Origin of the sequence: Gordonia shandongensis DSM 45094, assembly GCF_000423025.1 — a bacterium.
GTDB classification, from domain to species: domain Bacteria; phylum Actinomycetota; class Actinomycetes; order Mycobacteriales; family Mycobacteriaceae; genus Gordonia; species Gordonia shandongensis.
The window spans coordinates 57672-114335 of record NZ_AUHE01000002.1; the positions used below are offsets into that span (position 1 = coordinate 57672).

The 56664-nt window shown below is 69.1% G+C and carries 61 protein-coding genes (2 of these 61 running past the window's edge); 48 read left to right on the forward strand and 13 right to left on the reverse strand.

All coding sequences use genetic code 11. The features are described 5' to 3' along the window. Positions 1-349 carry the 3' portion of a GAF domain-containing sensor histidine kinase gene (locus G528_RS0103040; RefSeq protein WP_156890335.1) on the forward strand. It extends 1280 nt beyond the left edge of the window, so the window shows 349 of its 1629 coding nt (coding positions 1281-1629); its start codon lies beyond the left edge, outside the window; its stop codon occupies positions 347-349. A gap of 49 nt (positions 350-398) precedes the next feature. Here the strand turns inward: G528_RS0103040 and G528_RS0103045 are convergent, their stop codons facing one another. Beyond that, positions 399-1052 (reverse strand): response regulator, encoded by a 654-nt coding sequence (locus tag G528_RS0103045; RefSeq protein WP_026917685.1) that lies wholly within the window; start codon positions 1050-1052, stop codon positions 399-401. A gap of 120 nt (positions 1053-1172) precedes the next feature. On the opposite strand from G528_RS0103045, the gene G528_RS0103050 reads away from it, so the two are divergent. The 3 genes from G528_RS0103050 to G528_RS0103060 are packed head-to-tail and all read left to right on the forward strand — an operon-like array spanning position 1173 to position 3860. Further along, positions 1173-2156: an acyl-ACP desaturase gene (locus G528_RS0103050; RefSeq protein WP_026917686.1), complete on the forward strand. Its 984-nt coding sequence runs from the start codon at positions 1173-1175 to the stop codon at positions 2154-2156. A gap of 31 nt (positions 2157-2187) precedes the next feature. After that, positions 2188-3411 carry a uroporphyrinogen-III C-methyltransferase gene (gene cobA, locus G528_RS0103055; protein WP_026917687.1) on the forward strand — a complete coding sequence of 408 codons (1224 nt, stop codon included), beginning with the start codon at positions 2188-2190 and terminating at the stop codon, positions 3409-3411. Further along, on the forward strand, positions 3408-3860 hold the full coding sequence (locus tag G528_RS0103060) for a hypothetical protein (protein WP_026917688.1): 453 nt from the start codon (positions 3408-3410) through the stop codon (positions 3858-3860). Before cobA ends, G528_RS0103060 begins: the two co-directional genes overlap by 4 nt. Before the next feature lie 11 nt (positions 3861-3871). Here the strand turns inward: G528_RS0103060 and yaaA are convergent, their stop codons facing one another. Beyond that, the gene (gene yaaA / locus G528_RS0103065) at positions 3872-4615 is read right to left on the reverse strand and encodes a peroxide stress protein YaaA (protein WP_026917689.1); all 744 of its coding nucleotides are present in this window, start codon (positions 4613-4615) and stop codon (positions 3872-3874) included. A 60-nt stretch (positions 4616-4675) separates the two neighbouring features. On the opposite strand from yaaA, the gene G528_RS0103070 reads away from it, so the two are divergent. After that, a complete protein-coding gene (locus G528_RS0103070; protein WP_211220596.1) occupies positions 4676-6406 on the forward strand; it encodes a proline--tRNA ligase in 1731 nt (576 codons plus the stop codon). A 25-nt stretch (positions 6407-6431) separates the two neighbouring features. Here G528_RS0103070 and G528_RS0103075 read toward each other — a convergent pair whose 3' ends face one another. Both G528_RS0103075 and G528_RS0103080 read right to left on the reverse strand, forming a co-directional pair. After that, positions 6432-6857 carry a ferritin-like domain-containing protein gene (locus G528_RS0103075; RefSeq protein WP_026917691.1) on the reverse strand — a complete coding sequence of 142 codons (426 nt, stop codon included), beginning with the start codon at positions 6855-6857 and terminating at the stop codon, positions 6432-6434. Beyond that, complete coding sequence (locus tag G528_RS0103080) at positions 6854-7429, reverse strand: hypothetical protein (RefSeq protein WP_026917692.1); 576 nt, start codon at positions 7427-7429, stop codon at positions 6854-6856. The genes G528_RS0103075 and G528_RS0103080 overlap by 4 nt, the downstream gene beginning before the upstream one ends. 119 nt (positions 7430-7548) lie before the next feature. Between G528_RS0103080 and G528_RS0103085 the strand changes: the two genes are divergently transcribed. The 7 genes from G528_RS0103085 to G528_RS0103110 all read left to right on the forward strand — a co-directional run bounded on the left by G528_RS0103085 (position 7549) and on the right by G528_RS0103110 (position 15133). Then, positions 7549-8160: a ribosome assembly cofactor RimP gene (locus G528_RS0103085; protein WP_035718913.1), complete on the forward strand. Its 612-nt coding sequence runs from the start codon at positions 7549-7551 to the stop codon at positions 8158-8160. A 63-nt stretch (positions 8161-8223) separates the two neighbouring features. Then, the gene (nusA, locus tag G528_RS0103090; protein WP_026917694.1) at positions 8224-9276 is read left to right on the forward strand and encodes a transcription termination factor NusA; all 1053 of its coding nucleotides are present in this window, start codon (positions 8224-8226) and stop codon (positions 9274-9276) included. Positions 9277-9369: 93 nt separating this feature from the next. Beyond that, positions 9370-9597: a YlxR family protein gene (locus G528_RS18140; RefSeq protein WP_245569654.1), complete on the forward strand. Its 228-nt coding sequence runs from the start codon at positions 9370-9372 to the stop codon at positions 9595-9597. Positions 9598-9698: 101 nt separating this feature from the next. Then, on the forward strand, positions 9699-12425 hold the full coding sequence (gene infB / locus G528_RS0103095; RefSeq protein ID WP_026917695.1) for a translation initiation factor IF-2: 2727 nt from the start codon (positions 9699-9701) through the stop codon (positions 12423-12425). Positions 12426-12427: 2 nt separating this feature from the next. After that, entirely contained in the window at positions 12428-12901 is a 474-nt protein-coding gene (rbfA, locus tag G528_RS0103100; protein WP_026917696.1) for a 30S ribosome-binding factor RbfA, read from the forward strand. Beyond that, complete coding sequence (locus tag G528_RS0103105) at positions 12882-13838, forward strand: DHH family phosphoesterase (protein ID WP_026917697.1); 957 nt, start codon at positions 12882-12884, stop codon at positions 13836-13838. The genes rbfA and G528_RS0103105 overlap by 20 nt, the downstream gene beginning before the upstream one ends. A 20-nt stretch (positions 13839-13858) precedes the next feature. Further along, complete coding sequence (locus G528_RS0103110; RefSeq protein ID WP_026917698.1) at positions 13859-15133, forward strand: MATE family efflux transporter; 1275 nt, start codon at positions 13859-13861, stop codon at positions 15131-15133. A 57-nt stretch (positions 15134-15190) separates the two neighbouring features. Here the strand turns inward: G528_RS0103110 and G528_RS0103115 are convergent, their stop codons facing one another. After that, entirely contained in the window at positions 15191-15523 is a 333-nt protein-coding gene (locus tag G528_RS0103115; protein WP_026917699.1) for a GNAT family N-acetyltransferase, read from the reverse strand. A gap of 126 nt (positions 15524-15649) precedes the next feature. Between G528_RS0103115 and G528_RS0103120 the strand changes: the two genes are divergently transcribed. The 3 genes from G528_RS0103120 to truB are packed head-to-tail and all read left to right on the forward strand — an operon-like array spanning position 15650 to position 18214. After that, entirely contained in the window at positions 15650-16633 is a 984-nt protein-coding gene (locus G528_RS0103120; RefSeq protein ID WP_026917700.1) for a metallophosphoesterase family protein, read from the forward strand. Further along, entirely contained in the window at positions 16630-17313 is a 684-nt protein-coding gene (locus tag G528_RS0103125; RefSeq protein ID WP_026917701.1) for a 4'-phosphopantetheinyl transferase family protein, read from the forward strand. Before G528_RS0103120 ends, G528_RS0103125 begins: the two co-directional genes overlap by 4 nt. 1 nt (position 17314) lies before the next feature. After that, on the forward strand, positions 17315-18214 hold the full coding sequence (gene truB / locus G528_RS0103130; protein ID WP_026917702.1) for a tRNA pseudouridine(55) synthase TruB: 900 nt from the start codon (positions 17315-17317) through the stop codon (positions 18212-18214). Positions 18215-18224: 10 nt separating this feature from the next. On the opposite strand, the gene G528_RS0103135 is transcribed toward truB, so the two are convergent. Then, positions 18225-18923, reverse strand: coding sequence for a metal-dependent transcriptional regulator (locus tag G528_RS0103135; protein ID WP_026917703.1), 699 nt, complete (start codon positions 18921-18923; stop codon positions 18225-18227). Between the two features lie 72 nt (positions 18924-18995). Between G528_RS0103135 and G528_RS0103140 the strand changes: the two genes are divergently transcribed. The 7 genes from G528_RS0103140 (at position 18996) to G528_RS0103170 (ending at position 26252) form a co-directional block, all read left to right on the forward strand. Continuing rightward, complete coding sequence (locus G528_RS0103140) at positions 18996-19985, forward strand: bifunctional riboflavin kinase/FAD synthetase (protein WP_084638008.1); 990 nt, start codon at positions 18996-18998, stop codon at positions 19983-19985. Between the two features lie 34 nt (positions 19986-20019). After that, entirely contained in the window at positions 20020-20586 is a 567-nt protein-coding gene (locus G528_RS0103145) for a hypothetical protein (protein WP_026917705.1), read from the forward strand. A gap of 130 nt (positions 20587-20716) precedes the next feature. Beyond that, on the forward strand, positions 20717-20986 hold the full coding sequence (gene rpsO, locus G528_RS0103150) for a 30S ribosomal protein S15 (protein WP_026917706.1): 270 nt from the start codon (positions 20717-20719) through the stop codon (positions 20984-20986). Between the two features lie 103 nt (positions 20987-21089). Next, the gene (locus G528_RS0103155) at positions 21090-21551 is read left to right on the forward strand and encodes a VOC family protein (protein WP_026917707.1); all 462 of its coding nucleotides are present in this window, start codon (positions 21090-21092) and stop codon (positions 21549-21551) included. A 338-nt stretch (positions 21552-21889) separates the two neighbouring features. Beyond that, positions 21890-24169, forward strand: coding sequence for a polyribonucleotide nucleotidyltransferase (locus G528_RS0103160; protein WP_026917708.1), 2280 nt, complete (start codon positions 21890-21892; stop codon positions 24167-24169). Positions 24170-24343: 174 nt separating this feature from the next. Then, complete coding sequence (locus tag G528_RS0103165; protein ID WP_026917709.1) at positions 24344-25591, forward strand: sensor histidine kinase; 1248 nt, start codon at positions 24344-24346, stop codon at positions 25589-25591. Between the two features lie 22 nt (positions 25592-25613). Continuing rightward, the gene (locus G528_RS0103170; protein ID WP_026917710.1) at positions 25614-26252 is read left to right on the forward strand and encodes a response regulator transcription factor; all 639 of its coding nucleotides are present in this window, start codon (positions 25614-25616) and stop codon (positions 26250-26252) included. A 19-nt stretch (positions 26253-26271) separates the two neighbouring features. Here G528_RS0103170 and G528_RS0103175 read toward each other — a convergent pair whose 3' ends face one another. Then, the gene (locus tag G528_RS0103175; protein WP_026917711.1) at positions 26272-28323 is read right to left on the reverse strand and encodes a neutral/alkaline non-lysosomal ceramidase N-terminal domain-containing protein; all 2052 of its coding nucleotides are present in this window, start codon (positions 28321-28323) and stop codon (positions 26272-26274) included. A gap of 179 nt (positions 28324-28502) precedes the next feature. Here G528_RS0103175 and dapB point away from each other — a divergent pair, with 179 nt between their 5' ends. The 12 genes from dapB to G528_RS0103235 all read left to right on the forward strand — a co-directional run bounded on the left by dapB (position 28503) and on the right by G528_RS0103235 (position 37043). Next, entirely contained in the window at positions 28503-29255 is a 753-nt protein-coding gene (dapB, locus tag G528_RS0103180) for a 4-hydroxy-tetrahydrodipicolinate reductase (RefSeq protein ID WP_026917712.1), read from the forward strand. A 4-nt stretch (positions 29256-29259) separates the two neighbouring features. Next, positions 29260-29739 (forward strand): tetratricopeptide repeat protein, encoded by a 480-nt coding sequence (locus tag G528_RS0103185; RefSeq protein ID WP_026917713.1) that lies wholly within the window; start codon positions 29260-29262, stop codon positions 29737-29739. A 27-nt stretch (positions 29740-29766) separates the two neighbouring features. Beyond that, positions 29767-30219 carry a flavodoxin family protein gene (locus tag G528_RS0103190; protein WP_026917714.1) on the forward strand — a complete coding sequence of 151 codons (453 nt, stop codon included), beginning with the start codon at positions 29767-29769 and terminating at the stop codon, positions 30217-30219. 99 nt (positions 30220-30318) lie between these two features. Further along, complete coding sequence (locus G528_RS0103195; protein ID WP_026917715.1) at positions 30319-31125, forward strand: thymidylate synthase; 807 nt, start codon at positions 30319-30321, stop codon at positions 31123-31125. 23 nt (positions 31126-31148) lie between these two features. After that, on the forward strand, positions 31149-31637 hold the full coding sequence (locus tag G528_RS0103200) for a dihydrofolate reductase (RefSeq protein ID WP_026917716.1): 489 nt from the start codon (positions 31149-31151) through the stop codon (positions 31635-31637). A gap of 66 nt (positions 31638-31703) precedes the next feature. After that, on the forward strand, positions 31704-32123 hold the full coding sequence (locus G528_RS0103205; RefSeq protein WP_026917717.1) for a hypothetical protein: 420 nt from the start codon (positions 31704-31706) through the stop codon (positions 32121-32123). A 27-nt stretch (positions 32124-32150) separates the two neighbouring features. After that, positions 32151-32888: a class I SAM-dependent methyltransferase gene (locus tag G528_RS0103210; protein ID WP_026917718.1), complete on the forward strand. Its 738-nt coding sequence runs from the start codon at positions 32151-32153 to the stop codon at positions 32886-32888. A gap of 16 nt (positions 32889-32904) precedes the next feature. Beyond that, the gene (locus G528_RS0103215; protein ID WP_026917719.1) at positions 32905-33303 is read left to right on the forward strand and encodes a helix-turn-helix domain-containing protein; all 399 of its coding nucleotides are present in this window, start codon (positions 32905-32907) and stop codon (positions 33301-33303) included. A 122-nt stretch (positions 33304-33425) separates the two neighbouring features. Further along, on the forward strand, positions 33426-33833 hold the full coding sequence (locus G528_RS0103220; RefSeq protein ID WP_026917720.1) for a VOC family protein: 408 nt from the start codon (positions 33426-33428) through the stop codon (positions 33831-33833). A gap of 33 nt (positions 33834-33866) precedes the next feature. Next, positions 33867-35138: a winged helix-turn-helix domain-containing protein gene (locus G528_RS0103225; RefSeq protein ID WP_245569655.1), complete on the forward strand. Its 1272-nt coding sequence runs from the start codon at positions 33867-33869 to the stop codon at positions 35136-35138. A gap of 79 nt (positions 35139-35217) precedes the next feature. Then, positions 35218-36141, forward strand: coding sequence for a beta/alpha barrel domain-containing protein (locus G528_RS0103230; protein WP_026917722.1), 924 nt, complete (start codon positions 35218-35220; stop codon positions 36139-36141). 137 nt (positions 36142-36278) lie between these two features. Beyond that, positions 36279-37043 (forward strand): HAD-IIB family hydrolase, encoded by a 765-nt coding sequence (locus G528_RS0103235; protein WP_026917723.1) that lies wholly within the window; start codon positions 36279-36281, stop codon positions 37041-37043. Here G528_RS0103235 and G528_RS16235 read toward each other — a convergent pair. Beyond that, complete coding sequence (locus G528_RS16235) at positions 37030-37845, reverse strand: tyrosine-protein phosphatase (RefSeq protein ID WP_051198228.1); 816 nt, start codon at positions 37843-37845, stop codon at positions 37030-37032. The genes G528_RS0103235 and G528_RS16235 overlap by 14 nt on opposite strands. Positions 37846-38024: 179 nt before the next feature. Here G528_RS16235 and thyX point away from each other — a divergent pair, with 179 nt between their 5' ends. The 5 genes from thyX (at position 38025) to G528_RS0103265 (ending at position 45560) form a co-directional block, all read left to right on the forward strand. Next, positions 38025-38774: an FAD-dependent thymidylate synthase gene (thyX, locus tag G528_RS0103245; RefSeq protein ID WP_026917724.1), complete on the forward strand. Its 750-nt coding sequence runs from the start codon at positions 38025-38027 to the stop codon at positions 38772-38774. 38 nt (positions 38775-38812) lie between these two features. Beyond that, positions 38813-39718 (forward strand): 4-hydroxy-tetrahydrodipicolinate synthase, encoded by a 906-nt coding sequence (dapA, locus tag G528_RS0103250; RefSeq protein ID WP_026917725.1) that lies wholly within the window; start codon positions 38813-38815, stop codon positions 39716-39718. After that, positions 39718-41544, forward strand: coding sequence for a ribonuclease J (locus G528_RS0103255; protein ID WP_026917726.1), 1827 nt, complete (start codon positions 39718-39720; stop codon positions 41542-41544). Before dapA ends, G528_RS0103255 begins: the two co-directional genes overlap by 1 nt. Before the next feature lie 262 nt (positions 41545-41806). After that, positions 41807-44392, forward strand: a complete 2586-nt coding sequence (locus tag G528_RS0103260; RefSeq protein ID WP_035718922.1) for a DNA translocase FtsK — start codon at positions 41807-41809, stop codon at positions 44390-44392. Between the two features lie 151 nt (positions 44393-44543). Continuing rightward, on the forward strand, positions 44544-45560 hold the full coding sequence (locus G528_RS0103265) for a TerC family protein (protein WP_026917728.1): 1017 nt from the start codon (positions 44544-44546) through the stop codon (positions 45558-45560). Here the strand turns inward: G528_RS0103265 and G528_RS0103270 are convergent, their stop codons facing one another. Then, positions 45561-46094, reverse strand: coding sequence for an amino-acid N-acetyltransferase (locus G528_RS0103270; RefSeq protein ID WP_026917729.1), 534 nt, complete (start codon positions 46092-46094; stop codon positions 45561-45563). 99 nt (positions 46095-46193) lie between these two features. On the opposite strand from G528_RS0103270, the gene pgsA reads away from it, so the two are divergent. The 7 genes from pgsA (at position 46194) to G528_RS16250 (ending at position 51188) form a co-directional block, all read left to right on the forward strand. After that, positions 46194-46808 (forward strand): CDP-diacylglycerol--glycerol-3-phosphate 3-phosphatidyltransferase, encoded by a 615-nt coding sequence (gene pgsA / locus G528_RS16240; RefSeq protein WP_084638033.1) that lies wholly within the window; start codon positions 46194-46196, stop codon positions 46806-46808. A 58-nt stretch (positions 46809-46866) separates the two neighbouring features. Then, a complete protein-coding gene (locus G528_RS0103280) occupies positions 46867-47181 on the forward strand; it encodes a helix-turn-helix domain-containing protein (RefSeq protein ID WP_026917730.1) in 315 nt (104 codons plus the stop codon). Between the two features lie 55 nt (positions 47182-47236). Further along, complete coding sequence (locus tag G528_RS16245; protein WP_035718797.1) at positions 47237-48064, forward strand: PspA/IM30 family protein; 828 nt, start codon at positions 47237-47239, stop codon at positions 48062-48064. An 8-nt stretch (positions 48065-48072) separates the two neighbouring features. Further along, on the forward strand, positions 48073-49245 hold the full coding sequence (locus G528_RS0103290; protein ID WP_035718800.1) for a glycosyltransferase: 1173 nt from the start codon (positions 48073-48075) through the stop codon (positions 49243-49245). A 34-nt stretch (positions 49246-49279) separates the two neighbouring features. Then, positions 49280-49474 carry a DUF3046 domain-containing protein gene (locus G528_RS0103295; RefSeq protein WP_026917732.1) on the forward strand — a complete coding sequence of 65 codons (195 nt, stop codon included), beginning with the start codon at positions 49280-49282 and terminating at the stop codon, positions 49472-49474. Between the two features lie 197 nt (positions 49475-49671). Further along, positions 49672-50715, forward strand: a complete 1044-nt coding sequence (gene recA / locus G528_RS0103300; RefSeq protein WP_026917733.1) for a recombinase RecA — start codon at positions 49672-49674, stop codon at positions 50713-50715. A 17-nt stretch (positions 50716-50732) separates the two neighbouring features. Continuing rightward, the gene (locus G528_RS16250) at positions 50733-51188 is read left to right on the forward strand and encodes a regulatory protein RecX (RefSeq protein WP_425402209.1); all 456 of its coding nucleotides are present in this window, start codon (positions 50733-50735) and stop codon (positions 51186-51188) included. A 57-nt stretch (positions 51189-51245) separates the two neighbouring features. Here G528_RS16250 and G528_RS0103315 read toward each other — a convergent pair whose 3' ends face one another. Genes G528_RS0103315 through G528_RS0103330 form a run of 4 tightly spaced genes read right to left on the reverse strand, consistent with a single transcriptional unit; the run spans position 51246 to position 54586 of the window. Further along, positions 51246-52145 carry an amino acid ABC transporter permease gene (locus G528_RS0103315; protein WP_026917734.1) on the reverse strand — a complete coding sequence of 300 codons (900 nt, stop codon included), beginning with the start codon at positions 52143-52145 and terminating at the stop codon, positions 51246-51248. Continuing rightward, positions 52142-52825, reverse strand: coding sequence for an amino acid ABC transporter permease (locus tag G528_RS0103320; protein WP_026917735.1), 684 nt, complete (start codon positions 52823-52825; stop codon positions 52142-52144). The genes G528_RS0103315 and G528_RS0103320 overlap by 4 nt, the downstream gene beginning before the upstream one ends. Beyond that, complete coding sequence (locus G528_RS0103325) at positions 52826-53854, reverse strand: glutamate ABC transporter substrate-binding protein (RefSeq protein WP_051198232.1); 1029 nt, start codon at positions 53852-53854, stop codon at positions 52826-52828. It lies immediately after the preceding gene. Positions 53855-53857: 3 nt separating this feature from the next. Further along, positions 53858-54586: an amino acid ABC transporter ATP-binding protein gene (locus G528_RS0103330; RefSeq protein WP_026917737.1), complete on the reverse strand. Its 729-nt coding sequence runs from the start codon at positions 54584-54586 to the stop codon at positions 53858-53860. A gap of 99 nt (positions 54587-54685) precedes the next feature. On the opposite strand from G528_RS0103330, the gene miaB reads away from it, so the two are divergent. Both miaB and G528_RS16255 read left to right on the forward strand, forming a co-directional pair. Beyond that, positions 54686-56236, forward strand: a complete 1551-nt coding sequence (miaB, locus tag G528_RS0103335) for a tRNA (N6-isopentenyl adenosine(37)-C2)-methylthiotransferase MiaB (RefSeq protein WP_026917738.1) — start codon at positions 54686-54688, stop codon at positions 56234-56236. Beyond that, positions 56233-56664 carry the 5' portion of an Rv2732c family membrane protein gene (locus tag G528_RS16255; RefSeq protein ID WP_051198234.1) on the forward strand. 249 nt of this gene lie beyond the right edge of the window, so the window shows 432 of its 681 coding nt (coding positions 1-432); it begins with the start codon at positions 56233-56235; its stop codon lies off the right edge, out of view. Before miaB ends, G528_RS16255 begins: the two co-directional genes overlap by 4 nt.

Sequence of the window (56664 nt, forward strand, 5' to 3'; positions counted from 1 at the left end):
GGTGACGCAGCTGGCGGCGCACGCGCCGATCGTGCCGAGCGTCGCCTTCCACGGTCCCGTCGACACGCTCGTCCCGGATGTGCTGGCTCCGCACATCGAAGCCGTGTTGCGCGAGGGGATCTCGAACGCGCTGCGGCATTCGGGGGCTGAGCAGATCGCCATCCGGATCGTCGCCGACGATGTGGTGACCGTCGAGATCAGCGACGACGGTCGCGGCATTCCGCCGGACGCGGTGCAGTCGGGCCTCGCGAATCTGACCTGCCGGGCCGAGGAGTGCGACGGCAGCTTCACCGTGTCGAGCACACCGGGGGACGGGACCACCCTCACCTGGGCCGCGCCGCTGAAATAGCGTCCGCCGGGGCGACATGGGCACTCGGCGGCCCCGACCGCCGGGGCACTCAGTGGCCCCGACCGCGGAGCTCGGTCGCCAGGACGGCCACCTGGGTCCGACGCTGCATGTCGAGTTTCGCCAGGATGCGCGAGACGTAGTTCTTGACGGTCTTCTCCGCCAGGAACATGCGGTCGGCGATCTGCCGGTTGGTGAGACCCTGGCCGATGAGCCCGAAGACCTCCCGCTCCTGGCCGGTGAGTCGGGCCAGCGGGTCGTCGGGCTCGCCGTCGCGGAGTCGGGCCAGCAGAGCGGCCGTGCTGCGATCGTCGAGCAGGGAGCCGCCGGCGCCGACCGTGCGGACCGCGGCGATGAGATTGTGTCCGAGGATCTGTTTGAGGACGAACCCGGAGGCGCCGGCGAGGACGGCGGCGAGCAGGGCGTCGTCGTCCGCGTAGCTGGTGAGCATGAGACAGTGCGTCTCGGGTCGGGCGCTGCGCACCGACCGGCACAGCTCCACACCGTTGCCGTCGGGGAGACGCACATCGAGGACGGCCACATCGGGTTCGGTGGCCGCGATGCCGACGGTCGCCTCGGCGACCGTGGCGGCCTCACCCACCACCTCCAGGTCGTCGGCGGTTCCGAGGAGGTCGCGCAGGCCTCGACGAACCAGTTCGTGATCGTCGACGAGGAACACGCGACAGGGCGGGGACGTGTCGGTCATACCTCGACGCTACCGCAGTGGAGGGGACGTAACAGCAGGTGAAGCGGTGACTCGGGGCCTCATTTGCTCGGGACCTTCGCCCCGTGATTCGGTCCCCCGGATCCGGAACGGTGGACAGGTATGACCCCCGTGATCTCCTCTGCCATGACCGGTTCGGACCTGCTGCGCGAACTCCTGCCCGTCTGCGAACGGGAGGTGAACCGCCACATGACGATGACGCGGGACTGGAATCCCCACGACTACGTGCCCTGGGATGACGGTCGCAACTTCGCGGCGCTCGGGGGCGTCGACTGGGACCCGGAGCAGTCGACGCTCTCGGAGACGGCGAAGGCCGCGATGATCACGAACCTGCTCACCGAGGACAACCTCCCGTCTTATCACCGGGTGATCGCCGAGAACTTCAGCCTCGACGACGCCTGGGGATTCTGGGTCGGACGGTGGACGGCCGAGGAGATGCGGCACTCGATCGTGATGCGCGACTACCTGGTCGTCACCCGCGGGGTGGATCCGGTGGCGTTGGAGGCCGCTCGGATGCAGCACATGACGGGCGGCTTCGATCCGCTGCCGGATGACGACGGGCAGCGGGACCACAGCTTCGACATGCTGTACGCCGTCGCCTACGTCTCGTTCCAGGAACTGGCGACCCGGGTGAGTCACCGGAACACCGGCAAGGCGTGCGGTGATCCGATCGCCGACCGGATGCTTCAGCGCGTCGCCGCCGACGAGAACCTCCACATGCTGTTCTATCGCAACGTGGTCGCCGGTGCGCTCGATCTGGTGCCCGACGAGACGATGGCGGCGATCTACACGATCGTCTCGAACTTCCAGATGCCGGGGGCCTCGATGCCGAACTTCCGTCGCAACGCGGTGCTGATCGCCAAGGGCGGCATCTACGATCTTCCGCAGCACCTGTCCGACGTCGTCCTGCCGGTGCTGCGGAAATGGCGGATCTTCTCACGCGACGATTTCGGTCCGCTGGGCCAGATGTACCGGGAGCGGCTGGCCGAGTTCCTCGAACAGATGGACGTCAAGGTCACCCGTTTCGAGGAGTCCCGCCAGCGTGCGCTCGAGCGTGCGCGGCGACGCGGCGAACTGCCGGTCTGAGCGCATCGAGCCCCCGGTAAGCTCGGAGGCCATGCACGCCCATTACCTGGCCGGTCTCGACCTCAACGGTCGCCGCGTGGTGGTCGTCGGTGGCGGCGGTGTCGCCCAGCGGCGGCTCCCGAACCTCATCGCCTCCGGCGCCGACGTCCACGTGATCGCCGTCGACCCCACGCCCGCCGTCGAATCGGAGGTCGCCGTGACCGTCCATCGTCGGGCATACGCCGACGGCGACCTCGACGGAGCGTGGTACGCGATGGCCTGCACCGACGATCCCGCAGTCAACGCCGCGGTGGTCGACGAGGCGCAGCGGAGCCGCGTCTTCTGCGTCCGCGCCGACGACGCGAAGCGGGGGACGGCGGTGACGCCGGCGTCGGGGGTCCACCGCGATCTGCAGTTCGGCGTCCTGGCCGGCGGCGACCATCGACGCTCGGCGGCCGTCCGCGCCGCCATCTCCGAGGCGCTCGCCGACGGGACGTCCCTGGCCGTCGACGACGGTCGGCGGCATGAGGCGGGCGTGGCGTTGGTCGGCGGCGGTCCGGGGGACGCCGACCTCATCACGGTGCGCGGCCGAAGGCTTCTCGCCGAGGCCGACGTCGTGGTCGCCGACCGGCTGGCGCCCATCGCGCTGCTCGACGAGCTGGGCCCCCAGGTGGAGGTCATCGACGCCGCCAAGGTGCCGTACGGCCGCGCGATGCGTCAGGAGCGGATCAACGAGATCCTCGTCGATCGTGCGCGGGCCGGTAAGTTCGTCGTCCGTCTCAAGGGCGGCGACCCCTACGTCTACGGGCGCGGCTTCGAAGAACTGCAGGCCTGCGTGGCCGCCGGGGTGCCCGTGATCGCCGTTCCCGGCGTGGCGAGCCCGATCGCGGCGCCGGGACTCGCGGGCATCCCCGTCACCCACCGCGGGGTGACGCACGAGGTGGTCATCGTGTCCGGACATGTTCCCCCCGGCCATCCCGATTCACTCACCGACTGGGACGCGTTGGCCCGACTGCGTGGAACGCTGGTGCTGATGATGGCGGTGAAGCGGATCGACGACTTCGCGCGCGCACTGCTCGACGGCGGCCGACCCGCCGACACCCCCGTCGCCTTCATCGAGAACGCCTCCCGCGCCGACCAGCGTCTGCTGCGCACCGATCTCGCGCACGCGGGGCAGACCGCGGACCGCGAAGAGCTGATCGCGCCGGCGATCGCCGTCATCGGTCCGGTCGCGGGGTTCACCGACGTCGACGACGCACTGGGGTTCGGCCGATGACCGCGCCCCTGGCGGCCGGAGTGTCGGGACTGTTCCTGGCGGCCGCGGCCGTCGGCGCGTGGTGGCTGCACCCGGCGGTCACCGCCGCTCTCGTCGCCGCCGCCGTCGTGGTCCTGACGGCCTGGCAGGTCTACCGCAGGCGGGCGGGCATCGCGTTGATGCCGGCGACCGCGCTGACCGTGTTCGTCGGGCCGTTGACCTTCGGCGCCCTGGCGGTGATCGCCTTCAACGGGTGGATCTATCGGATCTCCGCCGACTCCGGAACCGAGTCGGGACATCTGCAGATGATCGTCGGACTCATCACCGGTGTCATCGGGATGACGGGGGCGTACCTCTACGGGCGCGTGCGGGCTCACCGGGCACAGCTCGGCGATGTGGTCGAGGCGCGGATCGGTGACGAGCCGACCGGCGTCGACGAGGACGGCTGGTTCTTTCCTCAGGCGCGCTGACCGGGCCGGGCTCAGCCCTCGGTCACGACCGTGATCTCGAGGTCTCCGCTGACCTCCACCCGACGGCCCGCGTCGGCGAGGACGGCGGCCACCGCGTTCACGTCGCGGACGGCTCGCCGCGTGCGGACCAGATCGCGCGCGACCAGCCCCTTGTGGTGCTTGTTGAAATGGCTCACGACCTTGCGGGTGCCGTCGGCGGCTTCGGTGACGACCGTGGCGGTGACGGCGTGCGGGACGGGACCCAGCTTCTGGTACGCGCCCGACCGCAGGTCGACGACCAGGCCGTCGAGGGTGTCGAGGGCGGGGGACAGCACCGGCTTCCACTCGGACGCCAGGGTGCCGAAGCCGGGCAGGCGGGATCCGCCGGAGAGCCGATAGGCCGGGATGGGATCGGTCGCCGCGACGACACCGAACAGCGCCGAGCCGATCAGCAGTCGGTCGGCGGCCTTCGCCCTGCCCGCCCGTGTCAGCCCCGGGTAGTCGAGGGCGTCGTAGAGGACACCGGTGTACCGGGTGATGGCCGGACGGGTGGGGGACTCCCAGAGGTCGGCGTTGCGTTCGACCTCGTCGATCGCGGTCGCCCCGAGCCCCAGGGCGGCGCGTGAGGCGTCGAGGTCGGACGCGAGCGCCACGACGGCGTCGGCCAACCTGCGCCGCAGCGGGGTCAGTTCGGGCAGGGCGAGGGCGTCGAGGTCGAGGGGCGCGCCCGCGCCGCCGGTCGACTTGGTCTCCGAGGGAGGCAGGATCACGCGCACGCGACCACCCTAACCAACGGTGCGTCGCGCCCATTAGGCTGGTTGATCGTGATCACACGGATGTCGACCCTGTTCCTGCGCACTCTTCGCGACGACCCCGCCGACGCGGAGGTGCCCAGCCACAAGCTGCTCGTGCGCGCCGGATACGTGCGCCGCAGCTCCCCGGGGGTCTACGAGTGGCTGCCGTTGGGCCTCAAAGTCTTCCGAAACGTCGAGCGCATCGTCCGGGACGAGATGGACGCGATCGGCGCCCAGGAGATCCTGTTGCCCGCACTGCTGCCTCGCGAACCCTACGAGGCCACGGGCCGCTGGACCGAGTACGGGCCGACGCTCTTCCGGATGCGTGACCGCAAGGGCGCCGACATGCTTCTCGGGCCCACGCACGAGGAGATGTTCACCCGACTGGTGAAGGGCGAGTACAGCTCGTACAAAGATCTTCCGGTGACGCTGTACCAGGTGCAGACGAAGTACCGCGACGAGGAGCGTCCGCGTGCCGGGCTCCTGCGGGGACGCGAGTTCGTCATGAAGGACTCGTACTCCTTCGATCTGGACGATGCCGGACTGCAGGCGTCGTACGACGACCATCGGGCCGCCTATCAGCGGATCTTCGAACGGCTCGGGATCACGTACGTCATCGTCGCCGCGACCGCGGGCGCCATGGGCGGCAGCAGATCCGAGGAGTTCCTGGCGGTCTGCGATGTCGGCGAGGACACCTTCGTGCGCAGCACGGAGTCGGACTACGCGGCCAACGTCGAGGCCGTCGAGACGCCGGTCCCCGAGGACCGTCCCCTCGACGGACTCCCCGCCGCAACGGTCCGCGAGACGGGCGACACCCCCACGATCGAGACGCTGGTCGAGTGGGCGAACAGGACGCTCGAGGGCGACTACACGGCCGCCGACACACTCAAGAACGTGATGGTCAAGATCCGTCGCCCGGGCGGTGAATGGCAGATCACCGCGGTCGCCGTCCCCGGCGACCGCGAAGTCGACATGAAGCGGCTCGAGGCCGCCGTGGAGCCGGCCGAGGTCGACCTGCTCGAGGACAGCGACTTCGCCGCCAACCCGAGCCTCGTCAAGGGGTACATCGGCCCCAAGGCCGTCCAGGCGGCCGGCTTCACCTACCTCGTCGACCCCCGGGTGGTGACCGGCACCCGCTGGATCACCGGCGCCGACGAACAGGGGAAGCACTACGTCGATCTCGTCTGCGGTCGAGACTTCACGCCCGACGGCGTCATCGAGGCGGCGCAGGTGCGCGCCGGAGACCCGTCGCCCGACGGTCGCGGCGTGCTCGAGACCGCGAAGGGCATCGAGATCGGCCACATCTTTCAACTCGGGCGCAAGTACACCGACGCCTTCTCGTTCGACGTGCTCGGCGAGAACGGCAAGCCGGTGCGCCCCACGATGGGGTCGTACGGGCTCGGCGTCTCGCGGGCGGTGGCCGTCCTCGCCGAGCAGATGCACGACGAGGTGGGACTGCGCTGGCCGCGCGAGGTCGCACCCTACGACGTCCACCTGGTCGTCGCGAACAAGGACGAGCAGGCCGTACTCGGTGCCGAGCAGCTCGCCGAACAGCTCGACGTCGCCGGACTGTCGGTGCTGTTCGACGACCGGAAGGCCTCACCGGGCGTGAAGTTCAAGGATGCCGAACTCCTGGGGATGCCGGTGGTCGTGGTCGTCGGCCGGGGCTGGGCCGACGGCACCATCGAAATCCGCGACCGGTTCACCGGGAGTGCGGAGACGGCGCCGATCGCCGACGCCGTGCAGGCGGTGACCACCGCGGTCCGCGGCTGATCCCCAGGCCCGCTCGCGGCCGTCGTCACTGTCCGGGGAAGGGGACGGTCAGCGGTGACGTGCGGGAGACCGACCGCCACCGTGTCGCCCGCAGTGCGCACTCGGTGAGCGCATCGACGGCGGTACGGCGAACCGCCTGTTCGTCGGCCTGCTCCAACAGTGCACGGTAGGCGGTGGCGCATTCGGTTTCGGCAGCCAGCAGTGCCGTCGCGGCCGAGGCGTCGTCGGTGACGTCGACGGGCAGCGTGTACCCGGCCGCCGGGGTGCGCTCGGACTCGCCTGCCGTCAACAGCCGCGCGTTGAGCTCGTCGCGCCGCACCCGGTGGGCGGCGATGTACTCCGCGACCGCGGAGCGGTCGTCGGCGGTCGTGAAGGCCGTGGCGACGCCGTAGGCGAAGATCGCGGTGTTCTCGGCGTCGGCGGCCGTGGCCAGGGCGGAGTTCTGGCTCATGTGAGTTGGACCTTCGCAAGCGTGTGGCAGGAGGCGCTGATCGATCCGAGGAGACCGGCGCGGTACCCGTCGAGTCGGACCGCGGTGCGCGCCGCGCCGTCGGCGGATCGCTCGATCTGGTCGCGCAACTTCTGCACCGAATCCGGGGCCGGCTGCGCGGGTGTGGCCGCGGGGTCTGCGGGAGCGGCCGTGATGTCGTCGACGAGCGACGAATGCAGTCGCGCGATCTCGTCGCGCAAGGCCGCGAGGTGGGCGCGTCGCTGCTCGGCGACCACTGTGACGGCGGCCGTGTACTCGGTGACGCGCGGCGCCAGTGCGGTGGCGGCCTTCTGCTGCCGAAACGCAGCCTGTGCGTGCGGCAGGAGTGCGCGGGCACGATCCTCGTCCGCGGACGCCTCGTCGGTGCACCCGGTCACCGACCAGCCGACACCGACCGCGACGCCGAGACCCACCCCCGTGCGCAGGACGGCCCGTCGCCCGACGCTCCGCTCGTTCGACGCGCGACGGCTGCTCGGACCCTCGGGAGACTTCTCGCCGCGGGAGGGACGGTCGTGGTGCGGCACTGGGCTCACGGGAACTGGGCTCACTGGAACTGGGCTCACGGTCGTCGATTCTGCCAGCCCGCGTCGTCGACTACACTCGAAGGCCGGTCCGACGGTCGGCCGAGACACACGTGGAGAGGATGCTGCCGATGACGGGCGACTCCCTGACCGGTGAGATCGGCACCATCGTCGAACCCGTGCTGACCGAACTCGGATTCGACGTGGAGGAGATCGCCGTCTCGTCCGCCGCCGGCGGGAGACGCGTGCGCATCGTGGTCGACCGTGACTCGGGCGCGACCCTCGACGACCTCTCCGACGTCAGCCGAGCCCTCGACGACGTGCTCGACGCGTCGGACGCGCTCGGCGACGAGCCGTACGAGCTGGAACTGACGACTCCCGGGATCGACCGACCGCTCACCGCCGAACGTCACTGGCGTCGCGCCCGTGGACGCCGGGTGACGGTGACCCACACCGTCGACGGCGAGCCCCGGACGGTCACCGCGCGAGTCGGCCCCCTCGACTCCGGCGCCGGCGGCCCGGAAGAAGCAGGGGACCCGGGAGGAGCAGGGGAGGACGGGCCCCGCGTGACCCTGGTGACGGCCGACAAGGGACGCATCGGTAGTGTCGTCGTCCCGTTGAGCGCCGTCGAGACGGCGACCGTCCAGGTCGACTTCAGCCGCCCGGGCGCGGCCGAACTCCGGGCCTGCGGCCTCGACGACCGGGAGATCGACCTGCGGCGCGGCACCCCGTCCGGCGGATAGACGAAACCGGCGCCGTCGACCGATCCGACAACTCAACCCGACAAGCGAATAGGAGTCGCCACCATGCACATCGACATCAGCGCACTGCGTCTGATCGAAGCCGACAAGGGAGTTTCGATCGAGACCGTGCTCTCGGCCATCGAGACGGCTCTGCTGACCGCGTACCGGCACACCGACGGCTTCGCGCCGCACGCCCGCATCGACATCGACCGCAAGAGTGGCGAGGTCCGCGTGCTGGCTCAGGAGCTCGACGCCGACCAGAACGTGGTCCACGAATGGGACGACACCCCCGAGGGCTTCGGACGGATCGCGGCGACCACCGCGCGCCAGGTGATCCTCCAACGGCTCCGCGACGCGGAGAACGAACGCACCTACGGTGAACTCGTCGCCCACGAGGGCGAGGTCGTCGGCGGCGTGGTGCAGGCCGACGCCAAAGCCAACGCCCGGGGCATGGTGGTGGTGCAGATCGGCGCCGACGCCAACGCGACCGAAGGGGTGCTCCCGCAGGCCGAGCAGGTTCCCGGCGAGGTCTACCGGCACGGCGACCGCATCAAATGCTATGTGGTGGGCGTCACTCGCGGCGTCCGCGGTCCGCAGATCACCCTGTCGCGGACTCATCCGCATCTCGTCCGCAAACTGTTCTCCCTGGAGGTCCCCGAGATCGAGGACGGATCGGTCGAGATCGTCGCTGTTGCCCGCGAAGCCGGACACCGCTCGAAGATCGCCGTGCACACCGGCGTCGACGGACTCAACGCGAAGGGCGCCTGCATCGGGCCGATGGGCCAGCGGGTCCGCAACGTCATGAGCGAGCTCTCGGGGGAGAAGATCGACATCATCGACTACGCGTCCGACCCGGCCGAGTTCGTCGGCAACGCGCTGTCGCCGGCGAAGGTCGTCTCGGTCACCGTCGTCGATCACGAGCAGAAGGCGGCGCGCGTGGTCGTCCCCGACTACCAGCTGTCGCTGGCGATCGGCAAGGAAGGCCAGAACGCACGTCTCGCCGCGCGCCTCACCGGATGGCGGATCGACATCAGGTCCGACGCCGGGGGCGGGGAGCCCCGACTGGCCGACGAGGGTGACGCGGGCGCGACAGCGTCTGCCGATGAGCTAGACTGATCGGTGGCCCTTCGAGAGCCGACACCTCCGACGCGCACCTGCGTCGGATGCCGCCGCCGCGATCACGTCTCACACCTGATCAGGTTGGCGGTTGTGCGCAGCGCGGACAGCGAGGCGCGCGTGGTGGTCGACGACCGCAAGCGCTTGCCGGGACGAGGCGCCTGGTTGCACCGCAGTGACGAGTGTCTGTCACAGGCACTGCGGCGCAGGGCGTTCGGAGTGGCACTTCGGGCTCGCGACGCCGTCGTGAGACCAGAGGATCTCGCCGAGACGATCGGTGGGATCAGACATGAGGGCTCCGCAGGGAGCCAGGACAGGTAGCAGAAGACATGAGCACACCGTGAAGTCTCCACGATGAGCACGTTTACTGAATAAACCGAGGTCGCGCGGGCAGCCCGCTCGACCTCCAAGTGAGGAGAGCAGTGGCAGGCAAAGCCCGCGTTCACGAATTGGCCAAAGAGCTCGGCGTCCCCAGCAAGGCAGTGCTGGAACGTCTGAAGGAGCAGGGCGAGTTCGTCAAGTCCGCGTCGTCGACGGTTGAGGCCCCCGTGGCCCGTCGTCTTCGCGAATCCTTCGACTCCGCCGGCGGAGCGTCCGGCGACGCAACCCCGGCCAAGGCAGCCGACGGCAAGGCCACTGGCGCCAAGCCGACCGGCGGCAAGCCCGCCGCGGCGAAACCGGGTCCCAAGCCCGGCCCCAAGCCCGCGGCCAAGGCCGATCCGAAGCCCGACACCGCACCGGAGCCGGAGACGAAGCCGGAGCCCGCGAAACCCGCGGCCGCCGAGTCGGCCCCCGCCCCGCGTCCTGCACCGGGACCCAAGCCGGCGCCCGCACCGCGTCCCGGACCCCGTCCGGCGGCGCCGCGGCAGCCGCGTGTCGGCAACAACCCCTTCTCGTCCACGCCGTCGCCCGCACCCCGTCCGGGGCCGGCCGGCCCCCGTCCGGGCGGACGCCCGGGCCAGGGCGGACCGCGTCCGGGCGGCGGAGCTCGCCCCGGCGGCCAGGGCGGTCCCCGTCCCGGCGGCGGCGCGCGTCCCACCCCCGGTAACATGCCTCCGCGCCCGAGCCCCGGAGCGATGCCCCAGCGCGCGGCGCGTCCCGACGCCCGGCCCGGCGGCCGCGGCGGCGGTGGCGGCGGTCGCGGTGGCGGCGGCTTCCGCCAGGGCGGTCCGGGCGCACCGGGCGGCGGCTTCCGGGGTCGCCCCGGTGGCGGCGGCCGGGGTCGCGGCGGCGCAGCCGGCGCCTTCGGCCGTCCCGGCGGCGCACCCCGACGTGGTCGCAAGTCGAAGCGACAGAAGCGTCAAGAATACGATTCGATGCAGGCACCGGTCGTCGGCGGCGTCCGGCTCCCGCACGGCAACGGTCAGACGATCCGTCTCGCTCGCGGTGCGTCGTTGTCGGACTTCGCCGACAAGATCGATGCCAACCCGGCAGCACTGGTCCAGGCCCTGTTCAATCTCGGCGAGATGGTCACCGCGACCGAGTCGGTGAACGACGAGACCCTGGAGCTGCTCGGGTCGGAGATGAACTATGTCGTCCAGGTCGTCAGCCCGGAGGACGAGGACCGCGAACTGCTGGAGAGCTTCGACCTCACCTTCGGCGAGGACGAGGGCGGCGAAGAGGACCTCGCGCAGCGTCCGCCGGTGGTCACCGTCATGGGTCACGTCGACCACGGCAAGACCCGCCTGCTCGACACCATCCGCAAGGAGAACGTCGGCGGCGGCGAGGCCGGTGGCATCACCCAGCACATCGGTGCGTACCAGGTGAACACCCACCTCAACGACGAGGACCGCCTGATCACCTTCATCGACACCCCGGGCCACGAGGCGTTCACCGCCATGCGTGCCCGCGGCGCGAAGTCGACGGACATCGCGATCCTCGTGGTCGCCGCCGACGACGGCGTCATGCCGCAGACGGTGGAGGCGCTCAACCACGCCCAGGCGGCCGAGGTGCCGATCGTGGTCGCGGTGAACAAGATCGACAAGGAGGGCGCCGACCCCGCGAAGATCCGCGGACAGCTCACCGAGTACGGCCTGATCCCCGAGGACTACGGCGGCGAGACCATGTTCGTCGACATCTCGGCCAAGCAGGGACTCAACATCGACCAGCTGCTCGAAGCGGTCCTGCTGACCGCCGACGCCTCGCTCGACCTGCGGGCGAACCCGGACATGGACGCGCAGGGCGTTGCCATCGAGGCACACCTCGACCGCGGACGCGGTCCGGTGGCCACCGTCCTGATTCAGCGCGGCACCCTGCGCGTCGGCGACTCGATCGTCGCGGGCGACGCGTACGGTCGCGTGCGTCGGATGGTCGACGAGCACGGCGACGACGTGTCCGAGGCCATGCCGTCGCGTCCGGTCGAGGTCATCGGCTTCACCTCGGTGCCGGGGGCGGGCGACACCCTCCTCGTCGTCGAGGAGGACCGCACCGCACGCCAGATCGCCGACCGCCGCAATGCGCGCAAGCGCAATGCGTTGGCCGCGCGGAGCCGCAAGCGGATCAGCCTCGAGGACCTGGACTCGGTGCTCAAGCAGACCAGCCAGCTCAACCTCATCCTGAAGGGCGACAACTCGGGCACCGTCGAGGCGCTCGAGGAGGCGCTCCTCCAGATCGAGATCGACGACGAGGTCTCGCTGCGCGTCATCGACCGCGGTGTCGGTGGCATCACCGAGACCAACGTCAACCTGGCTGCGGCGTCGGACGCGATCATCATCGGCTTCAACGTCCGAGCGGAGGGCAAGGCCACGGAGCTCGCCAACCGCGAGGGCGTCGAGGTCCGGTACTACTCGATCATCTACAAGGCGATCGAGGAGATCGAGGCGGCCCTCAAGGGCATGCTCAAGCCGATCTACGAGGAGTCCGAACTCGGCCACGCCGAGATCCGTGCGATCTTCAAGTCGTCCAAGGTCGGCAACATCGCCGGTTGCATGGTCAAGGACGGCATCGTGCGACGGAACGCCAAGGCGCGTCTGCTGCGCGACAGCACGGTGGTCTCCGACGATCTCACGATCAGCTCGCTCAAGCGGGAGAAGGACGATGCGACGGAGGTCCGCGAGGGCTTCGAATGCGGTCTGACCCTCACCTACAGCGATATCAAGGTCGGCGACGTGATCGAGGTCTACGAGATGGTCGAGAAGGCACGGGACTGAGAATGGTCGATGCTGCACGAGCCCAGCGGCTCGCGAAGCGGATCACCACGATCGTCGCCTCGGCGATCGGGACGGAGATCAAGGATCCCCGGCTCGCCCACGTCACGATCACCGACTGTCGCGTGACCGGTGATCTGCATGACGCGACGGTGTATTACACCGTCATGGGCGAGTCGGTGGACGCCGAACCCGACGTCGCGGAAGCGGCGGCGGGTCTGGCGGCCGCCACCGGTGCCCTCCGGTCGAAGGTCGGGGCCGGGACCGGTGTGCGGTTCACCCCGACTCTCCGGTTCGAGCTCGACTCGGTGCCCGATGCGACACGGGCGATGGACGAGCTGCTGGCCCGGGCGCGCGCCCAGGACGAACTGGTGGCCCGCGCGGCCCGAGACGCGAGGCCGGCCGGCGACGCCGACCCCTACCGTCACGACGACGCGCCGGAAGGCGAGGTCGGATCGGGTGAACCCGACGTCGAGTGAGGCGGTGGCCGCGGCGCTCGGGCGGGCCGAGTCGGTGACGATCGTCAGTCACGTCCGACCCGACGCCGACACCATCGGGAGTGCGTTGGGTCTCGGCTCGGCGCTGCGGGACTCGGGGAAACGCGTGCAGTGCGCGTTTCCCGGCCCGGAACGGCTCCCCGGTCCGCTGCGGGAGCTGCCGGGAACCGATCTCCTCGTGGACGCGGGATCCCTCGAGCGGGCCGACGTCGTCGTCGCGGTCGACGCCGCGACGGCCGGCCGTCTCGGTGAACTCGAGGCCGTCCTGGCGGCCGCACCGGTGACGATCTGCATCGATCACCACGTGTCGAATCCCGGTTTCGCCGATCTCGACCTCATCGATCCGGAGTCGGACTGCACGACGGCGATCGTGCTCAGAGTGATCGATGCGCTGGGTGCGACGCTCACCGTCGACATCGCCACGTGCCTGTACGCCGGTCTGATCACCGACACCGGGTCGTTCAAATGGGCGCGTCCGGCGTCCTTCGCGATCGCCGCCCGACTCACCGAGGCGGGCGTGGATGCCGCGAGGTGGAGCAGGACCCTGCTGGACTCGCATCCGTACCGGTGGCTTCGCATGCTCTCGGACGTGCTGGAGTCGTCCGTCCTCGACGAGACCGCGTGCGGCGGACTCGGACTCGTCTACGCCGTCGTCACCGCCGACCAGATGGCGGAGATGAATTGGGACGAGGCCGAGAGTGTGATCGACGTCGTGCGGACCGCACGCGAGGCGGAGGTCGCCGCGGTCTTCAAGGAGGTCGGGAGTCGCCGTTGGGCGGTGTCGCTGCGCAGTAAGACGGTGGTCGACCTCGTCCCGATCGCGCGCTCCCTCGGCGGCGGCGGTCATGTGCGGGCGTCCGGGTACAGCGACACCGGGACGCGCGACGACGTGATCGCGCGGTTGCGCGCCACCCTCTGAGGGCGGCATCGGTGCGGGAGATGCTTCGGCTCGCGGCGTCGGCACTCGTCGTGCTCATCGCGCCCCCGCTGTACCTGATCCTCGACCTGGCCGTGGTGGGGCGCCTCGGGGCCGTCGAACTGGCGGCGTTGACGGTCGGCACCCTGGTGCTCGCCGTGATCAGCACCCAGCTGACGTTCCTGTCCTACGGCACCACGGCGCGGTCGGCCCGGGCGTTCGGCGCGGGTGACCGTGCGCGTGCCGTCGCCGAAGGGGTCCAGGCGAGCTGGATCGCGCTCGGCGTCGGCGGTCTCATCGTGGTCGTCGCTCAGCTGTCGGCTCCGCGGGTCACCGCGGTGCTGGTCCCCGATGCCGAGGTCGCGGCCGAGGCCGCCCAGTGGCTGCGGATCGCGGTGTTCGGGGTTCCGTTGATTCTGCTGGCGATGGCGGGCAACGGGTGGATGCGCGGGGTGCAGGACACGCGTCGGCCGGTGATCTACGTGGTGGCCGGACTGGTTCCGGCGGGGGCCCTGTGCATCGGTCTGGTGCACGGTGTCGGCGGTCTGCCGCAGCTGGGTCTGCACGGCAGTGCCTGGGCCAATCTCGCCGGTCAGTCGATCACAGGGGCGACGTTCGCGACACGACTGGTCCGGGAGAACGGTGGCCGGATCGCACCCGATTGGCCCGTCATCCGGGCACAGTTGACGATGGCCCGGGACCTCGTGCTCCGCAGCGCGTCGTTCCAGGTCTGCTTCGTCTCGGCGGCCGCGGTCGCCGCCCGGTTCGGTGTGGCACAGGTGGCGGCACACCAGGTGGTCCTGCAGTTGTGGGAGTTCACGGCGCTGCTCCTCGACTCGCTGGCGATCGCGGCGCAGCAACTCGTCGGTGCGGCGTTGGGAGCGGCGGCCTTCGCCGGTGCACGGTCGGCGGCCCGGCGTGCGACGATCGTCTCTGTCGCGGTGTCGGTGGTGGTGGGCGTGGTCTTGGCCGCCGGGGTGGGGGTGATCCCGCGGATCTTCACCGATGACGACGGGATCTTGTCGGCGATGCGGACGCCGTGGTGGTTCTTCGTGGTCATGTTGCCGGTCGCCGGTGTGGTCTTCGCTCTCGACGGGGTGCTCCTCGGCAGCGGCGATGCCGCGTTCCTGCGAACCGCGACCCTCGCCGGTGCGGTCGGTGTGTTTCTGCCGGTCATCTGGCTGTCGTGGGCGTTCGGCTGGGGACTGGCCGGCATCTGGAGCGGGCTCATGGCATTCATGCTGACTCGGCTCGTTGCGACCGTCTGGCGGGTCCGCAGCGGGGCGTGGGTGAAGTAGCGGAGCCCGGTCCGGCAACCCCGATCGGTCCAGCCTCACACGATGCGGAAACGCTTGTCAGGTGTCGACCGTGCCGGCCCGATACTGCGGGAAGCGCTCGAGGAACTTCTGGACGTAGGTGCACACGGGCACGAACGGGGTTCCGGCTGCGTCGAGGTCGTCGAGCATGGACATGACGAGGAGGCGGGCGAAGCCGGCGCGGCCGTACTTCTCGGTGACCACGGTGTGCAGCAGGACGATCGTTCCGTCGGCGCGGCGCTCGTACCCCGCGACGCCGATCAATTCGTTGCCGGACCACAGTTCGTAGCGATCCCGATCGGGGAAGTGACGCAGCAGCGGTGCGGGCGACAGCGTGACGGTGGGCGGCGGTACGGGAACGGGCGGGGTCATGCTTCGAAAATACCCCCGACATGGGCGTGCGCATCGTAATTGGCGACCGACGTCCGTGCGGAGTCGGGGCGAGGCCCCGGCGGGACCCCGGACGGTCACACCCGGGAGCGTGGCACGATGGGTCGCATGGCAACCCTCTGGGCGATCAGCGATCTGCACGTCTCGCATCGCGGGAACGGGACGATCCTCGATCAGATCCAGCCGACCGATCCCGGAGACTGGCTCATCGTCGCCGGCGACGTCGCCGAACGCACCGACGACATCGTCGACACGCTGCGACGACTGCGCAACAGATTCCACACCGTCGTGTGGGTGCCGGGGAACCACGAGCTCTACACCACGGCCAAGGATCCGCTGCAGATCTTCGGCGTCGCACGTTACGACTACCTCGTGCAGGCGTGCCGCGACCTCGGCGTCGTGACGCCCGAGGACATCTACCCGCTCTTCGATCCGGGCGACGGCACCGCACCCGTCCGCGTGGTCCCGATGTTCCTGCTGTACGACTACACCTTTCGGCCCGAGGGGACGTCGACGGCTCTGCAGGCCCTCGCGCTGGCTCGTGAACGGCACGTCGTGGCGACCGACGAATTCCTCCTGTCGCCCGAACCGTTCGGCACGCGAGACGCCTGGGGGCGGGCACGGATCGAATCCACCCGTGCGCGACTCGACGCCATCGACCCCGCCGAACCGACGATCCTCATCAATCACTGGCCGCTGCGACGCGAACCGTGCGACGCGCTGATCTACCCCGAGTTCGCACTGTGGTGCGGCAGCGAACTCACCGACGACTGGCATGTCCGTTACCGGGCGGCGGCCTGCGTCTACGGCCATCTCCACATACCCCGCACCACCTGGTACGACGGCGTCCGGTTCGAGGAGGTCTCGGTCGGGTACCCGCGGGAGTGGACACGTCGCGGGCTGCCCGAACCGCTGCTCCGGAAGATCGCCCCCGACGACGGACTCCGACCCGAGGACCTCAACGAGCTGGGTGCCCGGTTCGAACTGCCACCCGACTATCAGGAGAAGGCCGCCGAATTCCGGGAGAGGGTCGAACGGTTGCACGCCCGGCGCGCACAGTCGAACACGCGGGCCGAGGGCGGCGACCGGTGATCGAGGACCTGATGCCGCGCGGCGTCGGTGCCGCCGACTCGTTCGGAGACCCGGACGGATTGAGCGTCCTTCCCGCCGAGGAACCGCTGATCGCGTCGGCCGTCGAGAAGAGACGCCGCGAATTCACCACCGCGCGGCACCTCGCGCGCCGCGCTCTCGGCCAACTCGGCGTCGAACCGGTGCCGATCCTCCGCGGCGAACGCGGCATGCCCGTGTGGCCGCGCCACGTGGTCGGCAGCATGACCCACTGCGACGGCTACCGAGCGGCGGTCACCGCATACTCGATGCAGATCCGGTCACTGGGCATCGACGCCGAACCGCACGCGCCCCTTCCCGACGGGGTGCTCGGACACACCAGCATCGAAGCCGAGCGCGACGTTCTGACCGCCCGATCCGCGCACGACGACGGCCTGCACTGGGATCGGCTCCTGTTCTGCGCCAAGGAGGCCACCTACAAGGCGTGGTTCCCGCTCACGCACCGCTGGCTCGGGTTCGCCGACGCCCACATCGTCTTCGACCGCGACGACGCGGTCGGCACGGCCGGTGAGCCCGCGGGTACATTCACATCGACCATCCTGATCGACGGTGCGGCGATCGACGGCGGACCGCCGCTGCTGACGCTGCCCGGCCGCTGGCAGATCGCCAACGGTCTGATCCTCACCACGATTGCGCTCACCTGACATGGCAGACGCCTCCATCGAGAACGCCGGCATCCTCATCGTCGACAAGGCGGCCGGCATCACCAGCCACGACGTCGTCTCCCGTTGCCGCAAAGCCTTCGGGACCCGACGTGTCGGGCATGCCGGCACACTCGACCCGATGGCCACCGGAGTCCTCGTCGTCGGCATCGAGCGGGCGACGAAGCTCCTGGGACTGCTCTCGCTGACGACGAAGTCGTACACCGCGACGATCCGGCTCGGCCAGTCCACGACCACCGACGACGCCGAGGGCGAGCCGTTGACCGTCGCGGATGCCGGCGGAGTCACCGACGCCGAGATCACCGCCGTCGTCGCGTCCCTGACCGGCTACATCGAGCAGATCCCGGCGCGGGTCTCGGCGATCAAGGTCGACGGTCGTCGCGCACACGCCCTGGCGCGCAGCGGTGAGGACTTCGAGCTGCGGGCGCGCCCCGTCACCGTTCACCGCTTCGAGGTCACCGCGACGCGGCGGACCGGCGCGTTCGTCGATCTCGACGTCGCCGTCACCTGTTCGTCGGGAACCTACGTGCGCTCCCTCGCCCGCGACCTGGGAGCGGCGCTCGAGGTCGGCGGGCATCTCACCGCACTGCGACGCACCGAGGTCGGTCCCTTCGATCTCACCCGCGCGCGCACGCTCGACGAGATCGCCGCCGCCCCCGGGGTGAGCCTCGGCATCGACGACGCCGCCAAACTGTGCTTCGAGCACCGTGCCATCAGCGACGACGAGGCCGAGTCGATCAGTCAGGGACGATGGTTGACGCCGATCGGGATGGCCGGCGTGTATACGGTGGTCGACCCCGCGGGCCGCGCGATCGCCCTGGTTCAGGAGAAGGGCCGACGGGCGAGCTCGGTGATGGTGGTTCGTCCCGCGACGCTGCGCTGACGGTCGACTGCTAACGGGTCGCCGTCTGCAGGCCGTCGAGAAAGATCGCGCGGGCGGCGAGGTCGCCGAGGTGGATCGGCTCGGAGCCGTCGACGCACACCGTGATGGTCCCGGCGAACGGCCGCTTCTCGGTGACGCGCACGGTGCAGTCGAGGTTGACGCCGATCTCCTCGAAGTACCGCAGCATCTCGGGGTCGGCGTCGGAGATCCGCGTGATGACGCCGGACTCGTCGATGTCGAGGTCGGCGAGCTGCAGCGAACCGGCTTCCGGAACGGTGCCGTCGGCCGCCGGGATCGGGTCACCGTGCGGATCCCGTTTGGGGTGGCCGAGTTTCGCGTCGATGTGGGTCAACAGCTGTTCGGAGACGGCGTGTTCGAGGATCTCGGCCTCGGCGTGCACCTCGTCCCAGCCGTAACCGAGCTCGCGGACGAGGAACGTCTCCAAGAGCCGGTGTCGACGGACCATCCCGACGGCGGCGACGCGCCCCTGGTCGGTGAGGGTGACGGCGCCGTAGGGTGCGTGATCGACGAGTCCCTGGTCGGCCAGTTTGCGGATGCCCTCCGAGGCGGTGGACGGTGAGACGTTGAGCCGCTCGGCGAGCAGCTTGGTGGTCACCTTCGTCTCCGACCACTCCTGGGACGTCCAGATGACCTTCAGGTAATCCTGTGTGACCGAGGTGAGTTCGCTCACCGGGCGAGTGTCGGGCATGACCATGACCTTACCCATCCGGGCGGTCACCTGGTGCGTGCCGGTTCGGCGGGGGAGTCGTACCCTGGTGGTGTGTTGCGTTGGCGAGGTTTGGACGATGTCCCGGCGGGCTGGGGGCGGTGCGTGGTCACCATCGGCGTGTTCGACGGTGTGCATCGCGGGCATGCGCAGTTGATTGCGGCGGCGACCCGTGCCGCGGCCGAGCGCGGAGTCCCGTCGGTGCTGATGACGTTCGACCCGCACCCGATGGAGGTCGTCCGGCCGGGGACGCACCCCCCGCAGCTGTCGACGCTGCGCCGGCGTGCCGACCTCGCCGAGGAACTCGGCATCGACGTCTTCTGCGTTCTCCCGTTCAATCCCACGATGGCCTCGCAGACCCCGGAGGAGTTCGCGCACTCGGTGCTGGTGGAGCAGCTTCACGCCGCCGAGGTGGTGGTCGGCGACAACTTCACCTTCGGCCACAAGGCGGCCGGCGACGTCCCGAAGTTGCGTGATCTGGGGGAGCGGTTCGGCTTCGAAGTGACCGGTGTGTCGCTCTTCGGCGAGCACACGGTGACGTACTCCTCGACGTACATCCGCTCGTGCATCTCGTCGGGTGACGTCGAACTGGCCGCAGAGGCTCTCGGTCGGCCGCATCGCGTCGAGGGCGTCGTCGTCCACGGGGAGCGCCGCGGGCGCGATCTGGGGTTCCCGACCGCCAACGTCGCGCCGCCCGAACACGCGGCCGTACCGGGAGACGGTGTCTATGCCGCCTGGTTCACGGTGCTCGACAGTGCGACGGAGCCGGAGGGCATCACCCTCGGTCGGCGTTATCCGGCAGCCGTCTCGGTCGGCACCAATCCGACGTTCTCCGGTCGGGTACGGACGGTCGAGGCGTACGTCCTCGATGTGGACGCCGACTTCTACGGGCAGCACGTGGCCGTCGACTTCGTGGCGCGGCTGCGTGGGATGGAGCCCTTCGACAGCGTCGAGTCGTTGATCGCGGCGATGACCGACGACGTCGACCGGACTCGCACGATCCTCGCGGCGGAGGACGACGGCGTTGACAATCGCACCGAGTGAGGCGGGCGCAGGCGAGGCGGGAACCGTCACGCGCGTGGCGACCTCCGCTGTCGCCGGGGCGGCCGGGATCGCGCTGATCGTGGGATCGGTCGGTGTGTGGCGGACGACGGACGAGTTGGGACTGTCGGGGCTGCGCATCGCGGGGACCGGGGCGTACGGCTTCGAACAGACCTTGGCGACGCATCCAATCGGCTGGGTGCTGATCGGCCTCGGACTGATGTTGCTGGTCGCGGCGGGCGCTGCGTGGTTCCGGCCGATGTGGTCGGGTGTCGCGACCGCGACGCTGGGGATCGCAGCGCTGATCGGGGTCCTTGTCCTGGGATGGCTGTTGCCGGAGCGGATGATGTTCGACACGGTTCAACAGATCGGAGCCGACCAGGCCTTCGTCGACCTCCTGGGGCCGGGGTGGGGCCTGATCCTGAGCACAGCTGCTGCCGCGACCGCGACCCTGGGAGGGGCGGTCTCGGTGGTCCTCGTCGAACCGCATAGGCGGGCGAGACCGTTGCTGATCGGCATCGTCGGCGGTGCGGTGCTCGGAGTCGTCGCCGTCATCATCGGCTCGTGGGCGCCGGACGGCGCCGAGATCCGCATCGTCGGCTGACGTCGAACGATTCGGTCTCCACACGACCCTCCTGGTAGACTTCTCCGCTGGTGTCAGCTGCGGTCCGTGGCGGCGCGCCTCCCTGCTGGTGCAGGGTCTGGAGCACGGAACTGAAACAAGGAGATCTGTCATGGCGTTGACCACTGACCAGAAGAAGGCCATCCTCACCGAGTACGGCCTGCACGAGACCGACACCGGTTCGCCGGAGGCGCAGGTCGCGCTGCTGACCAAGCGCATCACCGACCTCACCGAGCACCTCAAGCACCACAAGCACGATCATCACAGCCGTCGCGGTCTGCTGCTGCTCGTCGGCCGCCGCCGCCGTCTGCTCAAGTACGTCGCGAGCGTCGACATCACCCGCTACCGTTCGCTCATCGAGCGCCTCGGACTGCGTCGCTGATCGTCACCCACTCGGCTACTCCTCCGGCCGCGTCACCGCATGGTGGCGCGGCCGGAGTCGTCTTTCGGGTGCGCCCGACCGACCGACGGCGGACAATCGAACCATGACCGACGCCATCATTCCCGCCATCACCTACCGCGATCCGAGAGCGGCCACCCGGTGGCTGGCCGAAGCATTCGGGTTCCAGCTGACGATGGCGATCGAGGGGCCTCCGGAGCAACCCGCAGCCTCGCACTACGAGATGGCGGGGCCGGCCGGCGGGCGGATCATGATCGGCGGCGAATGGTCGACTCGAACGGTGAGTCCGGCGGGTGTCCGTGGTGTCAACACGCAGTCGGTGCACGTGCGGGTGCCCGGCGGTCTCGATGAGCACTGTGCGATCGCACGCGAGAAGGGAGCCGAGATCGTCGCCGAACCGGCCGACCAGTTCTTCGGCGACCGGACGTATCGCGCACTGGACCCGGAAGGGCACTGCTGGACGTTCGCGGCGCACATCCGCGACGTGAGCCGAGCCGAGGCCGAACAGCTCATCGGTATGCCGATCGCGGCGCGGGACTGGGAGTGACCCGGATGTCGGGCTCCGACGGGCGTGCCGGAGCTCGCGCACGGCCGTGCGCGCAGCATCGGGATGTTACGCTGCCCAGTGGACGATCGGCCGCCAGTCGGTGGGTCGGATGTGATTGTCGGATCGGTCCTCGGTAGTGGCCGCCGGAACCTCGGTGACGAAGTCGCCGTGAGCCTCCGGCCGCTTCGATCGAAGGCCGTCTGCTCACAGCGCAGGTGCGCTGTTCACCTCCGGCGCGATTCGCGCGCCATTCGCCCGCCGGTTCGTCGCGCCCTGCGAGAACCGGCTGCTGCATACCGGTCGCAGCCCGCTGCGGCCGCTACGAAAGGTAAACACTCTTGACTGATGTCAATGCCGACTTCGACGACTCCGTCACCGAAGTCTCCGCCGTCATCGACAACGGGGCCTTCGGCACCCGCACCATCTCGTTCGAGACCGGGCGCCTGGCCATGCAGGCTGCCGGCTCGGTCGTCGCGTACCTCGACGAGGGCACGATGATCCTCTCGACGACCACGGCGTCCAAGTCGCCGAAGGAGCACTTCGACTTCTTCCCGCTGACCGTCGACGTCGAGGAGCGGATGTACGCCGCGGGCCGCATCCCCGGCTCGTTCTTCCGCCGTGAGGGCCGTCCGTCGACCGACGCGATCCTGACCTGCCGTCTCATCGACCGTCCGCTGCGCCCGTCGTTCGTCGACGGACTGCGCAATGAGATCCAGATCGTCGAGACCGTCCTGTCGCTCGACCCCAAGGACCTGTACGACGTCGTCGCGATCAACGCGGCGTCGGCGTCCACCCAGATCTCCGGTCTGCCGTTCTCGGGCCCCGTCGGCGCCGTGCGCGTCGCACTGATCCCGACCCTCGCCGGTGAGGGCGACGGTCGTGCCGAGAACACCGCCGGCCAGTGGGTCGCGTTCCCGACCGTCGATCAGCTCGAGGGCGCCGTCTTCGACATGGTGGTCGCCGGGCGTCTCACCGAGAGCGGTGACGTCGCGATCATGATGGTCGAGGCCGAGGCCACCGACAACGTCCTCGACCGGATCGCGGGCGGTGCCCAGGCACCGAACGAGACGATCGTCGCCGAGGGGCTGGAGGCCGCGAAGCCGTTCATCGCGCAGCTGTGCCGCGCCCAGCAGGAGCTGGCGTCCGCCGCAGCCAAGGAGACCCGCGACTTCCCGCTGTTCCCGCCCTACCAGGACGACGCCTACGACGCGGTCGCCGAGTTCGCGACGACTCGTCTCGGCGAGGCGCTCGGCATCGCGGGCAAACAGGAGCGCGACGACGCCACCGACGCCCTCAAGGCCGATGTGCTCGACGCGCTCGGTGAGCGCTTCGAGGGCCGTGAGGGCGAGCTCGGCGCCGCCTACCGGTCGCTGACCAAGAAGCTGGTCCGTCAGCGCATCCTCACCGACCACTTCCGTATCGACGGTCGCGGCATCACCGACATCCGCGAGCTCTCCGCAGAGGTCGGCCTGGTCCCGCGCGCCCACGGCAGCGCCCTCTTCGAGCGCGGCGAGACGCAGATCATGGGTGTCACGACGCTCGACATGGTGAAGATGGCGCAGCAGATCGACTCGCTCGGTCCCGAGACCAGCAAGCGCTACATGCACCACTACAACTTCCCGCCGTACTCGACCGGCGAGACCGGCCGCGTCGGCTCGCCGAAGCGTCGTGAGATCGGCCACGGTGCGCTCGCCGAGCGTGCGCTCGTGCCGGTTCTCCCGAGCGTCGAGGAGTTCCCGTACGCGATCCGCCAGGTCTCCGAGGCCCTCGGCTCGAACGGGTCGACGTCGATGGGTTCGGTGTGCGCGGCGACCATCTCGCTGCTGAACGCAGGCGTCCCGCTGAAGGCGCCGGTGGCCGGCATCGCGATGGGCCTGGTGTCCGACGAGGTGACGATCGACGGCAAGACCGAGACCCGCTACGTGGCGCTCACCGACATCCTCGGTGCCGAGGACGCGTTCGGCGACATGGACTTCAAGGTCGCGGGCACCAAGGACTTCGTGACGGCGCTGCAGCTCGACACCAAGCTCGACGGCATCCCGTCGAGCGTGCTCGCCGGTGCGCTGAGTCAGGCCAAGCAGGCTCGGTTCACGATCCTCGACGTTCTCGCCGAGGCCATCGACGAGCCGGACGAGATGAGCCCGTTCGCTCCGCGGATCACCACGATCAAGGTCCCGATGGACAAGATCGGCGAGGTCATCGGCCCCAAGGGCAAGACGATCAACGGCATCACCGAGGAGACCGGCGCCAACATCTCCATCGAGGACGACGGCACCGTCTTCGTCGGCGCGTCCGACGGCCCGTCGGCGCAGGCTGCGATCGACAAGATCAACGCGATCGCCAACCCGCAGCTGCCGAAGGTCGGGGAACGGTTCCTGGGCACGGTCGTCAAGACCGCAGCCTTCGGCGCCTTCGTCTCGCTGCTGCCGGGCCGGGACGGTCTGGTCCACATCAGCAAGCTGGGCAACGGCAAGCGCATCGGCAAGGTGGAGGACGTCGTCTCGGTGGGCGACAAGCTCCAGGTCGAGATCGCCGACATCGACGAGCGCGGCAAGATCAGCCTCGTCCCGGTCCGTGACGACGCCGAGGAGAAGACCGACGAGAAGGCAGACGCCTGATCTGAACTGAATCGGTTCCGGTCTCCGGCCCGCGATGTCGTTCGACATCGCGGGCCGGATTCGTCGGCCTGCGTCGTCGAGTCCGTCTCGTCCGGGTGGGTGGTGTCAGCACTACTGTGAAGGGTCGATCGCGCACCAGTGAGATCGACGTCGACGGTCTCTAGCGTTGTCCCCATGACGAATGACGAGATGACGGCGGCAGACAGATCAGCGTGGGAGAGTCTGGGTCGCTCGCCGCTGCGCTATCTGGGGTCCTCTGCCCCCTGGCGCGCCCTGGTGTACAGCGTGACCACCGTGGCTCTGGGCTTCCTGATGTTTCTGGCGTACGTGGTGATCGTGCTGCTTCCGTTCGCGCCGGCGTGGTCGATCCTGCTCGGCGGGCTCGAACGTCGACGGGTCCGTCTCCTCGGGGTCCGCGCGATAGACGATCCGCACGCACCGCTCGACGGGAACCCCGGAACACGGATCGGCACGCGTCTCGGCGAGGCTGCGACGTGGCGGGAAGTGGTGTACTCGCTGTTCCTCGCGATCTACGGGCCGCTCGTCGGCCTCGGTCTCGTGATCCTCGGTGTCGCCACCGGCGTCTTCGCGGTCGCGCCCGCCATCGCCCGGCACGGCGAAGTCATCAGGCTCGGGAACTGGACGGTCGATTCGCCCTCGGACGCCTGGTGGATGGTCCCGGTCGCGATTCCGCTCCTTGTCGTCACGCTCTATCTGAGCGGGGTCGCCGCGGCCATCACGGCGTCGGTCGCCGCGTGGCTGCTCGGTCCGCGCGAAGAGGAGCTGGCCGCGCAGGTCGAGGCCCTCGAGTCCTCGCGCGGTGTGCTCGTCGGATCCTTCGAGGACGAACGCCGTCGGATCGAGCGGGATCTGCACGACGGGCCGCAGCAGGACCTCGTCGGTGCCGCGATGCGACTCGGCGAACTCGCCCAGACGAGCGATGATCCGGTGCTGCGCGCGGAGGTCGAAGCGGCGCAGGGCCGTGTCGAACGGGCGTTGTCGGGGTTGCGTGAAACCGTTCGCGGGGTGAGCCCCGGGGTACTGGACGACTTCGGTGTCGAGGCGGCGTGTGCCGAACTCGGCGATCCGATCACCGTGCGCGTGATCCCGGGTACCGGATGGGTCCCCGGCCGCCGGCTCCCCGAAGCGGTCGAACGCGCGATGTATTACACCGCCAGCGAGGCCGTGACCAACGCCGGCAAACACGGCGGTGCCTCGACGGTGACGATCGAGCTCTCCGACGAGCAGGGGGTCATCACCATGGTCGTCACCGACGACGGGATCGGTGGAGCCGATCCGGCGAACGGCAGCGGTCTGGCGGGGCTCGTCGAACGTGCCGATGCACTCGGCGCGACCCTCACCATCGACAGCCCGCACGGCGGCCCCACCGTCCTGCGGTGGACCGGTCGCATCGATCGGTAGACGATCGGGGAGACTCGAACCCGTGGGTGTGCGCATCGTCCTGGCCGAGGATTCGGTCCTTCTCGCCGAAGGCCTCGTCAGGATTCTCGAACGGGCCGGACACGAGATCGCCGCGACGGTGAGTGACGCGACGGCGTTGCGGACCATCGACCTGACGGACGTCGACCTGGTGGTGACCGATGTTCGGATGCCGCCGGGAGACGGCGACGACGGGCTGCGGGCCGCGCTCGACCTCCGGACACGGCGGCCGGGACTGCCGGTGTTGGTCCTGTCCCAATACGTCGCGGCGGCGTACGCGCGGCGACTGCTGGCCTCCGAGCAGGGCGGCGCCGTCGGCTATCTGCTCAAGGAGCGGGTCGGTCGCGTCGACGACTTCCTCCGGGCGATCGAGACCGTGGTGGCCGGAGGTGTCGTCGTGGATCCCGAGGTGATCGCGAAGATGTTCCGATCAGCGGTGATCGACCGCCTCACCCCGCGCGAATGCGAAGTCCTGGCGCTCATGGCCCGCGGGCATTCCAACTCCGAGGTCGCGGCGGCGCTGGTGGTCTCCGATGCCGCCGTCGCCAAGCACGTGTCGAACATCTTCACGAAGCTCGATCTGCCGCCGGAGACCGAGAATCGGCGGGTGCGGGCGATCCTGATGTACCTGGCTCAGGGGTGAGCGGTCGGGGACCGGCGCGTCAGTCGACCTTGATGCGGCCGGTGGTGCCGGTGATTTCGCGGAGCTTGCCCGACGGCGCCTTGACGTCACCGTGGTAGCGGATCCGGTAGTCGCCGGCGGTGACGGTGCGCGGCACCCGCCAGGTGACGGTCACCTTCGACGCCGAGGGGCTGCCGCCCGGTCGGACCCAGGTCATCTCGGTCGACTCATGGTCGTCGTCGAAGGCGACGACCCAGCCGGAGCCGGTGAATCGCTCGACGGCGAAGTAACCCTTGGTGTCGCGGCCCCGGCGAATCCGGTTCGTCGGGTACGCGCCGCAGAAGCTCACGGTGACGGTCGAACCCGGCGACGCCGTGGCCGGGACCTTCGACACCACTTGGCCGAACCGGCGGCCCGGCATCGGGGTGTCGGCCGGCTGAGAGCCGAGCAGGTCGGGTTGTAGCTTGTCGCGATCGGCCGGACGAGCACCGGCGGGCTTGCGTCCGCCGCGGGCCATCGTCGTGGCCATCGCGTGGAACTCCTGCATGTAGGCGCACAGCGTCCATCGGCCGAACATCGTCTCGCCGCCCTCGTACTGCTGGGCGACGTACTCTTCGGGCGTCACCGTGTACTGGCTGTACCCGTTCGAGTACCCCTGCAGGAGGACGTTCTCCAGCGGCATGCCGAGTGCGTCGGCGACGAGGCGCCGGATCCGCAGCCCGGCGACGATCGTCGTCTCCGACGGCATCGCGGCCAGAGCGAGGTCGCCGATGCGGATCAACTGGATCGGCAGTCGCTGTTCGATCCACGGATGCGGAGGGAGCAGCCCGAGCGGGAAGAGGTCGGCCTTGGGCGCCTGGACGTCGACCATCCACGGTGCCGGCGTGGGTGTGGCGCCGGCGCCCAACGCCATCGCCAACTCGTTGCGCATGCCCTCGGAGAGGATGGCGAGCTGGCTGCGGGTGTTGTCCTCCGTGCTGGTGGCGGCCGCCGCCATGCCCATCATGGCGGGCGCGGTGCGGGTCGCCTTGCCGTTGGGGGTGTAGTCGCCGGAGACGCGGACGTCGTTGAGATTCAGATAGCGGGTGGCGGTCGAGACGCCGCCGCGGGTCATCGGCCGCGCGCCGCCGAGGGCACGCTGCCCGGCCCGATCCTGACGACGCCCGATCAGGATGCGGTTGGTGCGGTGGTCGGAGGTCGGGCCGCCCGGGTTCATCTTCCGCAGCCACAGGTTGGGCGTCATGTCGCCGGCGTTGGTCTGGGCGTGTGCGGCGACGAGCCCGTCGGTGCGCTGCTCGGCCAGATACGAGGCGTAGCCCTTGTTGTCGGGACCGATCTGAAAGTTCGCATCCGTGAGCGAGGTGCCGTGGGTGGCGAACCAGGTGATCTCGCCGATCGTCCGACCGCCCTGCCGCAGCCGCAGGCCGGTCACCTGCGGGTCGATGTGTTCGGGGAAGTGGCGGCGATCGTCGGCGGGATTGAGCTTGAACGCCGGCATGGACCGGTTGGCACTGGCGTCGTGGAGCTCGTCGTGCCCGAGTTCGACGGTGCCGGGCGCGAGACTGCGGTGCGCCTCGTCGACCGCGTCGAGCAGTCCGGCGATCTCGGCCTGCAGCGAGTTGCGGCGGTGGCCCATCGCGGCGAGCGTGTATGCGTAGTCCCACGACGTGCCGCCGCACGAGTTGTGGTTGTGGGTGGCGTTGATGTTGACGTTGTGCACCGTGTAGGTGCCGCCGTAGCGCTTGGCGAGTTCGGTGAGCAGCAGGTTGTGGTGCGAGGTGAAGATGCACGCGATGTCGGCGGTGATGAACAGGACGCGCTGCCCGGTGGCCGCGTCGGCGATGATGAAGGCGCGCGCCCAGGTCCGCTGGATCAGTCCTTCGGCGACCTGCTGCGCGTCGGAGTAGCCCATCATGCCCTGGCCGGCGATCGCGCCGGTCATGTCGCCCCTACCCGCTCCGACCAGGTAACCGCCGGCCGCCTCGGCGCGGCCCGCCTGGTCGATCCAGACGCCGCCGATCGAGGCTCCGGCGGTCGCCGTCGCGCCGACGGCGGCGGCCTGCAGCAGCGTGCGGCGTGAGATCTCGGGCATGGGACTCCTCGGTGGTGAAACATGTTCCAGTACGACGACGGGTGTGACCCTAACTGCAGTTGATCGATCGATCAAGAAAGCGGACGACGGGCGCCTCGAGGTCCACGTCGCACCGGATCGTCGCGGACACCGGCCCGCAACTAGACTGACGGGCGATTCCTCGCAACGAAAGGTTCCCCATGGGTGACGCGATCCGCACGGGTGTGCTGGGCAGCAACGGCAAGGTCGGTCGAGCGATCGTCGAGGGCGTGCAGGGGGCCTCCGACGTCGCCTTCTCCGCCGGTGTCGACAAGGGGGACTCCCTGTCGTCGTTCATCGACACCGACACGTCCGTCGTCGTCGACTTCACCCACCCCGACGTGGTGATGGACAACCTGAAGTTCCTGATCGACAACGGCATTCACGCTGTCGTCGGCACCACCGGGTTCACCGAGGAACGCCTGGAGACCGTCCGCGGATGGGTCGACGCCGCGGACGGCGTGGGTGTGCTCATCGCCCCGAACTTCGCGATCGGCGCCGTGCTGTCGATGCATTTCGCGCAGCAGGCCGCCCGCTTCTTCGAGTCGGCGGAGGTCGTCGAGCTGCATCACCCGCACAAGGCCGACGCACCGTCGGGGACCGCGGGCAGGACGGCGTCGTTGATCGCGGCGGCACGGCGTGACGCCGGCCTCGGCGAGAGTCCCGACGCCACTTCGACCGGCCTCGACGGTGCGCGCGGTGCCGACGTCGACGGCGTCCGAGTGCACTCCGTGCGTCTGGCGGGACTGGTCGCGCACCAGGAGGTGCTGTTCGGCACCCAGGGGGAGACGTTGACGATCCGACACGATTCGATCGACCGCGACTCGTTCGTCCCCGGGGTCCTGCTCGGCGTCCGCGAGATCGTCGGACGGCCCGGGCTGACCGTGGGACTCGAATCCTTCATGGACCTGTAGTCCGGTGGCCGACAGACAACGGAGCAGCGGACCGGTTCTCGGCCTGATCGCCTTCCTCATCGTCGCCCTCTGCGTCTACTTCTTCCTGCTGGGGCGCACCGGCGTCGAACTCATGACGCAGGGGACCGCGGTCTCGATCGGCCTCGGCATCGGGGTCTTCGTGCTGCCGCTGCTCGGCGTCTGGATGGTCGTCGCGACGCTGCGTTCGGGTCTCGAACACCAGCGCATGGCGGCCGCCGCTCGGGACGCGGGCCGAGACCTGGACGTCGCCGACCTGCCGCGGCGTCCGTCGGGACGGATCGAGCACGATGCGGCCCAGGCGCTGTTCGCTGAGGTCAAGGTCGAATGGGAGAAGGACCCGTCGGACTGGATCAGCACCTACCGGATCGCGCGCGCCTACGACTACGCCGGTGACCGCACGCGTGCACGGGAGATGATGAAGCGGGCCGCGGAGCAGTACCGGGTCGCCGTCTGCGGACCGTGAGGCGATCCGGGTTGGCATGATGGGGCCATGGCACGCCTGCTGATCGTTCACCACACCCCGTCACCGCACTGCCAGGAGATGTTCGAGGCCGTGCTCGCCGGGGCCACCGACCCGGAGATCGAGGGCGTCGAGGTGGTGCGCCGGCCGGCACTGCACGTGTCGCCGGCCGAGATGCTCGACGCCGACGGCTATCTGCTGGGGACGCCGGCGAACCTCGGGTACATGAGCGGAGCGCTCAAACACGCCTTCGACACCTGCTACTACCCGTTGCTGGACTCCACGTCGGGGCGGCCGTACGGACTGTTCATGCACGGCAACGTCGGGACCGAGGGCGCCGAGAAGAGCGTCCACTCCGTCGCCGGAGGTCTGGGATGGAGCAGGGCCGCCGCCGACGTCGTCATCTCGGGGAAGCCGACCAAGGAGCAGCTGGCGGCCTGCTGGGAGTTGGGCGCGACCGTCGCCGCCGGCCTGATGGAGTGAGGGGGCGGCCCGCCGCGCGGCGATCGCGCGTGGCGGCACCGTGCGGCGATCGCGCGTGGCGGCACCGCGCCGCGGCGAGCGGTCGCTAGACTCGATGGCGTGAGCTCGACCATTCCAACGCCGTATGAGGACCTGCTGCGGCTGGTCATGGAGACCGGGACCCCGAAGGACGACCGCACCGGCACCGGCACGCGCAGCGTGTTCGGCCACCAGATGCGGTTCGACCTGCGTGAGGGATTCCCGCTGATCACCACCAAGAAGGTGCATCTCAAATCCATCATCTACGAACTGCTCTGGTTCCTGCGCGGGGACTCGAACGTCCGCTGGCTGCAGGATCACGGCGTCACCATCTGGGACGAATGGGCCGACGACGACGGCGAGCTGGGGCCGATCTACGGCGTCCAGTGGCGCAACTGGCCGACGCCGTCCGGTGAGCACGTCGACCAGATCGCCGCAGCGCTCGACACCCTCAGGCAGAATCCCGATTCGCGACGCAACATCGTCTCCGCATGGAACGTCGGCGAGATCCCGCAGATGGCACTGCCCCCGTGTCACGCGTTCTTCCAGTTCTACGTGGCCGACGGGCGCCTCAGCTGCCAGCTCTACCAGCGCAGCGCCGACCTGTTCCTCGGGGTGCCGTTCAACATCGCGTCGTACGCGCTGCTGACCCACATGATGGCCCAGCAGGCCGGCCTGGAGGTCGGCGACTTCGTGTGGACCGGCGGCGACTGCCACATCTACGACAATCACGTCGAGCAGGTGACACAGCAGCTCTCGCGCGAACCGCTGCCCTATCCGACGCTCGAGCTGCGTAAGGCCCCGTCGATCTTCGAGTACACCTTCGACGACGTCGAGGTGGTCGACTACCGATCGCATCCGGCGATCAAGGCGCCGGTGGCGGTCTGACGATGCGAGAGCACACGGAACCGATGTCGGTCACCCTGGTGTGGGCGCAGGACCGCGTCGGCGCGATCGGTCGGGCCGGCGCGATTCCCTGGCGCGTGCCCGAAGACATGAAGCGGTTCAAACAGATCACCGACGGGTCCACGGTCATCATGGGTCGCAAGACCTGGGAGTCCCTTCCCGACGCGGTCCGCCCGCTGCCGGGCCGACGCAACATCGTCGTGACTCGGCGAACCGATTACGTGGCCGAGGGCGCCGAGGTGGTCGGCGACATCGACGCGGCCCTCGTCGCCGGCGGACGCGCGGCGGCCGTCATCGGCGGCGGCGAGATCTACACGGCGGTGATGGACCACGCGACCCGACTGCGTGTGACGGAGGTCGACGTTCTGGTGGAGGGGGCCGATGCGTTCGCGCCGGCGGTCGACCCCGACCGCTGGGAGCCCGACGCGGTCGGGGAGTGGTTGTACTCGTCGAGCGGCACGATCTACCGGTTCGTCGACTACGTGCGCCGCTGATCGACCGCACCGGGGCGTCGGTGTCGATAGGATCGGCGGTACCGGCTTCGTCACTGGAGGCTCGCGATGCTGAATCTGGAACTCGAGGTCGGCGACTGGGCGACCTGGGTCGGCTCGATCGGGACGATCGGCGCGTTCGCGGTGGCGTTCATTCAGATCCACCGCGAGCGCTCGCACCGGCAGGCGCGCGAACTGCGCGAGGCGTGGACCCGGCGCCGCGAGCACGTCGATCGGGTGTCGGCGTGGATCGCAGACGGCACCGTGCACGTCAACAACGGTTCGGGACATCCCATCGCGCACGTCCGCGTCCACGACGGCGACACCGCGATCGGGACGTGGGAGCACCTGCCGCCGGGACTTCATCGGGACTCGGCGGAGTCGGACTCCGGCGCCGTGCATCTGGAGTTCACCGATGTCCGGGGTGATCGGTGGTCGCGCATGCCGGGCGCCGAACCGGCCCTGGTCGGCGGACCGGACCCGATATGACGGCGACAGCATGATGGCGGCGGCACGGTGACGTGGTTCGACGCCGCCGGCGACCGTTACGCGGCGTTCCGGCCCACGTATCCGCCGTCGATCGTCGACGTGCTCGCCGACTCGGCCCCCGACACCGACGTGGCGATCGACGTCGGCTGCGGCACTGGCCAGCTGACGACTCTGCTCACCCGACGGTTCGCGCGCGTGGTGGGCCTCGACCCGTCTCCCGACCAGCTTCGTCATGCGGCGTCCGATCCGGCGGTCACGTATCGCCTCTCGTCGGCCGAACGCCTCGACGTCCCCGACGACACGGCCGCCGTGGTGACCGTCGCCCAGGCGGCACACTGGTTCGACCTGTCCGCGTTCTACCGGGAAGTGCGCAGGATCAGCCGTCCCGGTGGGGTCCTCGCGCTGATCACCTACGGCGTCGTGGACCTCGACGCCGACCTGGCGGCGCGGTTCGACCGCTTCTACCGTGACGAGATCGGACCGTACTGGCCGCCGGAACGCCGCCACGTGGACGACGGGTACGCGTCCCTGGACTTCCCGTTGGATCGCCTCGATGCGCCGTCGGCGACCATCACCCGGTCGTGGACGCACGCGGAGTTCATCGGCTACCTCGAGACGTGGTCGGCTACGCGTCGCGCTCGCGCCGCCGGCGCCGGCGAGACGGTCGACCGGTCGGCCCGCGAACTCTCCGAGCTGTGGGGGACCGGGCGGCGCCGAGTCCGATGGCCGGTGACGACGGTGATGGGTCGGGTGTCCCGATGGTGATGGGTCGGGTGCCCCGATGAGCCAGACGCCCGCGACTCTCGCGCATCTGCGGCGAGCCCGCGACCTGATGGACCGCGACTACGCTCAGCCGCTCGACGTGCCGACCATGGCTCGGCGCGCGTTGATGTCGACGGCGCACTTCAGTCGGGAGTTCACGATCGCCTACGGCGAGACGCCGTACGGCTACCTCGTGACGCGGCGCATGGAACGCGCGATGGCGCTCCTGCGGTCCGGGACGAGCGTCACCGACGCGTGCGTGGCCGTCGGCTTCACCTCCCTCGGGTCGTTCAGCACGACGTTCCGGCGCCTGACGGGGGAGACGCCGAGCGCGTACCGTGCGCGCCCGCACGACGACCTCGAGGGACTGCCGTCGTGCATGACCAAGATCCTGGCGCGACCGACGCCGTTCGGCTGACCCGAGAGCCACCGGCCAGACGACCACCGACCAGACGACCACCGACCAGACGGGATCGACATGCCGGGGATCGAGCAGTTTTGGAGAAGCGCGGGGTCGGCGACCGTCGTAGTTTTAACGCCATGACACACATCGAGATCACCGGTTGCCCCATCACCGTCGACGACATCGACGCCGCGCTCGGCTTCTACCGTGACGCGCTCGGCCTGGACGTGGTCCGCGACGTGGCCAACGGCGACCATCACTGGGTCACATTGCAGGTGCCCGGTCAGGAAGGCGTCGAGATCGTCCTCTCTCAACCCGGCGGCGGGCGTTCACCCGAGGACGCCGACGCCTTGCACCGCCTCGTCGCCAAGGGCATGATGCCGCCGATCATCTTCCGATCGTCGGATCTCGACGCGCTCTTCGCGAGGGTCGCGGCGACGGGGGCGGACGTCCTCCAGGAACCGATGAAGCAGCCCTGGGGTCCGCGGGACTGCGCGTTCCGCGACCCCGCGGGAAACATGGTGCGGGTCAACGACGCCGGCTGAAGTCCGTCCCGGCCGGCGATTAGGCTGGGTGCGGTGACCACACCGCAGCGAGGCACGGGTGCCGTGACGTCGTCGGACCGGCTGTCGAACTCGCAGGCGCGGCGCATCGCCCTCGCCGCACAGGGGTTCTGCGATCGACCGCCGGCCGGGTCGCCGACCCGCACGCACTTCGCCCGGGTCCTTCGCCGCACACGACTGCTGCAGATGGACTCCGTCAACGTCCTCGCCCGTGCGCACTACCTTCCGGCGTTCAGCCGACTCGGGCCGTACGATCCCGACCTGCTCGATCGGGCGGCGTGGCGTGCTCCGACGGCCCGCGCACCGCGACTCCTCGCCGAATACTGGGCACACGAGGCGGCCCTCGTGCCGATCGACGACTGGCCGCTGTTCGGGTGGCGGATGGACGACTATCGCGACGGACGGTACCGGCGCAGCGCCGAGATCCTGCGTCGCAACCGGCCCCTGGCCCGCGATGTGCTCGACGTGATCGACGAGGTCGGCGCCGTTCGGCCGAACGAGATCGAGGCCGCCCTCGGCATCACGCGTCGCCCCGAGGAGAAGGGCGCCTGGTGGGTGCGCGGTGAGGTGAAGCACCTGTGTGAGGCGATGTTCGCTGCGGGGACGCTGTCGGCGGTCCGCAACGAACACTTTCATCGCCACTACGACCTCGCGCACCGCGTCATCGGTGCCGAGCGGGTCGGCGTCCGCATCGACCGTCGCGAGGCGCACCGCCGCCTCGTGTCGCGTGCGGCGTCCGCACACGGTGTCGCGACGGTCCGCGAGCTCGCCGACTACTACCGACTCGCGACGGCCGACGTCCGCGCGGTGCTGCCCGACCTCGTCGACGCGGGGGATGTTCGCGAGGTCGGCGTCGACGGCTGGACCGAGACGGCCTATCTGCATCGTGACGCGCGGCTCCCACGCCGCATCGACCGATCGGCGCTGTTGTCGCCGTTCGATCCGGTGGTCTTCTGCCGGCCGCGGACCGAGCGGCTCTTCGACTTCCGCTACCGCATCGAGATCTACGTCCCCGAACACAAGCGCGTCCACGGGTATTACGTCCTCCCGTACCTGATGGGTGACGAGCTGGTCGCCCGAGTGGATCTGAAAGCGGACCGATCCGCCGGTCTGCTGCGGGTTCTCGCGGCGTACGCCGAACCCGGGCGAGATCGCGGCGCGGTCGCCGCGTCACTCGCGGAGGATCTGCGACGATTGGCGCAGTGGCGCGGCCTCGACGGGATCGAGGTGGCCGATCGCGGCGACCTGGCGTCGACGTTGGCTCGGCGGACCGGGGCACGACGATAGTCTGGCCGTATGAGAGAACTCGCCCCTCGACGCGGGCCGCGCGGCCGGACGCGGCAGCGACATCTCCCGGGAGGTACACGTGACTGACTATTCGCAGGTCGGACTGCGTGACGTGACGCTGCGCGATGGACTTCAGCTGACGGGCTCGGTACTCGATGTCGACATCCGCGTCCGGCTCGCTCGCACTCTTCTCGCGGCCGGTGTGCCGGAGCTGGAGATCGGGTCGATGGCGCGCCCGGACCTGGTGCCGCCCATGGCCGGCACGCTCGACATCGTCGCGCAGCTGACGCCGGAGGAGATCGACCGCTGCTGGGTGTGGGTGGCGACCCCGCGACACGTCGCCGCGGCCGCCGAGGCCGGTGTCCGGAACTTCCAGTACTGCCTGTCGGTGTCGGATGCGCACAACAAGGCCAACATCGGACGACTCGCCGAAGACAGCGTGGCCGCCATGCCGGCGGCCGTCGCCGCGGCCAAGGAGGTCGACGGTCGCATTCAACTGTGCCTCGCCACCGCCTTCACCTGCCCGTTCGACGGTCCGGTCGACCCTGATCGGGTGCGGCAGATCGTCGCCGACCCCCGGACCGGGGACGCCGACGACGTGGTCCTGGCCGACACCCTCGGGCAGGCGTACCCGGGGCAGGTCCGCGACCTGTTCTCGTCGGTGGAGGCGCGGGACCGTCGGCTCGTCTTCCACGGCCACGACACCTGGGGGATGGGCGTCGCGAACTCGCTGGCGGCCGCGGACGGCGGTGCCGTGGTGGTCGACGGAGCCCTCGGCGGCCTCGGCGGATGCCCGTTCGCGCCGGGCGCGAGCGGGAACACCGCCAGCGAGGATCTGCTCTTCGCGACCAGACCGGACTATCTGACGCCCACCGTGCTCGCCGATCTCGTCCGGGAGGGTGAGACCCTCCTGGGGCGGGTCGACGAGGTCTCGAAATCGCGGACCGCCCAGGGCGCCCGGTCGAAGGCCGACGCCTTCCGCTGGGTGATCGGCGAAACGTAGTCCGATCGGGGACGACCGGGACACTCGGTCGCCCGAGGCGCGGGCAGTGGGGTCCACGCATCGGCGCGTGGGGGGACGTCGGCGCGAACTCCGTGGTCGGGCTACACTTCGGGCCGCACACCGAAGGAAGGGTTCACGTGTCCGTCACGCACAACGGCAAGACCTATCGCCTCGTCATGTTCGATCTCGACGACACGCTCGCGCCGTCGAAGACACCGATGAGCGACGACATGGTGTCGCTGTTCCGCGAACTGTTGCAGGGCAGTCTCGGCTGCATCATCTCCGGCGGACAGTACGGACAGTTCCAGTCGCAGGTCCTCGATCGTCTCGGCGACTTCCCCGATCGCGGAAACCTGCACCTGATGCCGACCAACGGGACCCGGTACATCCGGTGGGGCGGCCGGTCGTGGGACACGGTCTACGCCGAGGATCTGTCCGACGATCAGAAGGCGCGCGCCATGTCGGTCGTCGAAACCGGTGCCCGCGAACTCGGTCTGTGGGAGCAGCAGACGTGGGGACCGATCCTCGAGGACCGCGGCAGTCAGGTGACGTTCTCTGCGCTCGGCCAGTCCGCGCCGGTCGACGAGAAGGCCGCATGGGACCCCGACGGACGCAAGAAGGAGTCGTTGCGCGCCTATGCCGCCGACCGTCTGCCCGACCTCGAGGTCCGCAGCGGCGGGTCGACCTCGGTCGACATCACCGCCAAGGGCATCGACAAGGCCTTCGGCGCGCGGCGCCTCATGGAGATCCTCGACCTCGGGGTCGACGACATCCTGTTCTTCGGGGACCGGCTCGACGAGGGCGGCAACGACCGTCCGATCGCCGATCTCGGCATCGACTCGATCGCGGTCCACGGGTGGGAGGACACCTACGCGAAACTCGGCGCCGTCATCCGCGGGTGACGGGACCGTCCTGGGCCGTCAACGCGGTCCGCAGCCGCTGACGCTGGTCGGCGGAGAAGCCGAGCCCCTCGGTGAGGTAGCGGTCGAAGCTGCCGTAGAGCGTCCGCGCATGCGCGAACGCGCCGCGCAGCCATCGGACGTCGACGCCGGTCCGCCCGGCCGTGAAGTCGGCCTCGATGACGGACATGTCGACGCCGACGGCCCGAAGGATCACCGCGGAGGCCCACCCCGTGCGATCGCGGCCCGCGCTGCAGTGGATGAGGACGCCGTGACCGGACTCGACGGTGCGCAGCACCGAGGCGAGCATGGTGCCGTAGGCGCGGCGGGCACCGGGATTGTCGACGAACGTGCGGTACATGCCGGGGAAGTCGGCCGATCCCGCCAGTGGAGCGAGCGCCATGACGTCCGCGACCACGGTCGTGGCTCCGGGGACCGCACGGTTGGGCTTCAGCATCCGCTCCACGTCGGTGCGCAGGTCGATGATGGTCGCGACATCCCGTTGCCGGAGCGTTCGCACGCCGCGTGCGGTCAAGTTCTGCAGATCCGCCGACCGGATGACGGCGCCGGAGACGGCCCGACCGTCGGCCGTCGTGTAATTCGAGAACGTACGCGCATTGGACGTGCCGTCGAGCGCGATGCGTGCGGGTGCCGGCGCGGCGGACCGTCCACTGTCGGGGGCCGCGTCGGCGATGCCGACGGTGGTGGGCAGCACTGTGGGGGCGAGGGCCGGTGAGCCGACGACGAGACCGGCGGAGGCGATCAGTGCGGCGAGGCCCGGGCGGCGGCGACGGGATGCGGTCATCGGGTGTTCTCCTCGGTGTGTCACGGACCGGGGGCGGTCCCCGGGTCACGGGCCGGGGGCGGTCCCCGGGGGTGCGCTCATCGCGGCTTTTCTCCCTGGGGGACAATGACCAGGGACGATCCAATGACCCGGCAGTCTACCGACTGTGACGGGGGCGACGTGAACGAGGCGGAGGACGAATGTCGGAACTGGTGCCCCTTCGAGTGCAGCTGGTCGCGGCCACCCGGTTCGCCGCGCCCGACGTGGAGTGGGAGACCGACGCCGACGGGGGCGAAGCGCTCATCGAGTTCGCGGGGCGCGCCTGCTACGAGAGCTGGCACAAGCCGAACCCGCGGACGGCGACGAACGACGGCTACCTGCGGCATGTGCTGGAGGTCGGTCACACGTCGTTGTTCGAGCACGCGACGTGCACCTTTTACATCACGGGGATCTCGCGGTCGTGCACCCACGAGCTGATCCGGCACCGCCACTTCTCGTACTCGCAGCTCTCGCAGCGATTCGTGCCCGAACACGACTCCAACGTGGTGGCGCCGCCCGCCATCCGGGGTGACGCCCGGCTCGAGGAGCTGTTCATCCGGGCCACGGACGCGTCCCGCGAGGCCTACAGTGAGCTCCTCGCGGAGCTGGAGGCGAAGTTCTCCGACGTGCCCAACGCGATCCTGCGGCACAAACAGGCGCGCCAGGCGGCGCGGTCCGTGCTCCCGAACGCCACCGAGACGCGGATCGTCGTGACCGGCAACTACCGGGCGTGGCGTCACTTCATCGGGATGCGGGCCACCGAACACGCCGATGTCGAGATCCGCCAGCTGGCCGTCGAGTGCCTGCGACAGCTTCGCGATGCCGCGCCGACGGCGTTCGGCGACTTCGAGATCGGTGAGCTCTCCGACGGCACCGAGGTCGCGACATCACCGTTCGTCTTCGAGGGCTGACCGTTTCGGCAGGCGTTCCGGCGGGTAGCCTGAGCGGCATGGAATCGGCAGGCGCGAGACGCGCGGAGCACCCCTTCGGGACGGTGTCGGTGGCAATGGTGACTCCCTTCACGCCGGAGGGGGAGATCGATCTCGGGCGGGCCGCAGAGCTCGCCGCGCACCTCGTCGACAACGGATGCGACGCGCTGGTCGTCAACGGGACCACCGGGGAGTCGCCGACCACCACCGTGCCCGAGAAGAACGATCTGCTGCGCACCACGTTGGACGCGGTCGGCGACCGGGCCAAGGTGATCCACGGTGCGGGGAGTTACGACACGGCCGAATCGGTGCGGCGCGCCCGCGAGGCCGCCGAGATCGGGGCCGACGGGCTGCTCCTGGTGAGTCCCTACTACAGCAAGCCGCCGCAGCGGGGCGTGCTCGCACACTTCCGTGCCATCGCCGACGCGACCGATCTTCCGGTGATGCTCTACGACATCCCGCCGCGCTCGGTGATCGCCGTCGAGACCGACACGATCATCTCTCTCGCGCAGCACCCGAACATCCGGGCGGTCAAGGATGCGAAGGGCGATCTGCACGCCGGCGCGAAGATCATGGCCGCGACCGACGTGGAGTTCCTGTCCGGGGAGGACGCTCTCAACCTGCCGTGGTTGTCGGTCGGGGCGAGCGGGTTCGTCAGCGTGATCGGCCACCTCGTCCCGGACCGCCTGCGCGCCATGCGTGATGCGGTGGCAGCCGGCGACATGCAGGCCGCGCGTCGCCTGAACGATTCGATGTCGCCGCTGGTGGACGCCATGGGGCGCCTCGGCGGCGTGACGATGGTGAAGACCGCACTGCGGATCATCGGGATGGATGTGGGCGATCCACGTCTTCCCCAGGTGGCCGCCGACCCTGCCCAGATCGAAGCGCTGATCGGTGATCTGCGCACCGCGGAGGTGATCTCCTGATGAGTGGTGAGAAGTCCCAGCGTCGACGTCGGTCGTCGCGGAAGGCGGGACCGCCGGCGAACAAGAAGAGCGAGGCGTCGACGTCCGCAGCCACCGGCTCGGGTGTCACCGGCGATGTGATCGACCGACTGCCCGCCCCGCCGCGGCTGCCCAAGGGCGGGCTGCGCGTCGTCGCCCTCGGCGGCATCGGCGAGATCGGCCGCAACATGACCGTCTTCGAATACGCGGGCAAGCTGCTCATCGTCGACTGCGGTGTGCTGTTCCCCGAGGATGCGCAGCCCGGCGTCGACCTGATCCTTCCGGACTTCAGCTATATCGAGGACCGGGTGGACGACATCGAGGCCGTCGTGCTGACCCACGGGCACGAGGACCACATCGGGGCTGTTCCCTTCCTGCTCAAGCTGCGGCGGGACATCCCGATCGTCGGCTCCCGTTTCACCCTCGCGCTGGTGGCCGCCAAGTGCCGGGAGCACCGGCTGCGGCCGCGCCTGGTCCAGGTCGCCGAGGGCGATCGACAGGAGTACGGGGGTTTCGACTGCGAGTTCTTCGCGGTGAACCACTCGATTCCCGACGCCCTCGCGGTGGCGATCCGCACGCCGGCGGGGACGGTGCTGCACACGGGCGACATCAAACTCGACCAGCTGCCCCTCGACAACCGGCTCACCGACCTCGCGGGATTCAGCCGACTCGGCGACGAGGGCGTGGATCTGTTCCTCGTCGATTCGACGAACGCCGAGGTCCCCGGTTTCGTGACGCCCGAACGGGAGATCGGCGGTGTGCTCGACACCGTGATCGGCAAGGCCCGCCAGCGCGTGATCGTCGCGTCGTTCGCGAGCCACGTGCATCGGATCCAGCAGATCGTCGATGTGGCGTACCGATACGGGCGCCGGGTGACGTTCGTCGGCCGATCGATGGTCCGCAACATGCAGATCGCTCAAGAGCTGGGTTACCTCTCGGTGCCGGAGGGGGTCGTGGTCGACCTCGACACGGCCGCGACGCTGCCGGACGATCGCCTCGTCCTCATCTCCACCGGGTCGCAGGGCGAGCCCCTCTCGGCGCTCTCACGGATGGCGCGCGGCGAGCACCGGCAGATCAACATCCGTGCCGACGATCTCGTCGTCTTGGCCTCGTCGTTGATCCCCGGCAACGAGAACTCGGTGTTCACCGTGGTCAACGGTTTGGCGAAGCGTGGGGCGACGGTCATCACGCAGGCCAGCGCCAAGGTGCACGTGTCCGGGCACGCATCGGCCGGCGAGCTGCTGTACCTCTACAACGCGGTGCGGCCGTCTAATGCGATGCCGGTGCACGGAGAGTGGCGCCACCTGCGAGCCAATGCCGCGTTGGCCGAGGCGACCGGAGTTCCCGCCGATCGCATCGTCCTGGCGGAGGACGGTGTCATCGTCGATCTCGTCGACGGTCGGGCGCAGATCACCGGCCGGATTCCCGTCGGTTACGTCTACGTCGACGGGTTGTCGGTCGGCGATGTCGGCGAGTCGACGCTCTCGGATCGGTTGGTGCTGGGGGAGGGCGGCTTCATCTCGATCTCGGTGGCCATCGATGCCGGGACGGGGCGGGCGGTGAGCAGGCCGACCGTGTCGGGTCGGGGATTCTCGGACGATCCGGGTGCTCTCGCGGATGCCGCGGAACTGGTCGACAAGGCGTTGATCGAGTTGGCGAACGAGGGGGTCACCGACACCCACCGGATCGCCCAGGGGGTGCGGCGAGCGGTCGGTCGGTGGGTCGGCGAGGTGTATCGCCGCAGGCCGATGATCGTTCCGACCGTCATCGCCGTCGGCGGTGAGGCGACCGAAACGTCACGAAAGTGACACAACCGTGACCTGACCCGTGTTGCCGGTGGGGCTCTTGTGGTCAGTGGGCACTAAGCTGGTGGCCATGGCTTCCAATGCATCCACGCGTAGGCAGTCGGCGTCTCGAGCCCGAGGCTCCGGCCAGACCGCCGCGAAAGGTCGCCCCGCGCGCTCCCAGGGCACCCGGCAGACGGCCCGACCGCAGGGTGCCCGGCAGCAGTCGCGGCGCCCCTCCACGGCGTCGCAGGATCTGCATCGCCCACCCGCCTCGGGGTCGGGGATCGGTCGCGCCGTGGCCGGCGGCTGGAAGCTGGCCGCGCGCGGTCTCGGCGGCGCCGCCCGCGCGGGGGCGCGTCGCGAGGAGCCCGTCGTCGCAGCGCGCGACGGCATCGGACTGGCGCTGTCCCTCGTGGCAGCCGTGATCGTGGTCGGTGTGTGGTTCCGGGCGCTGGGTCCGGTCGGCGCCTTCATCGACACCCTCGTCCGTGCCGGGTTCGGCGCGGTGTCGTATGCGCTGCCGATCGTTCTGCTCGCCGCCGCCGTGATGGTGATGCGATTCCCCGCCAACCCGGACAGGCGCCTGCGGAACGTCGGCGGGTCGATCCTGCTCGGTGTCGCGACGCTCGGCCTGGGCCACCTCGTGGGCGGTGCGCCCACCGAGTACGACGGGCGGGCCGACGCCGCCGGATACCTCGGTTACGTGCTGGGGTCGCCGGCCACCGATGCGCTGACCGTCTGGGTGACCGTCCCCCTGTTCCTGCTGCTCGGGGCGTTCGGCGTGCTCGCGTTCAGCGGTCGCACCGTCGGCGACGTCACCGCGGCGTCGGCGTCGTACCTCGGACTCGGCCGCGCGTGGGACGGCTACGACCCGGACGCCGAGGACTGGGACGCCGAGAACTGGGACGCCGAGAACTGGGACGCCGAGAACTGGGACGCCGAGAACTGGGACGAGAACGAGTGGGACGAGAACGAATGGGACGCCGGCGCCGGCAGTGACGGCGCCGGCGGTGACGGCTACCTCCCGGACGGGCCCGACGCGAACTCGACCGCGGGCGACAACGATGCCGGCTACGGCGACCCGTACACCAACTACCCGCCCGACGAGCGTCGTCGTCCCCGGGGGTCGGCACGGCGTCCCGCGCGCGGCAGCGGACAGACGGCCGGCCAGCGACGTGATGCGCAGATGCCGGACCTGATCACCGAGCCGCTGGTGCCCGACGCTCCGAGCGCCGCCGGCCTCGTCGACGACAACCCCACCCGCGATCTGGGGCCGGTCGCCGCGGCACCGGAACCACCGTCCCGCGCCGGTCGGCGCCGGTCGGCGCCGCCGGCGGCGCCACCGCGATCGTTCGTCGACCAGCCCGCAGAGGGCGACTACCAGCTTCCGCCCGGCGACCTGCTGATCCAGGGCGAACCCGCCAAACTCGGGACGTCCGCCAACGACGACATGATCGAACGGATCAACAGCGTTCTCGAACAGTTCAAGATCGACGCGGCGGTCACCGGCTACACCCGCGGTCCCACGGTGACCCGTTACGAGGTGGAACTCGGCCCCGCGGTCAAGGTCGAGAAGATCACCCAGCTGCAACGGAACATCGCCTACGCGGTGGCCACCGACAACGTTCGCCTGCTGGCGCCGATTCCGGGCAAGTCCGCGGTCGGCATCGAGGTGCCGAACTCCGACCGGGAGATGGTCCGGTTGGCCGACGTGCTCAACGCGCCGTCGACCCGCAAGGAGAAGCACCCGCTGGTCATCGGTCTCGGCAAGGACATCGAGGGCGACTTCGTCAGCGCCGACCTGTCGAAGATGCCCCACCTGCTGGTCGCCGGATCGACCGGTTCGGGCAAGTCGAGCTTCGTCAACTCGATGCTCGTCTCCCTGCTGACCCGCGCGACGCCCGAAGATGTCCGGTTGATCCTCGTCGACCCGAAGATGGTCGAGCTGACCCCGTACGAGGGCATACCGCACCTGATCACCCCCATCATCACCGAGCCGAAGAAGGCCGCCGCGGCGTTGGCCTGGCTGGTCGAGGAGATGGAACAGCGGTACCAGGACATGAAGGCGTCCCGCGTACGGCACATCAACGATTTCAACGCGAAGGTCCGCTCCGGCGAGATCACCACGCCGCTGGGCTCGGAGCGCGAGTACAAGCCGTACCCCTACATCGTCGCGATCGTCGACGAGCTCGCCGATCTGATGATGACCGCGCCGCGTGACGTCGAGGACGCGATCGTCCGGATCACGCAGAAGGCGCGAGCGGCTGGAATCCACCTCGTGCTGGCCACCCAGCGGCCGTCGGTCGACGTGGTCACCGGTCTGATCAAGACCAACGTTCCCTCCCGTCTCGCGTTCGCGACGAGTTCGCTCACCGACTCGCGAGTCATCCTCGACCAGCCGGGTGCCGAGAAGCTCATCGGCATGGGCGACGGGCTGTTCCTGCCGATGGGGGCGAACAAACCCATCCGCATGCAGGGCGCATTCATCACCGACGAGGAGATCTCGGCGGTGGTGGAGTACACCCGCGAGCAGTCCGAGCCGGACTACGCCGAGGGCGTCACGACGGCCAAGGGCGGCGATAAGAAGGAGATCGACGCCGACATCGGCAACGACCTCGACGATCTGCTCCAGGCCATCGAACTGGTCGTGTCGAGTCAGTTCGGATCGACCTCGATGCTGCAGCGCAAGCTGCGCGTCGGTTTCGCCAAGGCCGGCCGCCTCATGGATCTCATGGAGACCCGCGAGATCGTCGGTCCCAGCGAGGGATCCAAGGCGCGGGAGGTGCTGGTGAAACCCGAGGACCTCGCCGGCGTCATCGCGCGGATCACCGGCGACGTCGGCGACTTCGGGGGCGAAGCGGTAGACTGACGGACGATCTTGGAGGGGAGTATCCCCGGCTCGAGAGCGACGTCCGTCAGTACGGTCGAGCCCCGACGGCGCGACCCGGACCCGCTGCCGGCGCACCGCCGGTGGGAGAGACCTTCAGCATCACGCGTCAATGCTGTGCTGGAGGAAAATCGTGCACGTCTCCGTCACGATCTGGTTGATCACCGTCGTGGTGATCCTGGGTCTGTTCGTCTTCGACTTCTACGCCCATGTGCGGACGCCGCACACACCGACCCTGCAGGAGTCCGGACTGTGGTCGGCGGTCTACATCGCGATCGCGCTCGCCTTCGGCGGCGTCGTGTGGTGGCAGTGGGGATCGACGTTCGCCGGGGAGTACTTCGCCGGTTACGTGACCGAGAAGGCACTGTCGGTCGACAACCTCTTCGTGTTCGTGGTGATCCTCGCGAAGTTCTCCGTACCGCGCGTGTACCAGCAGAAGGTGCTCCTGCTGGGCATCGTGATGGCACTGGTGCTGCGCGGCGTGTTCATCGGGCTCGGGGCGGCCGCCATCGACGCCTACAGCTGGGTCTTCTATCTGTTCGGCGCCTTCCTGCTGGTGACCGCCGTGAAACTCCTCGGCGAGGGCGGCCAGGAGTCCGAACCGGCCGTGAAGCGGGAGGGCCGGATCGAACGGGCCGCCAAGCGCGTGCTGCGGACGTCCGACGACTACGACGGCGACCGGCTGTTCACCCGGCGTGACGGTCCGCTCCTGGCGACGCCCCTGCTCGTGGTGCTCGTCGTCATCGGATTCACCGACGTCCTGTTCGCGCTCGACTCGATCCCGGCGATCTACGGCCTGACGTCCGAGCCGTATCTCGTGTTCACCGCGAACGCCTTCGCGCTCATGGGGCTGCGGCAGCTCTACTTCCTGCTCGGCGGACTGCTCGACAAGCTCATCTATCTGTCGTACGGACTCGCGCTGATCCTGGGATTCATCGGTGTGAAGCTCGTGCTGCACGCCTTGCACGAGAACACCCTGTCCTTCGTCAACGGCGGTGCGTCGGTGGCGGTGCCGGAGGTCTCGACGGGCGTCTCGCTCATGGTGATCGGCGGAACGCTGGTGGTGACGACGGTGGCGAGCCTGGTCGTCAGCGCGCGACGCGCACGGTCGGCCGATCGTGCCGGACGACCTTCCGGCCGCGAACGGTGATCAGAGGTGCGCCAGCATCCGGGTGTTGCCGAGCGTATTGGGTTTGACGAAGCTCAGGTCGAGGAATTCGGCGACACCGGTGTCGTACGACCGGCACATCTCCTCGAACACCTCGCGTGAGACCGGGGTCCCGTCGATCTCGACGAATCCGTGGCGCCGGAAGAACTCGGTCTCGAAGGTCAACACGAAGACTCGGTCGAGTTCGAGGTCGCGCGCGACGTCCATCAACCGGTCGACGATGTGGTGTCCGACACCGCGGCCGGCGTGACCGGTGTCGACGGCGACGGTGCGAACCTCGCCGAGATCGGACCACATCACGTGGAGGGCGCCGCAACCGACCACGTGGCCGTCGACTTCTCCCACCCAGAACTCCTGAATCGCCTCGTACAGCGTCACCAGGTTCTTCTCGAGCAGGATCTTGCCCGCGTAGACGTCGATCAGTTCCTTGATGCGCGGGACGTCCGACGTGCGTGCGCGGCGGACGACGAGCTCGCCGGACGGCTCGGCCGGGGTGCTCGTCTGCTGCGTCGCCATGTCTGCAGAGGATAGTCCCAGGTGTCGGTGCGCCCGGCGACGGTCCCCGAAACGCGGGACGTTAGGCTTAGCGGCGTGAGTGAGCCACTGCGCCGGGTGATGCGCGATGACGCCGCGGCCGCCCCCGTGGTGAACATCGCGAACGCGCTGACCATCTTTCGCATCGTGCTGGTGCCGGTGTTCGTGGTCGTGCTCTTCGTCGACGGCGGCGACGCGGTCGGGTGGCGGATCGCGGCGTTCGCGATCTTCGCGATCGCGGCCTTCACCGATCAGCTCGACGGCAGACTCGCACGCGCGATGGATCTGGTCACCGACTTCGGCAAGATGGCCGACCCGATCGCCGATAAGGCCCTCATCGGTGCAGCGCTCCTCGGACTGAGCGTTCTCGGACATCTCCCGTGGTGGGTGACGGCCGTGATCCTCATCCGCGAGATCGGGGTGACGCTCCTGCGCTTCTGGGTACTCCGCTACGGTGTGATCCCCGCCAGCCGCGGCGGCAAGCTCAAGACCCTCCTGCAGTCGGTCGCGATCGGACTGTTCGTCCTGCCGCTCGGCGGTCCCTGGTTGGTGTTCGCGTGGGTCGTGATGGCGGCGGCCCTGGTGGCGACGCTGGTGACCGGCGTCGATTACGTGGTGCGGGCGTTGGTTCTTCGGCGCGGCAGCCGGCGGCGGACGATGGGAAATTCGGCTAGTGTCGACGACACGGGCGTGTGATGGAGACTCGGCTCGGCCGGGGACGGCGAAGGCGACGACAGCGTGAGGAGGGCAGCGCGTGACACTGCTGTTGCGTGAAGCGATCGGCGACCAACTACGGCGCGTACGCACAGATCAAGGACGGACGCTGCGCGACATCTCGACTGGTGCGAGAGTGTCGCTCGGCTACCTGTCCGAGGTGGAACGCGGGCAGAAGGAGGCGTCCAGTGAGTTGCTGGCGTCGATCTGCGAGGCCCTCGACGTTCCCATCGGCGAAGTCCTCTTCCAGGTGGCGGGCGTGCTGAGCCCCGTCGAGGCGTCCGACGGCGTTCTGGAGGTCGTCCCCACCGATGGCGGCACCGACCAAGTCCGCGCCGCACTCGCGGCCGCCTGACCGCGCCGCCCGACCACGCCGACTGACAGTTCCCGACGAGGAGTACCGAAGACCGATGGCCAATCCCTTTGTGAAGTTCTGGAACTACATGATGGCTCTGGGGAACGCGAAGATCGACGAGCACGCCGATCCGAAGGTCCAGATCCAACAGGCGATCGAAGACGCGCAGCGCCAGCACCAGGCGCTCTCGCAGCAGGCCGCCGCGGTGATCGGCAACCAGCGTCAGCTCGAGATGCGGTTGAACCGGCAACTCGAGGAGATCGAGAAGCTGCAGGGCAACGCCCGCCAGGCCCTCACCCTGGCCGATCAGGCCGCGGCCGCGGGCGATACCGCGAAGGCGGCCGAGTACACCAACGCCGCCGAGGCCTTCGCTGCACAGCTGGTCACGGCGGAACAGAACGTCGAGGACCTCAAGGTGCTGCACGACCAGTCGCTCGGTGCGGCGGCTCAGGCCAAGCAGGCCGTCGAACGCAATGCGATGACCCTCCAGCAGAAGCTGACCGAGCGTTCCAAACTGCTGAGCCAGCTCGAGCAGGCCAAGATGCAGGAACAGGTCAGCTCGTCGTTGAACCAGATGAGTGAGCTGTCGGCTCCGGGCAACACGCCCAGTCTCGACCAGGTCCGCGACAAGATCGAGCGTCGCTACGCGAACGCTCTGGGGTCGGCGGAACTCGCCAAGGGCTCCGTGCACGGTCGGATGGCCGAAGTGGAGGCCGCCGGTGTGCAGATGGCCGGGCACGCGCGCCTCGAGCAGATTCGCGCGAGCATGAACGGCGGCGCGCTGGAGGCGGGACAGGGCACGGCAGCGGGACAGGGGACGGCGGGGACCGATTCGACGTCGGCGCCGGCGGTGCGGCCGGAGCAGTCTCCGGAACAGAACTGACGCCCCGCCTGGCGGCGGCCGTCGTCGCGGGCTCGGACGCCGGGCACGCGTTCCCGGCCCTCGGCTTGGCCGCCGAACTCATCGACGCAGGCCACCGGGTCGTCGTCTACACCGGACCGCGGTGGACGGAGGCCGCGGCCCGGCGCGGCATCGAGGTCCGGGAGCTTCCGGGGCTGGCCGCGCTCCCGGGAGACGACGACGCGGACGCGGGAGCCAAACTCAGCGTCCGGGCGGCACGGATGGCGGTCGAGCTCGCACCGCTGTTGACGGCGGACCGCATCGACGTGGTGGTCGGAGACGTCATCACCCTCGCGGGAGGGTGGGCGGCCGAACTGACCGGAACTCCGTGGATCGAATTGTCGCCCCACCCGCTCTACGAGCAGTCGTCGGGGCTTCCTCCCATCGGTGCCGGACTCGATGCGGGCGTCTGCGCGGCGGGTCGCTTCCGCGACCGTGTGTTGCGCGGAGCATCCCTGCCTGCCGTGATGCGGGGACGCCGGCAGCGCGCACGGGCACGATCGGCCATCGGCCTGTCCGGCGATCCGGCGCCGTCGGCTCGCTTCGTCGCGACGCTCCCGGGCCTGGAGGTGCATCGTCCCGACTGGCCCGCCGACACCCACCTCGTCGGGCCGCTCCTGTTCGAGCCGACCGACGTCGTCTTCGACCGACCCGCGGGCGACGGTCCGCTGGTCGTCGTGGCGCCGTCGACGGCGGAGACGGGGGAGCGCGGGCTCGGCGGGACAGCGCTGACTGTGCTCGCCGAACTCCAGCGTTCCCGTCCGCTGCGTGCGGTGTACTCCGCATTGACGCCGCCGCCGGACGGGGATACGCCCGTGGGCCTCGTCGCCGGGACGGCACGTCAGGACGACGTCGTGGCCGACAGCGATCTGGTGATCTGCGGTGCCGGGCACGGCATGCTCGCCAAGACGCTGCTCGCCGGTGTCCCGGTGGTGACGGTGCCGGGCGGCGGCGACCAGTGGGAACTCGCGAGCCGCGTGGCACGCATCGGCTGCGGCGTGGCGGTTCGCCCGGTGGTCGCCGCGACCCTGCGGGCCGCCGTGGAGACGGTGCTCGACGATCCGTCGTACGCGGCTGCGGCGCGCTCCGTCGCGGCGACGTCCGCGCAGACGGTGGATCCGGTGGCGATGCTGGAACGCGTGCACGCGCGGGCGGTCGGCTGATGCGGCGGATTCTCGGGATGTGGAGAATGGGCGCATGCGGTTGACGGAGTTCGCGGAACGCACCGGTGACGAGTTCGGCAGGCGGCGCGCCGATGCGCTCCTGGCCGACTTCGTGCTGGTCGAGTTGGACGGACGCACCGGCGCCGAGGCCATCGAGGCCGGCGTCGATCCGCGCGACGTGTGGCTGGCCCTGTGTCGGGAGTTCGACGTGCCGCGCAACCGCTGGTGAGTTTCATCGGCGTGTCGACGTCGTGTCGAACATCTGTTCGTTATGCTGGGTCGTGGAACCGGAGCGCGCTCTGGTGCGTCCAATTGAATGAACGAGCCGGTCTCGTCGCCGACGAGAATGTCCGACCCCGCTTCTAGTGTGTGGAGCAGCATCCGCATTCGAGGACAACAGGCTCAGAGCACGCAGAGGAGAGACCGATGGCAACCGAAACTGATCGGCAGAAGGCACTGGATCTGGCGTTGGCCCAGATCGACAAGAACTACGGCAAGGGCTCGGTCATGCGACTGGGTGAGGACACCCGTCCGCCGATGGAGGTCATCCCGACCGGGTCGGTGGCGCTCGACATCGCACTGGGCATCGGCGGTCTCCCGCGCGGCCGCATCGTCGAGGTGTACGGACCGGAGTCGTCGGGTAAGACGACGGTGGCGCTGCACGCGGTCGCCAATGCACAGGCCAACGGCGGTATCGCGGCGTTCATCGACGCCGAGCACGCGCTCGACCCCGAGTACGCAGCCAAGCTCGGTGTGGACGTCGACGCGCTCCTCGTCTCGCAGCCCGACACCGGTGAGCAGGCGCTGGAGATCGCCGACATGCTGATCCGCTCCGGAGCACTCGACATCCTCGTGGTCGACTCCGTCGCCGCGCTGGTTCCGAAGGCCGAGATCGAGGGTGAGATGGGCGACAGCCACGTCGGGCTGCAGGCGCGACTGATGAGCCAGGCGCTGCGGAAGATGACCTCGGGCCTCAACAACTCGAACACCACGGCGATCTTCATCAACCAGCTCCGCGAGAAGATCGGTGTCATGTTCGGGTCGCCGGAGACCACCACCGGCGGTAAGGCCCTCAAGTTCTACTCGTCGGTGCGCTTGGACGTTCGCCGTATCGAGACCCTCAAGGACGGAACCGACGCGGTCGGCAACCGCACCCGTGTCAAGGTCGTCAAGAACAAGGTCGCGCCGCCTTTCAAGCAGGCGGAGTTCGACATCCTGTACGGGCATGGCATCAGCCGCGAGGGCTCCCTGATCGACCTCGGCGTCCAGGAGGGGTTCATCCGCAAGTCGGGGTCGTGGTTCACCTATGAGGGGGACCAGCTCGGGCAGGGCAAGGAGAACGCTCGGAAGTTCCTGCTGTCGAATCCCGACGTCGCCGATGAGATCGAGGGCAAGATCAAGGACAAGCTGGGTATCGGACGTCCGGCGGCCTCGGCGGACGACGTGGCACCGGAACCGGTCGACTTCTGACTCCGTGGGACTCCGCACTGCGGCTCCTGGGAGTCCGAGCCAGGAGCCGCGCGGAGATGCGGGACAGGTTGACTCAGAAGGGGTTCAGCCCCGACGAGGTGTCGGCGACGATCGACCGGCTCGATCGGTGGGATCTCCTCGACGACGAGCAGTTCGCGGCGGACTGGGTGCGGGCGCGTCACGCCGGGTCCGGGCGCGGGCGGCTGGCGTTGCGGCGAGAACTGCGCGCCAAGGGTGTCGACGACGAGACGATCAGCGAAGCGCTCGCGCAGATCGACCCGGACCGCGAGCGTGAGATCGCCCAGGAGATCGCGGTCAAGAAGCTGGCGGTGCGGGGCGAGGCGTTGGGCGACCGCGACGAATGGAATCGGGCGTATCGGCGGTTGACGGGCGTTCTCGGCCGCCGGGGCTTCCCACCCGAGATGATCACGTCGGTCGTCGGCGAGGTGCTCGCCGAGGCGCGCGAGGCGTGAACGCCCCCGACGCGGAGCTCGCCGACACCGACGCGGAGCTGGCCGACACCCGCGCGGTCAGTCGCCGATCCGCGTGAACCCGGGGACGTTCTCCATCGTCTCGAGTTCGGCGACGTCCGGGTCGGGTGCCGCGGTCTTACGGCGTCCGCCCCGCAGCCGTCCCTCCAGGTAGTTCGCCAAGCCCGTGAGGCAGAAGTTGATCGCGATCATGATGACCGCGACGACCACCAGCGAGGGCAGGTAGTTGCCCCAGTACGAGGCCGAGACGATTCCGGACCGGACCACCTCCACGTATCCGAACGCATATCCGAGGGCACTGTCCTTGAGTGCGATGACCATCTGCGAGATCAGCGCGGGAAGCATCGCGGTGACGGCCTGGGGGAGCAGGATCATCCGCATCATCTGAGATTTCCGCAGGCCCACCGACAGTGCGGCCTCCGACTGCCCGCGCGGGACGGCGAGAATGCCGGCTCGCAGGATCTCGGCGATCACCGATCCGTTGTAGAGAGTCAGGCCGAAGACCACGGCGGCGAACGACAACTGGGACGACGGAACGACCGCGTACTTCGCGAACAGGAAGTACGCGAAGAACATCAAGATCAGCACCGGGATGGCACGAAACACCTCGACGACGAAGCCCGAGACGAGGCGGACCCACCGGTGCTCGGAGAGTCTGCCGATGCCGAGGACGGCACCGAGGATCAACGCGAGGACGATCGAGACGACAGCAGCCTTCAGCGTCCCCCAGAGCCCCGGGAGCAGCCAGGTCGTCCAGGTGCCCGAGTTGGTGAACGGATTCCACTTCTCCGCGGTCAGTTGGTCGTTACCTGCCAGAATCGTGATCACGTAGGCGAGGACCGCAGCCAGGATGACCACGAACAGCACCGCCGTGATGGTGTTCCGGAGCCGTGCCCGAGGTCCCGGCGCGTCGTACAGGACGGTCGACTCGTCGCTCATCGCTTCACCGCCCATCGCTTGGCCGCCCAGCCGAAGACGGCGCCCTCCACGAGGGTGATGACCATGAAGCCGACCGCGATGACCGCGAAGATCACCAGGATCTGATCGCCGTGCGATTCGAGCTCGGTCTTCATCAGCAGGGATGCCTCGGCGACACCGATGACCGATGCGATCGTGGTGTTCTTCGTCAGCGCGATGAGGACCGAGCCGAGAGGTGCGATCACGGCGCGCAGCGCCTGCGGCAGGACGATGACGCCGAAAACCTGGAAGAACGACAAACCCAGCGATCGCGCCGCCTCGGCCTGGCCGATCGGGACGGTGTTGAACCCGGCGCGCAACGTCTCGCACACGAACGTCGCGGTGTAGAGGACGAAACCGAGGACCGCGAGTCGGAAGTTGTTGTCGGCGATGAACGTCGAACTGTCGGGGGCCAGAGCGAGGCCGAGGTTCTGATACAGGCCGATCGAGCAGAAGAGGATGATCAGGGTGAGCGGGGTGTTGCGGACGACGTTGACGTACACCGTCGCGAACCAGCGCATCACGGGCACCGGGGACACCTTCATCGCCGCGAGCAGCACACCCCAGACGAGGGAGCCGATCGCCGAGTAGAAGGTCAGTTTGATGGTCAGCCAGAACGCGGGCCACAGGGCCGGCCCCATGCTGTCCCAGAGCTCGGTCATCTACTCCTCACCTCCGCAGGGAGTGGACTTCGCGTCGACGAAGGACTGGTCGCCGACCGTCGGGATCAGCTTGTAGCCGGAACCGGGAGTGTCAGCACGCCGGATCCACTCGTCGACGACCTCGTCGCCGACGGATTCGCGCAGGTACCGGGTCCACGGTGACTCCCCGCCGGGTGGGGTCACGAACATCGCTCGCAGCGCGTCGTCGACCTTCTCGACGGCTTCGGGGAAGTTCTCGGCCATGCCGATCCCGTAGTACTCGGTGGAGAAGGGCTGCCCCTTGGTCTTGAGCGACCCGGAGACGCATGCGTCCTTGAAGTACGTCATCGGGACCAGTTTGAACTCGCCCGGGTAGCGGTCGGAGTAACCGGCGAGGATCGTCTCATCGGTGGTCAACGCGTCGACCTTGTCGCGACGCAGCGCCTCGACGCACGACGAGTACGAGTCGAACTCCTGGAGCTGGACGCCCGGCAGCTGTGCCTTGACGTTCTGCGCCGACGTGGAGCCGCTCACCGAGCACAGGCGGCGGCCGTCGTTGAGGTCGGTGAGCGAGGTCAGGGTCGAGTCGTCCTTGCGGACGAGGAGGCCCTGGTAGGTGACCAGGTAGGGCCCTGCGAAGTCGACCTTCTTGAGCCGCGCCTCACTGATGGAGTACGTGGCGGCGATCATGTCGACCTCGCCGTTGGCGATCAGCGTCTCGCGCTGCGGTGACGGGGTCTCACGCCAGGTGATCGAGGGGTGGTCGACGCCGAGGGAGTCGGCGATGCGGTTGACGACGAACTCCGAGACCATCGGGTCGAATCCGACGACCGAGCCGTCGGGCTCCTGCATGCCCAGCCCGGGCTGGTCGTATTTGGCGCCGAGGATCACCTTCCCGGCGCGGATCGAGTCGATCAGATTGCGCGGTTCGGAGCTGCCGCAGGCGGTGAGCGCCGTGACGAGGACGCCGAGGACGGCGATCAGCGCCAGGGTGGATGCGGCCCGGGTTCCGGACTGCGGGCGAGGGCGTCGTCGGTGATGGATCCGCATCGGTCATCCCCCCAGGATCTTCGACAGGAAGTCTTTGGCGCGATCCGACTCCGGTTCGGTGAAGAAGCGTTCCGGCTCGGTGTCCTCGACGACCTGACCCTCGGCCATGAAGATGATCCGGTCGGCGGCCTTGCGGGCGAAGCCCATCTCGTGGGTGACGACGATCATCGTCATGCCCTCCTTGGCCAGGGAGACCATCACGTCGAGGACTTCACTGACCATCTCCGGGTCGAGCGCCGAGGTCGGCTCGTCGAAGAGGAGGACCTTCGGATTCATCGCGAGCGAACGGGCGATGGCCACGCGCTGCTGCTGGCCGCCCGACAGTTGGGCGGGATACTTGTCCTGCTGACTCCCGACACCCACGCGCTCGAGGAGTTCGACTGCTCGTTTCCGTGCCTGCGCCTTGTCGTCCTTGCGGACCTTCAGTGGCCCGAGCATCACGTTCTCGAGGATCGTCTTATGTGAGAAGAGATTGAACGACTGGAACACCATCCCCACATCGGCGCGGAGTCGTGCCAGGTCACGGCCCTCTTCGGGGAGCAGTTCCCCCTCCACGCGAATCTCGCCGGAGTCGATCGGCTCGAGTCGATTGATGGTACGGCAGAGGGTGGACTTCCCCGAACCGGACGGACCCAGGACCACGACGACCTGTCCGCGCGGCACGTCCAGAGTGACGTCGCGAAGCACGTGGAGATCACCGAAGTGCTTCTGAACATCCCGCATCGAGATCATCGGGGTGACAAACGTGTCGGTCATGGCTACAACGTAGTTGTGATGGAGCGCACCGGCGGGCGGTTACGGCCAATTTCCCCCTCGACGTAACCTGGAGTGGTGACTTCCTCGGCCCCCAGTGAAACCGCCGTCGCCGACCCGGCGACGTCCGCGCGCTCCTACTCGGTCCGGACGTTCGGCTGTCAGATGAACGTCCACGACTCCGAGCGGATCGCCGGACTCCTCGAGGAAGCCGGCTACGTGGCGGCGTCTGACGGTGATGCCGCGGACCTGGTGGTCTTCAACACCTGCGCGGTCCGGGAGAACGCCGACAACAAGCTGTACGGCAACCTGTCGCGACTCGTGCCGGAGAAGGAGCGGCGCCCCGGGATGCAGATCGCCGTGGGCGGATGTCTGGCGCAGAAGGACAAGGACGCCGTCCTCGATCGAGCTCCGTGGGTCGATGTCGTCTTCGGCACCCACAACATCGGCTCCCTCCCGGTCCTCCTGGAACGGGCACGGCATAACCGTGAGGCGCAGGTCGAGATCGTCGAATCGCTCGAGGCGTTCCCCTCGACACTCCCGGCACGCCGCGACTCCGCGTACGCGGGGTGGGTGTCGGTGTCGGTGGGGTGCAACAACACCTGCACCTTCTGCATCGTGCCTTCGCTGCGCGGCAAAGAGGTCGACCGGCGTCCGGGCGATGTGCTCGCCGAAGTGCAAGCCCTCGTCGAGCAGGGCGTCCTGGAGGTCACCCTGCTCGGCCAGAACGTGAACGCCTACGGGATGTCGTTCGGCGATCCGGAGACGCCGCGCAATCGCGGTGCATTCGCCGAACTCCTGCGTGCCTGCGGGACCATCGACGGACTCGAACGCGTCCGGTTCACCTCACCGCACCCGGCCGAGTTCACCGACGACGTGATCGAGGCCATGGCCGAGACCCCGGCCGTCTGCCCGCAGCTGCACATGCCGCTGCAGTCGGGATCCGATCGCGTTCTCAAGGCCATGCGGCGCAGCTATCGACGGTCGAAGTTCCTGGGAATCCTCGACCGGGTGAGGGAAGCGATGCCGCACGCCGCCATTACCACGGACATCATCGTCGGCTTCCCGGGCGAGACGGAAGAGGACTTCGCCGACACGCTCGACCTCGTCGAACGCGCTCGCTTCTCGAGCGCCTTCACGTTCCAGTACTCGCCGCGGCCGGGGACTCCGGCCGCGACGATGCCCGATCAGGTGCCGCCCGATGTCGTCGCCGACAGGTACCAGCGCCTCGTCGACCTGCAGGAGCGGATCTGTCTTCAGGAGAACAGCGCCCTCATCGGGACGGAGGCCGAACTCCTCGTCTCGGTGGGAGAGGGGCGCAAATCGGCCGAGACCGGGCGGTCGACGGGCCGTGCACGAGACGGCCGCCTCGTGCACTTCCGGGCGGGCGAACTCGCGGGAATCCGGCCGGGAGACATCGTGACCGTCGCGATCACCGACGCCGCACCTCACCATCTGATCGCCGACTCCGGAGTGCTGACCCACCGTCGCACCCGTGCCGGCGACGCGTACGAGGCGGGCGTTCTGCCCACCACACCGCCGGTCGGCGTCGGGCTCGGGATGCCGACGATCGGAGCACGCCCCAGTCCCGAGCCGATCAGCGCATGTGGAACGGGAGTCAGGTCATGACCGATGACGAGATGAAGGCCTTCGGAGAGTACGAGAAGGAACTTCGCAAGGCCGAGAAGAAGGTGGCCGGCGAGATCGACCCCGGCGCCCGTGCCGTGGTGGTCGCGGTCGGCATTCTGGTGGCGATGCTGTCGATCGTGCTGACGCACGCCGGATCGGCAACCGGTCTGGACGTCCTGACCTACTCCGACACCGCCGTCGACGAGCGGATCAAACTGCCCTCCCGCATCTTCGTGTACCTGCTGGTGATCTTCGGGATCGGGTTCTCGGGGCTGGCGTTGATCACCCGTCGCTGGGTGATCGCCTGGATCGCGCTCGCCGGCTGCGCCGTCGCCAGCGTGGCGGGCATGCTGGCCGTCTGGACCCGGAACACCGCGGGCGTGGGCGACGGGCTCGTCCGGCCGTCCGGCCCGTCGGTCGGCCTCATC

Coding starts and splice junctions, on each gene's coding strand:
- cobA (WP_026917687.1), top strand. CDS start 2,188: ATGCACGCCCATTACCTGGCCGGTCTCGACCTCAACGGTCGCCGCGTG.
- G528_RS0103255 (WP_026917726.1), top strand. CDS start 39,718: ATGAGTGGTGAGAAGTCCCAGCGTCGACGTCGGTCGTCGCGGAAGGCG.
- G528_RS0103135 (WP_026917703.1), bottom strand. CDS start 18,923: ATGCCCGACACTCGCCCGGTGAGCGAACTCACCTCGGTCACACAGGAT.
- G528_RS0103120 (WP_026917700.1), top strand. CDS start 15,650: ATGGCAACCCTCTGGGCGATCAGCGATCTGCACGTCTCGCATCGCGGG.
- dapB (WP_026917712.1), top strand. CDS start 28,503: ATGGGTGACGCGATCCGCACGGGTGTGCTGGGCAGCAACGGCAAGGTC.
- G528_RS0103175 (WP_026917711.1), bottom strand. CDS start 28,323: ATGCCCGAGATCTCACGCCGCACGCTGCTGCAGGCCGCCGCCGTCGGC.
- rbfA (WP_026917696.1), top strand. CDS start 12,428: ATGGTCGATGCTGCACGAGCCCAGCGGCTCGCGAAGCGGATCACCACG.
- dapA (WP_026917725.1), top strand. CDS start 38,813: ATGGAATCGGCAGGCGCGAGACGCGCGGAGCACCCCTTCGGGACGGTG.
- G528_RS0103200 (WP_026917716.1), top strand. CDS start 31,149: ATGTCGGTCACCCTGGTGTGGGCGCAGGACCGCGTCGGCGCGATCGGT.
- G528_RS0103295 (WP_026917732.1), top strand. CDS start 49,280: ATGCGGTTGACGGAGTTCGCGGAACGCACCGGTGACGAGTTCGGCAGG.
- G528_RS0103165 (WP_026917709.1), top strand. CDS start 24,344: ATGACGAATGACGAGATGACGGCGGCAGACAGATCAGCGTGGGAGAGT.
- G528_RS0103270 (WP_026917729.1), bottom strand. CDS start 46,094: ATGGCGACGCAGCAGACGAGCACCCCGGCCGAGCCGTCCGGCGAGCTC.
- G528_RS16235 (WP_051198228.1), bottom strand. CDS start 37,845: ATGACCGCATCCCGTCGCCGCCGCCCGGGCCTCGCCGCACTGATCGCC.
- G528_RS0103315 (WP_026917734.1), bottom strand. CDS start 52,145: ATGAGCGACGAGTCGACCGTCCTGTACGACGCGCCGGGACCTCGGGCA.
- G528_RS0103050 (WP_026917686.1), top strand. CDS start 1,173: ATGACCCCCGTGATCTCCTCTGCCATGACCGGTTCGGACCTGCTGCGC.
- G528_RS0103085 (WP_035718913.1), top strand. CDS start 7,549: ATGACGGGCGACTCCCTGACCGGTGAGATCGGCACCATCGTCGAACCC.
- G528_RS0103155 (WP_026917707.1), top strand. CDS start 21,090: ATGACCGACGCCATCATTCCCGCCATCACCTACCGCGATCCGAGAGCG.
- G528_RS0103325 (WP_051198232.1), bottom strand. CDS start 53,854: ATGCGGATCCATCACCGACGACGCCCTCGCCCGCAGTCCGGAACCCGG.
- recA (WP_026917733.1), top strand. CDS start 49,672: ATGGCAACCGAAACTGATCGGCAGAAGGCACTGGATCTGGCGTTGGCC.
- thyX (WP_026917724.1), top strand. CDS start 38,025: ATGTCGGAACTGGTGCCCCTTCGAGTGCAGCTGGTCGCGGCCACCCGG.
- G528_RS0103215 (WP_026917719.1), top strand. CDS start 32,905: ATGAGCCAGACGCCCGCGACTCTCGCGCATCTGCGGCGAGCCCGCGAC.
- G528_RS0103205 (WP_026917717.1), top strand. CDS start 31,704: ATGCTGAATCTGGAACTCGAGGTCGGCGACTGGGCGACCTGGGTCGGC.
- G528_RS0103075 (WP_026917691.1), bottom strand. CDS start 6,857: ATGAGCCAGAACTCCGCCCTGGCCACGGCCGCCGACGCCGAGAACACC.
- G528_RS0103330 (WP_026917737.1), bottom strand. CDS start 54,586: ATGATCTCGATGCGGGATGTTCAGAAGCACTTCGGTGATCTCCACGTG.
- G528_RS0103110 (WP_026917698.1), top strand. CDS start 13,859: ATGCTTCGGCTCGCGGCGTCGGCACTCGTCGTGCTCATCGCGCCCCCG.
- G528_RS0103045 (WP_026917685.1), bottom strand. CDS start 1,052: ATGACCGACACGTCCCCGCCCTGTCGCGTGTTCCTCGTCGACGATCAC.
- rpsO (WP_026917706.1), top strand. CDS start 20,717: ATGGCGTTGACCACTGACCAGAAGAAGGCCATCCTCACCGAGTACGGC.
- G528_RS0103320 (WP_026917735.1), bottom strand. CDS start 52,825: ATGACCGAGCTCTGGGACAGCATGGGGCCGGCCCTGTGGCCCGCGTTC.
- G528_RS16245 (WP_035718797.1), top strand. CDS start 47,237: ATGGCCAATCCCTTTGTGAAGTTCTGGAACTACATGATGGCTCTGGGG.
- nusA (WP_026917694.1), top strand. CDS start 8,224: ATGCACATCGACATCAGCGCACTGCGTCTGATCGAAGCCGACAAGGGA.
- G528_RS0103190 (WP_026917714.1), top strand. CDS start 29,767: ATGGCACGCCTGCTGATCGTTCACCACACCCCGTCACCGCACTGCCAG.
- G528_RS0103060 (WP_026917688.1), top strand. CDS start 3,408: ATGACCGCGCCCCTGGCGGCCGGAGTGTCGGGACTGTTCCTGGCGGCC.
- pgsA (WP_084638033.1), top strand. CDS start 46,194: ATGCGCGATGACGCCGCGGCCGCCCCCGTGGTGAACATCGCGAACGCG.
- truB (WP_026917702.1), top strand. CDS start 17,315: ATGGCAGACGCCTCCATCGAGAACGCCGGCATCCTCATCGTCGACAAG.
- G528_RS0103220 (WP_026917720.1), top strand. CDS start 33,426: ATGACACACATCGAGATCACCGGTTGCCCCATCACCGTCGACGACATC.
- G528_RS0103070 (WP_211220596.1), top strand. CDS start 4,676: ATGTCGACCCTGTTCCTGCGCACTCTTCGCGACGACCCCGCCGACGCG.
- G528_RS0103115 (WP_026917699.1), bottom strand. CDS start 15,523: ATGACCCCGCCCGTTCCCGTACCGCCGCCCACCGTCACGCTGTCGCCC.